Origin of the sequence: Variovorax sp. J2L1-78, from assembly GCF_030317205.1 — a bacterium.
Classification (GTDB): domain Bacteria; phylum Pseudomonadota; class Gammaproteobacteria; order Burkholderiales; family Burkholderiaceae_C; genus Variovorax; species Variovorax arabinosiphilus.
Window position 1 is genome coordinate 788,560 of the sequence record NZ_JASZYB010000003.1, and the last position, 55,588, is coordinate 844,147.

Annotated in this window: 52 protein-coding genes (2 of these 52 running past the window's edge); 19 read left to right on the forward strand and 33 right to left on the reverse strand. The window is 68.5% G+C overall.

All coding sequences use genetic code 11. The features are described 5' to 3' along the window. The 3 genes in view from hisN to QTH86_RS22160 are tightly spaced (at most 22 nt apart) and all read left to right on the forward strand, a layout consistent with a single transcriptional unit that may run on beyond the window. Positions 1 to 344: the 3' portion of a histidinol-phosphatase gene (hisN, locus tag QTH86_RS22150; protein ID WP_286648307.1), read on the forward strand. The gene continues 430 nt to the left of window position 1, outside the view; only the last 344 of its 774 coding nucleotides appear in the window; the start codon falls outside the window, past its left edge; the stop codon is at positions 342 to 344. 9 nt (positions 345 to 353) lie between these two features. Beyond that, entirely contained in the window at positions 354 to 548 is a 195-nt protein-coding gene (locus tag QTH86_RS22155; RefSeq protein ID WP_286648308.1) for a DUF2905 domain-containing protein, read from the forward strand. Between the two features lie 22 nt (positions 549 to 570). Then, positions 571 to 1,500: an ROK family protein gene (locus QTH86_RS22160; protein WP_286648309.1), complete on the forward strand. Its 930-nt coding sequence runs from the start codon at positions 571 to 573 to the stop codon at positions 1,498 to 1,500. A gap of 4 nt (positions 1,501 to 1,504) precedes the next feature. Here QTH86_RS22160 and QTH86_RS22165 read toward each other — a convergent pair whose 3' ends face one another. Further along, complete coding sequence (locus QTH86_RS22165; protein WP_286648310.1) at positions 1,505 to 2,263, reverse strand: SDR family NAD(P)-dependent oxidoreductase; 759 nt, start codon at positions 2,261 to 2,263, stop codon at positions 1,505 to 1,507. A 111-nt stretch (positions 2,264 to 2,374) separates the two neighbouring features. On the opposite strand from QTH86_RS22165, the gene QTH86_RS22170 reads away from it, so the two are divergent. Beyond that, entirely contained in the window at positions 2,375 to 3,328 is a 954-nt protein-coding gene (locus QTH86_RS22170; RefSeq protein ID WP_286648311.1) for a LysR family transcriptional regulator, read from the forward strand. On the opposite strand, the gene otsA is transcribed toward QTH86_RS22170, so the two are convergent. The 3 genes from otsA to QTH86_RS22185 form a co-directional block, all read right to left on the reverse strand. Continuing rightward, positions 3,300 to 4,688, reverse strand: coding sequence for an alpha,alpha-trehalose-phosphate synthase (UDP-forming) (otsA, locus tag QTH86_RS22175; protein WP_286648312.1), 1,389 nt, complete (start codon positions 4,686 to 4,688; stop codon positions 3,300 to 3,302). The two genes, QTH86_RS22170 and otsA, sit on opposite strands and share 29 nt — an antisense overlap. Further along, positions 4,685 to 5,440 (reverse strand): trehalose-phosphatase, encoded by a 756-nt coding sequence (gene otsB, locus QTH86_RS22180; protein WP_286648313.1) that lies wholly within the window; start codon positions 5,438 to 5,440, stop codon positions 4,685 to 4,687. The genes otsA and otsB overlap by 4 nt, the downstream gene beginning before the upstream one ends. A gap of 73 nt (positions 5,441 to 5,513) precedes the next feature. Further along, positions 5,514 to 6,773: a multifunctional CCA addition/repair protein gene (locus tag QTH86_RS22185; RefSeq protein WP_286648314.1), complete on the reverse strand. Its 1,260-nt coding sequence runs from the start codon at positions 6,771 to 6,773 to the stop codon at positions 5,514 to 5,516. Between the two features lie 120 nt (positions 6,774 to 6,893). On the opposite strand from QTH86_RS22185, the gene QTH86_RS22190 reads away from it, so the two are divergent. Then, complete coding sequence (locus QTH86_RS22190) at positions 6,894 to 7,616, forward strand: OmpW/AlkL family protein (RefSeq protein WP_286648315.1); 723 nt, start codon at positions 6,894 to 6,896, stop codon at positions 7,614 to 7,616. A gap of 4 nt (positions 7,617 to 7,620) precedes the next feature. Here QTH86_RS22190 and QTH86_RS22195 read toward each other — a convergent pair whose 3' ends face one another. From QTH86_RS22195 to QTH86_RS22205, 3 genes are all read right to left on the reverse strand, one after another. Beyond that, positions 7,621 to 8,310 carry a glutathione S-transferase family protein gene (locus tag QTH86_RS22195; protein WP_286648316.1) on the reverse strand — a complete coding sequence of 230 codons (690 nt, stop codon included), beginning with the start codon at positions 8,308 to 8,310 and terminating at the stop codon, positions 7,621 to 7,623. 80 nt (positions 8,311 to 8,390) lie between these two features. Then, positions 8,391 to 8,933, reverse strand: coding sequence for an MgtC/SapB family protein (locus tag QTH86_RS22200; protein ID WP_286648317.1), 543 nt, complete (start codon positions 8,931 to 8,933; stop codon positions 8,391 to 8,393). Next, on the reverse strand, positions 8,933 to 10,930 hold the full coding sequence (locus tag QTH86_RS22205) for a lytic transglycosylase domain-containing protein (RefSeq protein ID WP_286648318.1): 1,998 nt from the start codon (positions 10,928 to 10,930) through the stop codon (positions 8,933 to 8,935). Before QTH86_RS22205 ends, QTH86_RS22200 begins: the two co-directional genes overlap by 1 nt. A gap of 9 nt (positions 10,931 to 10,939) precedes the next feature. On the opposite strand from QTH86_RS22205, the gene QTH86_RS22210 reads away from it, so the two are divergent. Continuing rightward, positions 10,940 to 11,569, forward strand: a complete 630-nt coding sequence (locus QTH86_RS22210; protein ID WP_286648319.1) for a 5-formyltetrahydrofolate cyclo-ligase — start codon at positions 10,940 to 10,942, stop codon at positions 11,567 to 11,569. A gap of 104 nt (positions 11,570 to 11,673) precedes the next feature. Here QTH86_RS22210 and QTH86_RS22215 read toward each other — a convergent pair whose 3' ends face one another. Further along, complete coding sequence (locus QTH86_RS22215) at positions 11,674 to 12,657, reverse strand: LysR substrate-binding domain-containing protein (protein ID WP_286648320.1); 984 nt, start codon at positions 12,655 to 12,657, stop codon at positions 11,674 to 11,676. Positions 12,658 to 12,786: 129 nt separating this feature from the next. On the opposite strand from QTH86_RS22215, the gene QTH86_RS22220 reads away from it, so the two are divergent. Then, on the forward strand, positions 12,787 to 13,116 hold the full coding sequence (locus tag QTH86_RS22220; protein WP_286648321.1) for a DUF2917 domain-containing protein: 330 nt from the start codon (positions 12,787 to 12,789) through the stop codon (positions 13,114 to 13,116). A gap of 6 nt (positions 13,117 to 13,122) precedes the next feature. Here QTH86_RS22220 and QTH86_RS22225 read toward each other — a convergent pair whose 3' ends face one another. Next, on the reverse strand, positions 13,123 to 13,524 hold the full coding sequence (locus QTH86_RS22225) for a BLUF domain-containing protein (RefSeq protein WP_286648322.1): 402 nt from the start codon (positions 13,522 to 13,524) through the stop codon (positions 13,123 to 13,125). 160 nt (positions 13,525 to 13,684) lie between these two features. Here QTH86_RS22225 and QTH86_RS22230 point away from each other — a divergent pair, with 160 nt between their 5' ends. Together QTH86_RS22230 and QTH86_RS22235 are read left to right on the forward strand one after the other, a co-directional pair. Continuing rightward, a complete protein-coding gene (locus tag QTH86_RS22230) occupies positions 13,685 to 14,386 on the forward strand; it encodes a Crp/Fnr family transcriptional regulator (RefSeq protein ID WP_286648417.1) in 702 nt (233 codons plus the stop codon). A gap of 123 nt (positions 14,387 to 14,509) precedes the next feature. Further along, a complete protein-coding gene (locus QTH86_RS22235) occupies positions 14,510 to 15,802 on the forward strand; it encodes an MATE family efflux transporter (protein ID WP_286648323.1) in 1,293 nt (430 codons plus the stop codon). A 7-nt stretch (positions 15,803 to 15,809) separates the two neighbouring features. On the opposite strand, the gene QTH86_RS22240 is transcribed toward QTH86_RS22235, so the two are convergent. After that, positions 15,810 to 16,742: a hypothetical protein gene (locus QTH86_RS22240; protein ID WP_286648324.1), complete on the reverse strand. Its 933-nt coding sequence runs from the start codon at positions 16,740 to 16,742 to the stop codon at positions 15,810 to 15,812. A gap of 170 nt (positions 16,743 to 16,912) precedes the next feature. Between QTH86_RS22240 and glmU the strand changes: the two genes are divergently transcribed. Continuing rightward, positions 16,913 to 18,337, forward strand: a complete 1,425-nt coding sequence (gene glmU, locus QTH86_RS22245) for a bifunctional UDP-N-acetylglucosamine diphosphorylase/glucosamine-1-phosphate N-acetyltransferase GlmU (RefSeq protein ID WP_286648325.1) — start codon at positions 16,913 to 16,915, stop codon at positions 18,335 to 18,337. Here the strand turns inward: glmU and QTH86_RS22250 are convergent. Further along, entirely contained in the window at positions 18,334 to 18,840 is a 507-nt protein-coding gene (locus QTH86_RS22250; RefSeq protein WP_286648326.1) for an Lrp/AsnC family transcriptional regulator, read from the reverse strand. The genes glmU and QTH86_RS22250 overlap by 4 nt on opposite strands. A gap of 140 nt (positions 18,841 to 18,980) precedes the next feature. Here QTH86_RS22250 and glmS point away from each other — a divergent pair, with 140 nt between their 5' ends. From glmS to QTH86_RS22265, 3 genes are all read left to right on the forward strand, one after another. Beyond that, positions 18,981 to 20,861: a glutamine--fructose-6-phosphate transaminase (isomerizing) gene (gene glmS, locus QTH86_RS22255; protein WP_286648327.1), complete on the forward strand. Its 1,881-nt coding sequence runs from the start codon at positions 18,981 to 18,983 to the stop codon at positions 20,859 to 20,861. Between the two features lie 60 nt (positions 20,862 to 20,921). Beyond that, entirely contained in the window at positions 20,922 to 21,833 is a 912-nt protein-coding gene (locus tag QTH86_RS22260) for a hypothetical protein (protein WP_286648328.1), read from the forward strand. Positions 21,834 to 21,945: 112 nt separating this feature from the next. Continuing rightward, a complete protein-coding gene (locus QTH86_RS22265) occupies positions 21,946 to 22,146 on the forward strand; it encodes a hypothetical protein (RefSeq protein WP_286648329.1) in 201 nt (66 codons plus the stop codon). Positions 22,147 to 22,173: 27 nt separating this feature from the next. On the opposite strand, the gene QTH86_RS22270 is transcribed toward QTH86_RS22265, so the two are convergent. The 3 genes from QTH86_RS22270 to QTH86_RS22280 form a co-directional block, all read right to left on the reverse strand. Then, on the reverse strand, positions 22,174 to 22,560 hold the full coding sequence (locus QTH86_RS22270; RefSeq protein WP_286648330.1) for a hypothetical protein: 387 nt from the start codon (positions 22,558 to 22,560) through the stop codon (positions 22,174 to 22,176). Between the two features lie 186 nt (positions 22,561 to 22,746). Further along, positions 22,747 to 25,314 carry a cyanophycin synthetase gene (cphA, locus tag QTH86_RS22275; RefSeq protein WP_286648331.1) on the reverse strand — a complete coding sequence of 856 codons (2,568 nt, stop codon included), beginning with the start codon at positions 25,312 to 25,314 and terminating at the stop codon, positions 22,747 to 22,749. Positions 25,315 to 25,354: 40 nt separating this feature from the next. Beyond that, a complete protein-coding gene (locus QTH86_RS22280; protein WP_444814041.1) occupies positions 25,355 to 27,607 on the reverse strand; it encodes a cyanophycin synthetase in 2,253 nt (750 codons plus the stop codon). 127 nt (positions 27,608 to 27,734) lie between these two features. Here QTH86_RS22280 and QTH86_RS22285 point away from each other — a divergent pair, with 127 nt between their 5' ends. From QTH86_RS22285 to queC, 3 genes are all read left to right on the forward strand, one after another. Continuing rightward, positions 27,735 to 30,005: a cyanophycin metabolism-associated ABC transporter gene (locus QTH86_RS22285; RefSeq protein WP_286648333.1), complete on the forward strand. Its 2,271-nt coding sequence runs from the start codon at positions 27,735 to 27,737 to the stop codon at positions 30,003 to 30,005. Next, positions 30,005 to 30,472 carry a cyanophycin metabolism-associated DUF1854 family protein gene (locus QTH86_RS22290; RefSeq protein ID WP_286648334.1) on the forward strand — a complete coding sequence of 156 codons (468 nt, stop codon included), beginning with the start codon at positions 30,005 to 30,007 and terminating at the stop codon, positions 30,470 to 30,472. The genes QTH86_RS22285 and QTH86_RS22290 overlap by 1 nt, the downstream gene beginning before the upstream one ends. A gap of 86 nt (positions 30,473 to 30,558) precedes the next feature. After that, complete coding sequence (gene queC, locus QTH86_RS22295) at positions 30,559 to 31,260, forward strand: 7-cyano-7-deazaguanine synthase QueC (protein ID WP_286648335.1); 702 nt, start codon at positions 30,559 to 30,561, stop codon at positions 31,258 to 31,260. Here queC and QTH86_RS22300 read toward each other — a convergent pair. The 16 genes from QTH86_RS22300 to gspG all read right to left on the reverse strand — a co-directional run bounded on the left by QTH86_RS22300 (position 31,239) and on the right by gspG (position 49,394). After that, the gene (locus tag QTH86_RS22300) at positions 31,239 to 33,005 is read right to left on the reverse strand and encodes an ABC transporter ATP-binding protein/permease (protein WP_286648336.1); all 1,767 of its coding nucleotides are present in this window, start codon (positions 33,003 to 33,005) and stop codon (positions 31,239 to 31,241) included. The two genes, queC and QTH86_RS22300, sit on opposite strands and share 22 nt — an antisense overlap. A 93-nt stretch (positions 33,006 to 33,098) precedes the next feature. Then, on the reverse strand, positions 33,099 to 35,345 hold the full coding sequence (locus tag QTH86_RS22305; protein ID WP_286648337.1) for a phosphocholine-specific phospholipase C: 2,247 nt from the start codon (positions 35,343 to 35,345) through the stop codon (positions 33,099 to 33,101). 20 nt (positions 35,346 to 35,365) lie between these two features. Beyond that, positions 35,366 to 35,548 carry a hypothetical protein gene (locus QTH86_RS22310; protein ID WP_286648338.1) on the reverse strand — a complete coding sequence of 61 codons (183 nt, stop codon included), beginning with the start codon at positions 35,546 to 35,548 and terminating at the stop codon, positions 35,366 to 35,368. Positions 35,549 to 35,577: 29 nt separating this feature from the next. Next, positions 35,578 to 37,665 (reverse strand): LamG-like jellyroll fold domain-containing protein, encoded by a 2,088-nt coding sequence (locus tag QTH86_RS22315; protein ID WP_286648339.1) that lies wholly within the window; start codon positions 37,663 to 37,665, stop codon positions 35,578 to 35,580. Between the two features lie 159 nt (positions 37,666 to 37,824). Continuing rightward, positions 37,825 to 38,721 carry a 5'-nucleotidase gene (locus QTH86_RS22320; protein ID WP_286648340.1) on the reverse strand — a complete coding sequence of 299 codons (897 nt, stop codon included), beginning with the start codon at positions 38,719 to 38,721 and terminating at the stop codon, positions 37,825 to 37,827. Between the two features lie 10 nt (positions 38,722 to 38,731). Further along, the gene (gene gspF, locus QTH86_RS22325) at positions 38,732 to 39,964 is read right to left on the reverse strand and encodes a type II secretion system inner membrane protein GspF (protein ID WP_286648341.1); all 1,233 of its coding nucleotides are present in this window, start codon (positions 39,962 to 39,964) and stop codon (positions 38,732 to 38,734) included. Between the two features lies 1 nt (position 39,965). Then, positions 39,966 to 41,384 carry a type II secretion system ATPase GspE gene (gspE, locus tag QTH86_RS22330; RefSeq protein ID WP_286648342.1) on the reverse strand — a complete coding sequence of 473 codons (1,419 nt, stop codon included), beginning with the start codon at positions 41,382 to 41,384 and terminating at the stop codon, positions 39,966 to 39,968. Positions 41,385 to 41,406: 22 nt separating this feature from the next. Then, a complete protein-coding gene (gene gspD / locus QTH86_RS22335; protein ID WP_286648343.1) occupies positions 41,407 to 43,686 on the reverse strand; it encodes a type II secretion system secretin GspD in 2,280 nt (759 codons plus the stop codon). 2 nt (positions 43,687 to 43,688) lie between these two features. Then, complete coding sequence (gspN, locus tag QTH86_RS22340) at positions 43,689 to 44,486, reverse strand: type II secretion system protein N (RefSeq protein WP_286648344.1); 798 nt, start codon at positions 44,484 to 44,486, stop codon at positions 43,689 to 43,691. Positions 44,487 to 44,492: 6 nt separating this feature from the next. Further along, positions 44,493 to 45,101, reverse strand: coding sequence for a type II secretion system protein M (locus tag QTH86_RS22345; protein ID WP_286648345.1), 609 nt, complete (start codon positions 45,099 to 45,101; stop codon positions 44,493 to 44,495). Next, positions 45,098 to 46,303 (reverse strand): type II secretion system protein GspL, encoded by a 1,206-nt coding sequence (gspL, locus tag QTH86_RS22350; protein ID WP_286648346.1) that lies wholly within the window; start codon positions 46,301 to 46,303, stop codon positions 45,098 to 45,100. Before gspL ends, QTH86_RS22345 begins: the two co-directional genes overlap by 4 nt. Positions 46,304 to 46,439: 136 nt before the next feature. Next, positions 46,440 to 47,462, reverse strand: coding sequence for a type II secretion system minor pseudopilin GspK (gene gspK / locus QTH86_RS22355; RefSeq protein ID WP_286648347.1), 1,023 nt, complete (start codon positions 47,460 to 47,462; stop codon positions 46,440 to 46,442). Further along, positions 47,459 to 48,106: a PulJ/GspJ family protein gene (locus tag QTH86_RS22360; protein ID WP_286648348.1), complete on the reverse strand. Its 648-nt coding sequence runs from the start codon at positions 48,104 to 48,106 to the stop codon at positions 47,459 to 47,461. Before QTH86_RS22360 ends, gspK begins: the two co-directional genes overlap by 4 nt. Before the next feature lies 1 nt (position 48,107). Then, the gene (gene gspI, locus QTH86_RS22365) at positions 48,108 to 48,470 is read right to left on the reverse strand and encodes a type II secretion system minor pseudopilin GspI (RefSeq protein WP_286648349.1); all 363 of its coding nucleotides are present in this window, start codon (positions 48,468 to 48,470) and stop codon (positions 48,108 to 48,110) included. Further along, entirely contained in the window at positions 48,467 to 48,979 is a 513-nt protein-coding gene (locus tag QTH86_RS22370; protein ID WP_286648350.1) for a prepilin-type N-terminal cleavage/methylation domain-containing protein, read from the reverse strand. The genes gspI and QTH86_RS22370 overlap by 4 nt, the downstream gene beginning before the upstream one ends. After that, positions 48,954 to 49,394: a type II secretion system major pseudopilin GspG gene (gspG, locus tag QTH86_RS22375; RefSeq protein ID WP_286648418.1), complete on the reverse strand. Its 441-nt coding sequence runs from the start codon at positions 49,392 to 49,394 to the stop codon at positions 48,954 to 48,956. The genes QTH86_RS22370 and gspG overlap by 26 nt, the downstream gene beginning before the upstream one ends. Positions 49,395 to 49,470: 76 nt before the next feature. On the opposite strand from gspG, the gene QTH86_RS22380 reads away from it, so the two are divergent. Beyond that, on the forward strand, positions 49,471 to 49,962 hold the full coding sequence (locus QTH86_RS22380) for a type II secretion system protein N (RefSeq protein ID WP_286648351.1): 492 nt from the start codon (positions 49,471 to 49,473) through the stop codon (positions 49,960 to 49,962). 14 nt (positions 49,963 to 49,976) lie between these two features. Here the strand turns inward: QTH86_RS22380 and ilvA are convergent, their stop codons facing one another. Beyond that, on the reverse strand, positions 49,977 to 51,557 hold the full coding sequence (gene ilvA / locus QTH86_RS22385; protein WP_286648352.1) for a threonine ammonia-lyase, biosynthetic: 1,581 nt from the start codon (positions 51,555 to 51,557) through the stop codon (positions 49,977 to 49,979). Positions 51,558 to 52,000: 443 nt separating this feature from the next. On the opposite strand from ilvA, the gene QTH86_RS22390 reads away from it, so the two are divergent. Further along, a complete protein-coding gene (locus tag QTH86_RS22390) occupies positions 52,001 to 53,155 on the forward strand; it encodes a site-specific integrase (RefSeq protein ID WP_353505997.1) in 1,155 nt (384 codons plus the stop codon). A gap of 89 nt (positions 53,156 to 53,244) precedes the next feature. Here the strand turns inward: QTH86_RS22390 and QTH86_RS22395 are convergent, their stop codons facing one another. Beyond that, positions 53,245 to 54,489: a porin gene (locus QTH86_RS22395; protein ID WP_286648353.1), complete on the reverse strand. Its 1,245-nt coding sequence runs from the start codon at positions 54,487 to 54,489 to the stop codon at positions 53,245 to 53,247. Positions 54,490 to 54,695: 206 nt separating this feature from the next. On the opposite strand from QTH86_RS22395, the gene QTH86_RS22400 reads away from it, so the two are divergent. Continuing rightward, positions 54,696 to 55,145: an OsmC family protein gene (locus QTH86_RS22400; RefSeq protein ID WP_286648354.1), complete on the forward strand. Its 450-nt coding sequence runs from the start codon at positions 54,696 to 54,698 to the stop codon at positions 55,143 to 55,145. 9 nt (positions 55,146 to 55,154) lie between these two features. Here QTH86_RS22400 and coq7 read toward each other — a convergent pair whose 3' ends face one another. Beyond that, positions 55,155 to 55,588, reverse strand: partial view of a 2-polyprenyl-3-methyl-6-methoxy-1,4-benzoquinone monooxygenase gene (gene coq7, locus QTH86_RS22405; protein WP_286648420.1) — the 3' portion only. The gene runs 196 nt beyond the window's last position; 434 of the gene's 630 nt are visible here — the last part of the coding sequence; the start codon falls outside the window, past its right edge; its stop codon occupies positions 55,155 to 55,157.

Sequence of the window (55,588 nt, forward strand, 5' to 3'; positions counted from 1 at the left end):
CCTGCCGCGAGATCGCACAGGCCCGCATCGTCACCACCTCGCCCGACATCTTCAATGCCGCCGACTGGCAGGCCTTCGACGCGCTGAGCCGGCGCTGCGCGATGCGCCGCTTCGGCGGCGACTGCTACGGCTACGCGCAACTGGCCGGCGGCACCGTCGACCTGGTGGTCGAAACCGGCCTGCAGCCCTACGACTACCTCGGTCCGGCCGGCCTGATCGAGGCCGCCGGCGGCGTGATCACCGACTGGGAAGGCCGCGCGCTGGGCCTCAAGTCCGACGGCCGCGTCGTGGCGGCGGCCACCCCCGAGCTTCACCGACAGGCGCTCGCCGCCCTGGCTGCCTAGACTGTTGGCATGATTCGCTGGCTGGTCGTCGTCGTGCTCGCGCTGCTGCTCATGAGCGGGCTGACGGCATGGCTGCGGCGCTTCGGTTTCGGGCGCCTGCCCGGCGACTTCGAGTTCCGCGCCTTCGGGCGTGAATGGCAATTGCCGATCGGCAGCACGGTGGCGCTCAGCACCATCGCCGCGCTGGTGGCCAAGCTGATCTGATCCCAAGAGAGACACCCACGCCATGAGAGCCTGCGTCGACATCGGCGGCACCAAGGTCGCGGTCAGCCTGGCGCTGCCGGGCAACGACACGCTGCTGGCGCGCCAGTCCGAGCCCACCGCCAAGACCGGCCACAACGACGCGGTCGCGCAGCAAGTGCTGCGGCTGATCGATGCCGCCTGTGTCGCCATCGGCGTGTCATCGTCGGCGATCGAATCGGTCGGCGTCTCGTCGGCCGGTCCGTTCGTGCTCAACAACGGCTGCATCGAACTGGCCACGCCCAACATCTGCGGCGGCCTGGCCGGCCCGGCGCGCGGCCTGCCGAACGACTGGATGACGGCCCCGATCGAGGCCCCGCTGCGCGAGCGCTTTGCCCGCGTGCGGGTCGAGAACGATGCGGTGGCCGCGCTCGAGGCCGAGCGCCGCTGGGGTGCGCTACAGGGCCTGGACCACTGCGCCTACGTCACCTGGAGCACCGGCGTGGGCGTCGGCCTGTGCGTCGACGGGCGTCCCTTGCGCGGCAAGAACGGCAACGCGGGCCATGCCGGCCACACCTTCGTGTCGGACGACGACAACCGCGACGCGCTGTGCGGCTGCGGCAACGTGGGCGATGTGGAAGGACTCATCGCCGGCAACGCGATCGCGCGGCGCTTCGGCCAGCCGGCCGAGGGCCTGTTCAAGGCGGCGGTCGCGGGCGAGCCCGAGGCCGTGCGCACCACCGACGCGCTGTGCCGCGTCATGGGCCGCACGCTCTACAACCTGGTCGCCACGCTCGACCTGCAGGCCATCAGCCTGGGCGGCAGCGTGTTCTGGCACAACCGCGACTTCCTGCTGCCGCGGCTGCAGGCGCACATCGACGGCCACCTGGCACCGCTGACCCGCGGTGTGCGGTTGCACGCGGCGGGCCTGGGCGACAAGGTCGGCGACTACGCCGCGTTGGCTTTGGTGGATTGAGACCTTAAAGGAACATCCCACCCGAAGCCTCGATGCGCTGGCCGGTGATCCAGCGGTTGCCCGGCTGCAGCAGCATCGAGAGCGCGCCCCCGATGTCGTCGGGCAGGCCGACGCGGCCGAGCGCGGTCTGGGAGGCGATCATGGCGTTCAACTGCGCGTTGTCGCGCACCGCCCCACCGCCGAAGTCGGTCTCGATGGCGCCGGGCGCCAGCACGTTCACCGAGATGCCCCGCGGGCCCAACTCCTTCGCCAGGTAGCGCGTCAGCACCTCGATGCCGCCCTTCATCGATGCGTAGGCGGCGTAGCCGGGAAGGCTGAAACGCGCCAATCCGCTCGACACGTTGACGATGCGTCCGCCGTCGGCGATCAGGGGCAGCAGCGCTTGCGTGAGGAAGAAGGGTCCCTTCAGGTGAACGTCGACGAGGGCGTCGAAATCCCCTTCGGTGGTCTCCGCAAAGCTGGCATGAACGCCCATCCCTGCGTTGTTCACCAGATGGTCGAAGGTCTCTCGCTGCCACACGCGACCGAGCGCGGCCTTCACGTCGGCGGCAAAGGCCGCGAAGCTGCTGCTCTTGGACACGTCCAGCGGCAGGGCCACCGCACGGCGCCCGAGCGCTTCGATCTCGCGGACCAGCGCCTGGGCTTCGTCGGCGCCGCTGCGGTAGGTCAGGATCAGGTCGGAGCCCTGGCGGGCGAGGTGCTGCGCGGTGTTCTTGCCGAGGCCGCGGCTGGCACCGGTGATGAGGGCGATGGGGGCTTTCATGGGTGTCCTTCCAAAGGGTGATTGCGATGGAATGGACTTTAAATAAAGACAATGAGGCGATAAATAGGCGATATCAAGTCAAACTGTTCAAATTTAGAGAACAATAGCTGCATGGCTTTCGAACTTGATGCGTTGCGCACCTTCGTCACCGTTGCCGAGTTGGCGAGCTTTACCCGCGCCGCCGAGCAACTCGGCCGGCCGAAGGCAAGGGTGTCGACCACCGTCCAGCAACTGGAAAGCGAGCTGGGTACACGCCTGTTGCACCGGACCACCCGCACGGTGCGCCTCACGCCCGATGGCGAGCAGTTGCGCGAACGGGCCTTGCTGCTGCTGGCCGATGCGGACGAACTGCAGTCCTTGTTCCATCAGGCACCCAGCACCTTGCGTGGGCGTCTGCGGGTCGACATGCCGATCGCCCTGGCCCGTGAGGTAGTGATCCCACGCTTGCCGGAGTTCCTCGCGGCCCATCCGCAACTCGACCTCGAGCTGAGTACCACCGACCGCCGCGTCGACCTGGTCCACGAAGGCTTCGATTGCGTGCTGCGGGTCGGCACGCTGCAGGACTCCGGGCTGGTGGCGCGGCGACTGGGCGAGCAGTGGCAGACCAACGTCGCCAGCCCTGCCTACATTGCCGTGCACGGCACGCCCCATACGCTGGCCGACCTCGCATCGCACCGCCTGGTGCGCTACGCCCCTGCGCTGGGCGGTGGACCGGCGCTGTGGGAATACACGACGGCGCAAGGACTGAGCACCCTGCCGATGGCCAGCGTCGTCACCGTGACCGGCACCGATGCGTACCGGGATGCTTGCCTGGCCGGCCTGGGCATCATCCAGGCGCCCGCCTACTGGCTGCGTCCGCTGATCGCCGAGGGCGCGCTGGTGGAATTGATGCCGGCCTTCTGCGCGCCGCCGATGCCGGTGTCGCTGGTCTACCCGCACCGCCGCCACGTCTCCAAGCGCGTGCAGGCTTTCATGGACTGGATGGACGCGGTGCTTCGGCCCTACCTGCAAGCGCCTTTGCCGGACAACGAGTTGCTCAGTCGCGCACGTTCGGCATCTGCCTGAGCGCGTCCAGGAAGGTGTTGCGCCACCAGTGCACATCGTGGTCGCGGATGCGCTGCAGCAGTTTCTGGTGCCGCGCGCGCCGTTCGTCGAGCGGCATCTGCAGCGCCTGCTGGACCGTCTCGGCCGTGCCGTGCACGTCGTAGGGGTTGACCAGCAAGGCTTCCTTCATCTGCTCGGCCGCGCCGGCGAAGCGCGACAGCACCAGCACGCCGGGGTCGGCCGGGTCCTGGGCCGCGACATACTCCTTCGCCACCAGGTTCATGCCGTCGCGCAGCGGCGTCACCAACCCGACGGCGGCCGCGCGGCACAGGCCCGGCACGCGCTTGCGGGCCACCATGCGGTGGATGTAGCGCACCGGCATCCAGTCGAGCTCACCGTAGTCACCGTTGATCGCACCGCACAGCGATTCCAGTTCTCGCCGGATGTCGCCATAGGCGTCGACGCTCTCGCGCGTGGGCGAGGCGATCTGGATCAGCGTCGCGCTGCGCCGGTTCTCCGGGTAGTTCGCCAGCAGCTCGCGGAAGGCGCGCACGCGGTGCGGAATCCCCTTGGAGTAGTCGAGCCGGTCGATGCCCAGCAGCAGACGACGCTGCGAATACTCGCGCTTCATCGTCTCGTACATGTCCTTGGCTTCCTTGGCATGCGTGAGCGCCAGGAACTGGTCCACGTCGATGCCGATGGGGAAGGCACTGCAGCGCACCGTCTGGCCATAGGCGCGGTACATGTCGTCGCCCAGCGCCTGGCCATGCGCCTCGTTGATCACATAGCGCTCGAAGTGCTGCACGTCCTGGTTGGCCTGGAAGCCGATCAGGTCGTAGGCGAAGAGCGAGCGCGCCAGCCATTCGTGTTGCGGGATCGCCGCCATGATGATCTGCGGCGGCAGCGGGATGTGCAGGAAGAAGCCGATGCGCTGGCGGCAGCCCATGGCGCGCAGCTCGGCGGCCAGCGGGATCAGGTGGTAGTCGTGCACCCAGATGATGTCGTCTTCCTGCAGCAGCGGCATCAGCTTGCGCGCGAACAGCTGGTTCACGCGCCGGTAGCCGCCGATGAAGCCGGCATCGAAATTGGCCAGGTCGAGGCGGTTGTGGAACACCGGCCACAGCACGTCGTTGCTGTAGCCCGCGTAGTAGCTGTCGTGGTCTTCGCGGCAGAGGTCGATGGTGGCCAGCGTGACCTTGCCGGCCTGCTGCTTGTGCATCTCGCCTTCGCCGGTCGGGCCGTCCTCGACGATGGTGCCGCTCCAGCCGAACCAGAGGCCGCCGCTCTGCTGCAGCGATTCGCCCAGCGCCACGGCCAGGCCACCGGCGGCGGGCTTGCGCGGATCGGCCACGCGGTTGGAGACGACGACGAGGCGGCTCATGCCTGGGCCTCCGGACTCGGACCATTCGCCAGCAGGTCGCGCGCCTCCAGCAGCCATTCGTAGACGGCGAGCGTCGAGTCGAGCCGGTGCAGCGCCTGCGTCGGCCCGGAGCCGACCTTGATCGCGATGCCGCCGCGCGGCTGGACGACCGCGAAGCCGGTCTCGTCGGTCGTGTCGTCGCCGGCGAACACCGGCACGCGGCCGGCGAAGGGCATCTCGCGCATGAACGCGTCGATCGCGACGCCCTTGTTCACGCCCGCGGGCTTCACTTCGAAGACGAACTTGCCGTGCAGCAGCTCGAGCTGCGGCTGCCCGTCGAGCAGCCGGACCAGCGCGTCGCGGCAGACATCGACGAGGTCGGGCGCCATGCGGTAGTGCAGCGCGATGGCCGAGTGCTTGCGCTCGACCAGCAGGCCCTGGTGCGCGCCTGCGAGGTCGTTGCAGGCGTCGAGCACGAAGGCGAGGTCGGGCGGGCGCTGCTCCTGCATGTGGCCGTCGGCAGCGCGGCGCTGCACGCCGTGTTCGCCGGCCGAGGGCAGGCGCAAGGGCGCGAGGAAGCGGTCGAGCACGTCGATCTGGCGACCCGAGACCACGGCGAGCGCGCCGCCCAGCAAGCCGTGCAGATCGGTGAGCAGGGCCACGAGGGCCGGTGGCACCTCGATGGCTTCAGGGGTCTCGGCCAGGGCGACCAGCGTGCCATCGAAGTCTAGGAAGAGGGCGGCGTCGGGGGTGAGGCGGGGAGGCTTCTGCATCGCAACAGACCTTAACAGCCGGGCTTGCCGTGCCGCGTCGGCCAACGCCGCGAGTGCCTGGGGGCCGTATGGCTCAGCCCGCCTCGCCCAGCAGTGCCGCTACGGCCTCGGTGCGCGCGCGGCTCACGGCCTCGCCGATCTTGGGTCCGGTGGCGCCGCGCAGCGCCGCCGCTTCGGCGATGGGCCGGGTCGGCACGGCCAGCGCGGCATCGAGCACGCGCTGCAGGCGTTCGCGCTGCGGATACGACCGGTCCTCGAAGCCGAGCCGGCCGCGGGCGTCGCATTCGCAGGCCAGCAGCACCTGGGCGAAGCGCTGCGGCTTCCGCAGGGCGTCGCAACGCTCCAGCAGGCGCATCAGCGCGGCGGCGCCCAGGCCCGCGCTGCGGTGGATGTTGCCGTGCTCGCGCGCCACCACCTCGGCCAGTTCGCGCAGTTCGACCGGGATGCGCCAGCGTTCGCACACGGCCTGCAGCAGCTTCGCACTGCGCTGCTCGTGGCCGATGTGGCGCGGCAGTTCGTCGGCACGGGTCGTGCCCTTGCCCAGGTCGTGCGCCAGGCAGGCGAAGCGCACCGGCAGCGGCGCCTCCAGGCGCGCCGCCATGTCGAGCACCATCATCAGGTGAACGCCGGTGTCGACCTCGGGGTGGTGTGCTTCGGGCTGGGGCACGCCCCAGAGGCGGTCGACCTCGGGCAGCAGGACCTTGAGTGCGCCGCAGTCGCGCAGCACCTCGACCATGCGCGACGGGCGTGCCTCCATGAGGCCGCGCGCCAGCTCCTGCCAGACGCGCTCGGGCACCAGCGCGTCGACCTCGCCGTCGGCCACCATCTCGCGCATGAGCGCCTGCGTCTCGGGCGCGATCGAGAAGTCGGCGAAGCGCGCGGCGAAGCGCGCGACCCGCAGGATGCGCACCGGGTCTTCGCGAAAAGCGTCGGTGACATGGCGCAGCACCTTCTGCCGCAGGTCGCGTTGCCCGTGGTACGGGTCGACCAGCGCCGATGCGTCGATCGGCACATCGTCCGCGCGCTCGGCGGGCAGGGCGATGGCGTTGATCGTCAGGTCGCGGCGGGCCAGGTCCTGCTCGAGCGTGACGTCGGGCGCGGCGTGCACGACGAAGCCGCGGTAGCCCGGGGCGCTCTTGCGCTCGGTGCGGGCCAAGGCGTATTCCTCGCGCGTCTGCGGGTGCAGGAAGACAGGGAAATCGCGGCCCACGGGCAGGTAGCCGCTCGCCTCCATCTGGGCCGGCGTCGCGCCGACGACGACCCAGTCGCGGTCGCTGCCCGGCCGCCCGAGCAGGGCATCGCGGATCGCACCGCCGACCAGAAATGTGTTCATGGGGTCGAGTGTAGGGATAGCCCGGGGACTGAAAAAGCACGATCGTTCGATAAACTTCAGGGTGTGCGCATCCGCATTTGCAGCCGCACGCAATTCAACTTTTTTGGGGACATGGACAACATGAAGAAGTCGATCTATTTGCTGGCCGCCTTGGCGGCGCTGGGCTGCGCAAGCGCATCCGCGCAGCAGGCGGGTTCTTGGCAGCTCGGTGGGGGATGGCTTCACTTCGCTCCGCAAGACTCCAGCGAACCTCTGAGCTTCACTTCTCCGGTGCGCCGGACAGTGCCAGGCTCCGGCGCTGGCGTCGGCAATGCCGACACGCTGGGGCTGAATGCCACGTACTTCGTCGATGGTCACTGGGCCACCCAACTGGAACTCGGCATCCCGCCCAAGTTCAAGCTGGATGGCGAGGGCTCGCTGGGCCGGTTGGGCGAGATCGGCACGGCGCGCCAGTGGAGTCCGACCTTGCTCGCCAAGTACTACTTCAACGACAGCAACGCGACCTGGCGTCCTTATGCGGGCATCGGCGGGACCTACGTGTTCTACCGCAGCGTCGAACTGTCGCAGAGCCTGCAGGGAGCACTCGCCAGCCAGATCGGCGCACCGGCCGCGTTGACCCGTACGACCGCCGACCTCAAGAGTTCCTTCGCACCGGTGTTCAATCTCGGGATGGCCTACAAGCTCGACAAGAACTGGGGCCTGGCCTTCTCGGTGTCGTACATCCCGCTGAAGACCAAGGCGACGCTGACCACGTCGGTGGCCGGGCGCAATGTGGCGACCAGCGAGACACGCCTGAAGCTCAACCCGATCGTTTCCTACGTGGGTCTGACCTACACCTTCTGACGGTTCAGGGCGCGAGCCGATAGGGCTCGTCCTCGACGACGAAAGCGTGCTCGACGCGCGCTGCATCGGTCCAGGCCTTCACGGCCGGCACCGCATGCACGCGCTCGACATAGGCAGCGATGGTCGGCGGCACTGGCAGCGCATAGGTCTTCAGGCGCGAGCACACGGGTGCGAAGTACGCATCGGCGATGCTGAAGTCTCCGAACAGCATCGGGCCGCCGTGCTGCGCCAGCAGGCCGTCCCACAACGCGACCAGCCGCGCCAGATCGGCGCGCACGTCGCTGCGGTCGCGCATCAGCAATCGGCCCTGGGGTGCGAGGTCGGCTTCGATGTTCATGCCACAGTGGTTGCGGATCGCGCGGAAGCCGGCGTGCATCTCGGCGCAGGCACTGCGCGCCTGGGCGCGCCGGGCCTTGTCGGTGGGCCACAGCGCCTTCCCGGGGAAGGACTCCGCCAGGTATTCGGCGATGGCCAGTGTGTCGGATACGACGATGTCGCCATCGACCAGGAACGGCACCGTGCCCGCGGGGTTGATCGGCCGCACGGTCTTCTTGAACGCGGAGTCGGGGCTGGAAAAGTCGGTGCCGAAACGCACCATGACTTCCTCGAACGGAATGCCGGCCTGCGTCATGAGCACCCACGGGCGCATAGACCAGGACGAGTAGTTCTTGTTGCCGATGTAGAGCTTGAGCATGGCGGTTCCCCGATCAAAACGCCGATGCTAGCGGCGATCGGGCTGGCCATTGATGCCGAAGCGTGCCCGATTTGATGCGCTCAGCGCGGCGGCGCCCGGTCGTCGGCGGCGTTCTCGGGCGGCGCCTGCCGCGGGCCGACGACGCGTTCGAGCAGCGCCACCGCGCGTGGCACCAGCATCAGCACGGCCAGCGCCAGCAGCGTGCTGAGGATGGCCGTCGTTTCCCGGCCGAGCCCGCAGGCCATGCCGATGGCGGCGGTCATCCACAGGCCCGCAGCGGTGGTCAGGCCCTGCACCTGCTGCTCATCGCGGCCATGCTTGAGGATGGTGCCTGCGCAAAGGAAGCCGACGCCCGCCACCAGCCCCTGGATCACGCGGCTCATGTCGGCCGGCACGATGCCGGTCTGCTGCGGGATCAGCACGAACAGCGCCGAGCCTACTGCCACCAGCATGTGGGTGCGCACGCCGGCCGCCTTGCCCTGCTGCTCGCGCTCGAAGCCGAGCGCAAATCCGAGCACGCTCGCGAACGTGAGTCGAATCACGATGCGGGTGAACTGGGCGACATCGCCGGCGTCCGAGAATTCGGCCGCGACGGTGTCGAGCACCTCGTCCACCCAGGCCATCAGGGCAGGTCCCTGTTGGGTTCGGGCTCGGCGGCGTCACGCGGGCCGATGCGGCCGAGCCGGCTTTTGAGCGACTGCGGCTGTCCGCTGATGATGGCGGCGTAGTTGGTGGTGTTGGCCAGCACCTTCTTCACGTAGTCGCGGGTTTCGTTGAAGGGCACGTTCTCCGCCCAGATGGCCGCGTCGAGCACCGGCCCGTTGCGCCAGTTGCGCGGCCGGCCCGGGCCGGCGTTGTAGGCGGCGGCGGCGAGGGCCATGGAGCCATCGAAGTCGTCGAGCGCGAGCTTGAGGTAGTTGGTGCCGATCGTGATGTTGGTTTCGCGGTCGTTGATCTGGTTGGGCGTGAAGCCCGCGAGGCCGATCTTGTTGGCGGTCCACTTCGCCGTGGCCGGCATCACCTGCATCAGGCCGGAGGCGCCGACACCCGAGCGCGCGTCCATGATGAAGCGGCTTTCCTGGCGGATCAGCCCGTAGACGTAGGCCGGATCGAGGCCGATGTCCTGGCTCTTGCGCAACACCGTGTCGTGGAAGGGCATCGGGAAGCGCTGCTCGATGTCGATCGCGCCCTTGGTGCGTTCGCTGGTGTTGATGCAGCGGTCCCACACCTCGCGCTGGCAGGCGAAGTCGGCGGCGGCGAGCAGTTCGCGGTCGCCCATCCCGCCCTTGTCGTGCAGGTTGGTGGCGTAGTTCCACTCGCGCACGCCCTCGGGCCGCAGGCCGATCGCGATGGCGTACAGGCCGCGTGCGAGCGACGGGTTGTTGCGCGCCGCCTGCTTTTCCTCGGCCGTGAGCGGATCGGGCTTGGTCGGCACCATGGCGCGCTGGCCCAGGTCTTCCAAGGCCAGCAGCTCGTAGAAGCCGCGGGTACCGGCGATGGTCTCGAGCAGGGTGCGCGCTTGCGCCTTGCGTTCGTCGCCGCCCATGGCGGTGAGTGCGCGGGCGCGCCAGTAGACCCAGGTCGGGTCGTCCTGCGCAACCTCGCTCATGGCCAAGATGGAGGCGTTCACGTCCTTCCACTGGGCGGCGCGCAGGGCGGCGCGCACCTTCCAGCCGAGCATGTCGTCGGACAGGTCGCTGTTCTTCGTGACGTTCGCGAAATAGACGTTGGCTTGCGGCGAGAGCTTGGTCGCGGCCTGGCGGCCGATGGTGCCCCACAGCCAGTTGCGCTCCTCGGCGGTGAGCATCGGCGCCCACTTGCCCTCGAGCTGGCCGGCGGCCTGGTCGGGGTCGGCCATGGCGACCTTGATGAGGGCGAGCACCACCATTTCCTTGCGGGCACGCGACGCGGCGATGATCGCGTTGCCCAGGAACTTCGCGGCGCTGGCGTTGACCTGATCGAACGTGGGCAGCGCATCCGGTGCGGCCAGCGTGATGGCGGCGCGCGCGGCCTGTGGCCGGTTGGCCTCGATCGCCAGGCGGGCCTTCTTCCACGCCGTCTCGGGCGTCAACAGGCGGGAGGCGATCAGCCGGTCGGCCGCGGTCAGGCAGCCGTCGTCGGCGTCGCGCTGGCGCAGCCAGGTGTCACGCACCGATTCGACCTGCGCCTTGGTGGCCGCGCCGGTCTTGAGGACGTCGACCAGCGTCGCGTAGCACTGCACCTGCGCGTCGTCGCGCATGCGAAAGCCGGCGTACATGTCGGCGAAGCCGTCCCAGTCGCGGCGCTGGCCGAGCAGCAGCAGCCAGTCGTTGCGCAGGCGGTCTTCCTGGTAGGTGCCGGCGTAGCGCGCGAGGAAGTCCTGCACCTCGCGCGAACTGGCCTCGTTGAGCCGCGCCTTGAGTTCCCAGTAGGCGGCCCAGGGTTCGAGCGCATGGCCGCGGGCCTGGGGCAGCAGGGCCGCCAGGCGCGCCTTGTCGCCGCGCTGGAAGGCCTGTTTCATCTGGACGATCACGTCGTCGTTCGTGTTCTGCGCGCAGGCGGGCTGGAGCAGCGCAGCGAGCGTGAGGGCGATTGCGCCGAGGAGGTGGCGCCGGGGTGCCAAAATGCCAGGAACTTGCATCGGGGGATTATGGACAAGGCACACGATGGAAACGCGGCAGAAGGCCGCAAGGAAACGGCTGCTTTTCTGAAGGCTCAGCTGCGGGCAGCGCTCATCGAGCAACGCCTGGCGATGCCCGACCGCCTACAGCGCGCCGATCTTTTGCAGCGCGTCATGCGCATCTGGCTGGTCGGGCGGCCCGACACCGTCATCGGCGCCTACTGGCCGATCAAGGGGGAGTTCGACCCCCTGCCGGCCTTGCACCGCTGGAAGGAGGACGGCGAGCTGCTCGACGAGCCGCATCGCCGCCGCATCGGCCTGCCGGTGGTCAACCGCGACCACAAGACCCTGACCTTCCACTCGTGGTACCCGGGCTGCCCGATGGAGAACGACGCCTACGACATCCCGAAGCCCAAGGACACCGAACTGATCGTGCCGACGCTGCTGTTCGTGCCTTGTCTGGGCTACAGCGCTGGCGGCTACCGGCTGGGCTACGGCGGCGGCTTCTACGACCGTACGCTTGCATCGCTCGAGCCGCGGCCCTTCACGGTGGGCCTGGGTTTCACGAACGGCTTCCTCGACGACCTGGAGACCGAGGCCCACGACATGCCGCTGGACGCCATCCTGAACGACAACGGCGTCGTCTGGCCTGTGGGCTGATACGGCTCCGTGCCGGGGATACCGCGGAACCGGCTTCGCCGGGCCGCTGGTATCGCCCCCTTGAGGGGGAGGCGGCGACACGAAGTGCGCCGCTTCGGGGGGGGTCAGTCCAGGTGGTCGACCGTGTCCGGGTCGGGCACCTCGCCGATGGTCTCGCGCGTGACGGCGGCCTGTTCGCGCAGCCAGTCGCAGAAGGCCTTGATCTCCGGGCGCGGCGCGCTGCGCGGGCCGATCAGCAGCCAGTAGGCCATCGGTGAATCGAGGCGGTGCTGCGGCAGCACCTCGACCAGGTCGCCATTGGCCAGGCTCTCGGCGATGAGCGAGCTGCGCGCCAGCACCACGCCCTGGCCGGTGAGGGCGGCCTGCACCATCTGGTAGGCATAGTTGAAGTAGAGCCAGCGCTTGGGCTGGGCACGGCTCTGGCCGTTGTCCTCGAACCAGCGGCGCCAGGTCAGCCATTCGAGGTGGGTGCGGTGGGCATCGCCGGCCTCGATCAGCGTGAAGCGGGCGATGTCGGCCGGGGACTTGATCGGCGGATTGCTCTTGATGAGCCAGGGGCTGGCCACCGGCGTGAGGGTCTCGCCGAACAGGCGGATGGCGTCCGGCGGCATGTTCTCGGGTGGGGCGTAGCGCAGGGCGAGGTCGACATCGGCCACGTCGAGGTCCACGGCCGTGTCGCTGGCGTCGATGCGGATGTCGATGTCCGGGTTGTCGCGCTGGAAGGCTTCGAGCCGCGGGATCATCCACATCGACGCGAAGGACGCGAAGGTGGTGAGCGACACGCTCTTGCGACCGGCGCTCTGGCGGATCTGCCGCACCGCGCCGTCGATGCGCGGCAGCGACTGCTGCACCGCCAGCAGCAGCAGCGCCCCGGCGCTGGTCAGTTCGACCGCGCGCGTATGGCGCAGGAACAGCGCCACGCCCACCTCTTCCTCCAGCGACTGGATCTGCCGGCTCACCGCCGACTGCGTGAGCGCCATCTCCTCGGACGCCGCCCGGAAATTGAGGTGCCGTGCCACCGCCTCGAAGGCGCGCAGGTGGCCGGCCGAGATCGGCCGGGTGCGCAGGTGGGTCTGGGAGTGCTGCATGGATTGATGCGGGAATGGAATCAGTAGCGTACTTCCATTTCATTGGACCGCCAATGGCAAGGCGCCGATCATTCATTCCCGAAGCGTGCCATTGCGCTTTGGAGAACCAGCCCGTCAAAGGAGTCCGCCATGTCCGCCACCCTCAGCCCCTCGTCCTCGCTTTCCTCTCTGCCGTTGCCGAGCAAGGCCACCATTCCGCCGGCGGTGCGCCGCGGCGCTTGGCAGATCGCCGCCGGGCAGGCGATGACGCTGAAGGCGCGCAGCGAGAGCGTGTTGCGGGTGCGTCAGGGCCAGTTGTGGGTCACCCGCGACGCCACCGCCAGTTGGGGCAGCGAAGACCTGGTGCTGGCACCGGGCGAGTCGCTGGTCGTGGCGGCCGGGCAGAAGCTGGTGATGGAGCCCTGGGACAGCTTCGGGGCGACCTACAGCTGGGATGCCAGCGCCGACGCGGTCGCCTGAACGCGTTCAGCCGTTGACGTCGAAGCTCGGACGCAGCGCCAGAAAGCGCTCCAGCGCGGCCGGGCCCTCGAGCGCATGGATGCCTGCCATGTCGTGCGGCTCGTCGCTCTGCGCAAAACCCAGGTCGAAACGGTGGTAGCGGCGCTCGTCGCGCGGGCCTTCGTACAGCACCTGCACGCCCTCGTGCCGCGCGTCCTGCCGAATCCGGTCCATCAGCGGGGTCACCGCTTCGGGCAGACCCTCGATGTGTTGACAGAAGTGGATGCCGTCGAACACCAGCAGTCCGGTGATGCCCCGCTCGGCATTGCGCGTGCGCGCCTGGGCGACGATCTGGCCGACCACGGTGGGCCGCTGGTGAGGGGCGAGGACGCTGACGTAGAGAAGTTCGAGAAAAGCGGGTGCAGGCATGGACGCGAAAGAGTGCAAGCCAAGTGTAGGGAGCAGGGCCAATTCATGAAATGTCAAAAGACACTCCCGCCGCGCCTATAGTCCCGGCGTGAAATTCGATGAACACACCCTGCCCACACCCCTGCCGCCACATTGCGACCGCGCGTGCGAAGCGTGCGGGCTGCGCGGCAACGCGGCCTTCCTGCCGATCTCGACCGAGGAATTGAAGGCGATCGAGGCCTTCAGGATCGGCACCCGTCGTGTCGAGGCGGGCGGCACGGTCATCGAGGAGCATTCGCGCAGTCCCCATCTCTACACCCTCTACACCGGATGGGCCTTCCGCTACAAGTCGCTGAGCGATGGCCGGCGCCAGATCCTCAGTTTCCTGCTGCCGGGCGACTTCATCGGGTTGCAGGACGAATTCGCGGAGGGGCAGACACACGGGGTCGAGGCCGCATCGGACGCGACCTTCTGCGTGTTCGAGCGCGACCGGCTCTGGGACCTGTTCCACGCGCAGCCCAAGCTGGGCTACGACATCACCTGGCTGGCCGCGCGTGAAGAGAAGATGATCGACGACAACCTCGTCACCACCGGCCGGCGCAACGCCGGCGAACGGGTGGCGATGCTGCTGATGCACCTCTACCGACGGGCGGAGCGCGTGGGCATGGTGCGCGACGGCTGGGTCCCGTTCCCGTTCAACCAGCAGCACATCGCCGATGCCCTGGGGCTGTCGCTGGTGCACACCAACAAGACGCTGCGGCGGTTGCAGCGCATGGGGCTGCACAAGATCGACGGTGGCTGGCTGCGTATCCTCGAGCCGCATGCGCTCGAGGCGCTGGGTGACTATTTCGAGCGGCCTTTGCGACTTGTGCCACTGATCTGAGGCGCCCGTCCGGCCGGAATGGCCGCGCCTTCGCGTATCGTCGGGGGCTCCTTGCCGCGAGGCGGCCGCTGCCGGCTTCGTCCCTCCCTCTTTCATGCCGCCACCCTGCGTCCCGTCCATTCCGTGAAGCTTTTTTCCCGCGAACGCCTGCGCCAGGTCGTCATGGTCGGCGGCATCGAGTCCTTCGGTGTGATCCTGAGCGGCATCGCCGGCCTGCTCATCGTCAACGTGCTGCCCAAAGACCAGTACGCCGCCTACACCTTCCTCGTCGCCTGCACGACGCTGATGATGGGCATCACCGACCTCGGCGTGGCGCATTGCTGCATGCCGGTGGTGGGCCAGCGTACCCGCGATGTGCCCTGGGTCGTCGCCGTCTGCCACCATGTCTTCCACAAGCGCTGGCTGCTGCTGTCCCTCGGGCTGGTGATCATCGTGCCGTACTGGTACTTCACCTCGCGCGAGCACCGCTGGACCGGGCCGGGCTACTGGCTCGCCTCGGTGGTGGCGATGGGCGGGGTGCTGGTGACGCTGCGCGAGCACAACGCCAACACCGTGCTGCTCATCCTCGGGAAGATCTCGACGCTCAACCGGGTGGCCTTCAGCACCCATGCCGTGCGCATCGCCTTCGTCGGTTTGGTCCTGTTGCTGCCGATGAGCAGCTATTCGACCGCCGGGTTGATCGCTGCGACCGTGGCGGCCAGCATCGTGTCGCTGATGCTGTACATGCGAGCGTTCCGCGACCAGCACATCGGCGACCATCGGCTCGATGCCGACACGGGGCGGCGCGTCGATGGCGAAATCATCCGGATTGCCAAGCCGCTGATCCTGCCGGCCATTTTTTACCAGGTGCAGGGCGTGGTGACCGTCTTCATCGTCTCGCTCTTCGGCACCGCCAACATGGTGGCCGAGGTCGGCGCCTTCGGCCGCTTGGCCATGGCGCTGGTCGTGGTCGACCGGGTGGCGAACATTCTCCTGTTCCCGGCCATCGCCCGGGCCCAGACGGGGCCGCGCTTCGTGCGGGTGCTGGCACAGGTCCATGGCCTTTACCTGCTGGCGATGGCCTGCACCTTCATGACCTCGCTGTTGTTCCCGCAGTACTGGATCCTGCTGCTGGGCGAGCAGTACCGCAGCATGACGCCGCTGGTCTGGATGATGTTTCTGTCGTCGCTGCTGTCCAACGCGGCGGGTTTCGCGTTCCGGACGCTGACGGTGCGCGGCGCGACGGCGCGCCAGAGCTTCAGCATCGTCGCGACGCTGATCACGCAGGTGCTCTACCTGTGGCTGGTCGGCATCAGCGACCTGAAGTCGGTGCTCGGCTTCGGCCTGGCCAGCAGTGTCGCCAGCTGCGTGTTCCAGTACGCGATGCTGCTGGCGCGCTGGCGTGAATGGCGCACCGCGGCGCCGACGGCTGCCTGACGGCGCTTCAGCGCCGTTGGTAGACCCGTCCGATGGCCGACGCCACGCGCAGCGCGAGGCGGTGGCGCTTGAGTTCGGCGTCCGAGAAGATCCGGATCGGCCCTTCGACATGCTCGAAATACGCCTTGGTCGCCACCGACGGTGACTGGCCGCCGAGCGCCTTGCGAACATGCGGCGTGTTCCAGGGCTTGGGCGAGCCGATCGCGTGCGACAGGTAGTAGCCGCCCGCGATGAAGTCCATGGCGTCGGGCCCGGCCGTGTTGAGCGTCGCCTCGTGCGCAGTGAGCGCGAAGTTCAGCGCGTCCTGATCGGTCGAATGGAAGAGCGTCGCCGAGCCGCCCGCCTTCAGGTGCTTGACGCCCTGGTTGTAGCCGAGCACGAGGTGGCACAACCGTTCCCAGAGCACGAGGAAGTCGAGGTGCTGCCGCGGCACGCCGATGAAGCCGGCGTTGTAGTAGCGCTCGCTCGGCCGGATCGACGAGATGCCGTGCTCGGTGAAGAAGGCGTTCCAGAGCAGGCGCTTCGGGTGGCGCGACGGGAAGGCCCAGTTGACGTCTTCCGCCAGCGAGAGCGCGTCGTCGGTGAACCAGCCGCAGAACGACGGCCAGTCGCACTTCACCACGATGTCGGGGTCGATGTAGGCGACCAGATCGGTGTCGGGCGCGTGCTTCTCGAAAACCTCGCGCAGGAAGGTCGGCTTGTAATAGGTGAAGTGCATCGGCGTGTCGAGCAGCACCATGCGCAGTTGAAAGCCCGGACTCACCTGGTAGATGGCGGTCGCCGCGTCGTAGGCGGGCGATTCGGTGAGCCATGCCGGCAGGGCGCCTCGGTAGCCGGCCCACAGCACGCCGGAGAATCCGGCGGTGACGAGCGAGTTGGACAGTGCGGCAACCCCGAAGTGGTAGTTCCCTTCGAACAGCGTACAGAGAGAAATTTTCATGGAGGCTTGGGTTGGCGGCGCCAGAAGTGTATTCAAAAGTTTTAGTTTCCTGGTTCTTTTGGAGGAGCGCCGCGCAATTGTTGCAGTTTGTGGACGCCAAACTGTGACGAAATGGGCAGTGCACGCCGGCCGATAATCCGGCCCCACCGAACGCGAGAGAAGCAAGAAGCATGAACCAGGCGCAAACCGAGAAACCCGCAACGGCGATCGACGTCGTGGTAATGGCCGCAGGCAAGGGCACGCGCATGAGGAGCGTGCGCCCGAAGGTGCTGCATCGCCTGGGCGGCCGGGCGCTGGTGGCGCGGGTGCTCGACACCGCGGCGCGCCTGGGCGCACGGCACGTGGTGGTGGTCACCGGGCACGGTGCCGACGCGGTCGAGGCGGCCATCGACGCCGAGTTCGCCGGCATGGCGCCCCGGTTCGCGCGCCAGATGCCGCAGCTCGGCACCGGCCATGCGGTGCAGCAGGCCGTGCCCGCGCTGCCCGACGACGGCACCGTGCTGGTGCTGTCGGGCGACGTGCCGCTGATCGGCGAGCCGGCTCTGCGGGCGCTGGTCGCGGCCAGTGGCGGCGAACGGCTGGCGCTCCTCACCATCGAGTTCGAGGACCCGACCGGCTACGGCCGCGTCCTGCGCGATGCGCCCACGGGCCAGGTGCTGGCCATCGTCGAGCAGAAGGACGCCACCGAGGCGCAGCGCGCCGTGCGCGAGGTCTACAGCGGCGTGATGGCCGTGCCGGCCCGGCAGCTCAAGACCTGGCTGGCCCGCCTGGACAACCGCAATGCGCAGGCCGAGTATTACCTCACCGACATCGTCGGCTTCGCGACCACCGACGGCGTGCCGGTGGTCGCCCACCGCATCGACGACCCGGTGCAGGTGGCGGGCGTCAACAGCCCGGCGCAGCTGGCCGCGCTGGAACGCGCGCTGCAGCAGCGCCAGGCCGAGGCGCTGATGGCCGACGGCGTGCGGCTGGCCGACCCGGCGCGCTTCGACCTGCGCGGCACGCTGGCCTGCGGCATGGATGTCGAGATCGACGTCAACTGCGTCTTCGAGGGCGCGGTGGTGCTGGGCGACGGCGTGCGCATCGGCGCGAACTGCGTCATTGCCAACGCGCGCATCGAGGCGGGCGCGGTGATCCATCCCTTCACGCACATCGATGGCGAGAAGGCCGGCGCGACGGTCGGCCCCGATGCGCGGGTCGGCCCCTTCGCCCGGCTGCGGCCCGGTGCCCGACTGGGCGCGGAGGTGCACATCGGCAACTTCGTCGAGGTGAAGAATTCCACCCTGGCCGACGGCGCCAAGGCCAACCACCTGGCCTATCTGGGCGACGCCACGGTGGGCGCGCGGGTCAATTACGGCGCGGGCAGCATCACGGCCAACTACGACGGCGCGAACAAGCACCGCACCGTGATCGAGGACGACGTGCACGTCGGCAGCAACTGCGTGCTGGTGGCGCCGGTGACGATCGGCGCGGGCGGCACCGTCGGCGGTGGCTCGGTCGTGAGCAAGAGCACCGCGCCCGGGGCGCTCACGGTGGCGCGCGCGCGGCAGACCAGCTTCCCGAACTGGCCGCGGCCTCAGAAGAAGCAGGGCTAAGGCGCCGCTGTCGGCGAGATTGGCAGGATCGGCAGCCGGGTGTCGAACTTCGCCCGCTTGACGGCGAAGAAGGCCTTGACGTTGCGCACGTTCGCATCGGCCGTGAAGAGGCGCTGCGCCAGCGCCTGGTAGCCCGGCATGTCGCGCGCGATCACCACCAGCACGAAGTCGGGGCCTGGCGAGACGCGCCAGCACTGCTGCACCGCGTCGTCGGCGATCGCGCGGGCCTCGAAGGCGTCCAGCGCGACGGCATCCTGCCGGTCGAGCGAGACCTCCACCAGCGCCTGCAGCCCGTGACCGAGCACCGGCGCCAGCCGGTCGGGCGACAGGATCGCGACCTGGCGTTCGATCAACCCGGCGGCGCGCAGGCGCTGCACCCGCCGCAGGCAGGTCGGTGGCGAGATGTGGTGGTCGGCCGCGAGTTGCTGGTTCGTCTGCGAGGCGTCGCGCTGTAAGGCGTCGAGCAGGCGCAAGTCGATGGTGTCGAGTGATGAAGATTCCACCATAGATCAATAAATGAAATAAAAATTCATCATCGTGAGTTGATGGAATTTTATTGCTTTTGTCACAAGATAAGGAAACCATCATTCATTCGGTGCGGCCTACGATGGCCGCACTCGGACACAACCTAAAAGGCCCTCCCATGTGCGGCATCGTCGGCGCAGCTTCCCATCGCAACATCGTTCCCATCCTCGTGCAGGGCCTGCAGCGGCTGGAATACCGCGGCTACGACTCCTGCGGCGTGGCGGTCCACGCCAACGGCCTTACCCGCACGCGCACGACCTCGCGCGTTGCCGATCTACTCACGCAGGTCCGCGACGACCAGGTCGAAGGCCTGACCGGCATCGCCCACACGCGCTGGGCCACGCACGGTGCGCCGGCGGTGCACAACGCCCATCCGCACTTCAGCTACGGCCCCGGCGAAGGGCCGGACAGCACCCGGCCGCCGCGCGTGGCGCTGGTGCACAACGGCATCATCGAGAACCACGAGGCGCTGCGTGGGTCGCTGCAGGGACGTGGCTACGTGTTCTCGAGCCAGACCGACACCGAGGTCATCGCCCACCTGATCGACAGCCACTACGACGGCGACCTGTTCGAGGCGGTGAAGGCGGCGGTGCAGCAGCTGCATGGCGCCTATGCCATCGCCGTGATCTGCCGCGACGAGCCGCACCGCGTGGTCGGCGCGCGCGCCGGCTCGCCGCTGATCGTCGGCCTGGGCGCCGACGGCACCGAGCGCTTCCTGGCCAGCGACGCGATGGCGCTGGCTGGTGTGACCGACCAGATCGTCTACCTGGAAGAGGGCGACGTGGTCGACCTGCAGCCGGGCAAGCACTGGATCGTCGACCGCGCCCACAAGCCGGTGAGCCGCGCCGTGCGCACGGTGCAGGCGCACAGCGGCGCCGCCGAGCTCGGCCCGTACCGCCACTACATGCAGAAGGAGATCTTCGAGCAGCCGCGCGCCATCGCCGACACCCTCGAAGGCGTGGAAGGCATCGTGCCCGAGCTGTTCGACGGCGTCGGCCAGGACGGCGCCACCGGCGCCAGCGCGCACCGCGTGTTCCAGGCCATCGACAAGGTGCTGATCCTCGCCTGCGGCACCAGCTACTACAGCGGTTGCGCGGCCAAGTACTGGCTCGAAGGCATCGCGAAGATCCCGACGCAGGTCGAGATCGCCAGCGAATACCGCTACCGCGATTCAGTGCCCGATCCGAAGACGCTGGTGGTCACGATCACGCAGTCGGGCGAGACGGCCGACACGCTGGCCGCCTTGAAGCACGCCCGCTCGCTCGGCATGGAACAGACGCTCACCATCTGCAACGTCGCCACCAGCGCGATGGTGCGCGAATGCAAGCTGGCCTACATCACGCGCGGCGGCGTGGAGATCGGTGTGGCGTCGACCAAGGCCTTCACGACACAGTTGGCCGGCCTGTTCCTGCTGACGCTGGCGCTCGCGCAGGCCAAGGGGCGCCTGGATGACGAGGCCGAAGCCGGTTACCTGAAGGCGATGCGCCATCTGCCGGTCGCGCTGCAGTCGGTGCTGGCGCTGGAGCCGCAGATCATCGGCTGGGCCGAGGACTTCGCGCGCAAGGAGAACGCGCTGTTCCTGGGCCGCGGGCTGCACTACCCGATCGCCCTCGAAGGCGCGCTGAAGCTCAAGGAAGTGACCTACATCCACGCCGAGGCCTACGCCGCCGGCGAGCTCAAGCACGGGCCGCTGGCGCTGGTGACCGCCGAGATGCCGGTCGTGGCCGTAGCGCCGAACGACGCACTGCTTGAGAAGCTCAAGAGCAACCTGCAGGAAGTGCGCGCCCGTGGCGGCGTGCTCTACGTGCTGGCCGATGGTGATACCCACATCGAGAACAGCGAAGGCATCCACGTCATCCGCATGCCCGAACACTACGGCGCGCTGTCGCCGCTGCTGCACGTCGTGCCGCTGCAATTGCTGGCCTACCACACGGCCTGCGCACGCGGGACCGACGTCGACAAGCCGCGCAATCTGGCCAAGAGCGTCACCGTCGAGTGAGAAGGCGCCGGGCTGCGGCATACTGCCGGGCCCTCAACGCACCAGCAGGCAGCCCACGGAATGGAAAAGGAAGTCGACCCCCAGGTCCTCAAGATCATCGATGAGAAGCGTCTGTCGGGGCCTCGGCTGTCGCCGGTCGACATCGTCGCGAAGATGGGCGTGTTCGACGCGCGCGATAAACCGTTCGAATATGCCTGGCTGGCCACGGGCGACATCGTCATCGCGACGATCTGGGCCGAGTACATCAGCATGGGCGCCGGCGGACGCTGGTTCATGCTCGAGTCGCTGGACACGCAGCACCGCGCCGGCGGCGGTGCGCGCAATGCCAACCAGACGCAGCGCGCGAAGGACCGGCTCGAACTGCTCAAGAAGACCTTCGATGCGGGGCGGGGCTTTCGCGCCTTGCTGCAGACCAACCGCATCGCGATCGCCGAGGTCGAAAGCAGCAAGAATTCCAAGGTGTCGACCCGCGTTCGGGACGACGACGAATGGCATGTGGCCGCGTGGGAACCCGACCGTCAGTTCGCGGTGCTGGTCCGCGGCCCGCGCGGCTGGATGCCGACCGATGCCGAGCTGCTGGCCGCCCGGGCACGGGGCAGCATGCCGAACGACGGCGATGCGGCAACCTCGATGTCGGGAACGGCATCGCCGGACGAGGTCCACGCGGCGGCGCTGCTCTACGTGACGAGGCACTTCAACGGCTACGGCTACAAGACCGAACAGGTGACCGGCCAGGGCCTGGGCTACGACCTCGACGTGCTCGACAAGAAGGGTGCGACGCTGCTCAAGGTGGCGGTCAAGGGCACGTCGAGTGCCGTGACGAAGATCAGTCTGTCTGAGGATGAGCGCGCAGGTTCCACGCGCGAGGCCCTGTGGCGCATGCTGGTGGTGTCGGATGCCCTCACGGCATCGCCCACCCACAAGATTTACAAACCCACAGAAGTGACGAACGCACCGGGCTTCGAGGCTTGACGCCGCGGCGTTACAGCTTCAAATCACAATCCGTGACAAACTGCAAGGCGCAGAGCCCCTAGGCCGATTGGCGGATGTTTTTTCCCGTCCATTGCGCCCTACGATGCCGCTCATGTCTTCTCCCGATCCCGACACTTCTGAATTCGCCGCGCTGCTGGATTTCGTGGCCACCGGAGGCCGCGCTCGAGAACAGTTGAAATCCACGCAGAACGCCGAGCACCTCGCAGCACAGATGCTCGCGCCGCGCGCGCGCGCCATGACGACCGCGCTGCTCACCATCGCCAAGGCGGTGCTCGGCGGGCGCCCTCACTGACTTGCGGAAGTGTCCGCGCAGCGCGCTTCAGCGCGCCGGCGCCGGAATCGGTGTGACGGTCTCGCGGATCACACCCCCGCCAAGCACGCTGCCTTCCGTCGATGACATCCCCGTCCCCTTGACTCGAGCCTCGCAGGCGGCGCGGTCGGCCATCGGCTGCAGCTCGCAGCGTGCCAGCGCATTCTGGTCGTAGGCGCTGGGCGACGCGCTGGTCAGGCCGTTGCGCTGCGCCTCCTGCTTGGCAGCACCTGCCTCGCGCTGGCAGGCCGCCCGATCCTGCAGGACGCCGTCGCAGGGCATAAGGGTTGGCGTCTGCGCGCCGCCTGATGTGCCCTGCGCGAAGGCGGCCGGCGTGCTGATCAGTGCACCTGCGGCACACGCGATGAGACCGAGGGTTCGAATCGAACGGATCATGGAAAGGCTCCTGTAACTCGTGATGGCCGTGCCGACCAGCGGCACGAAAAATCACAGTGTTGAAGGAGCGGCCGCGACCGGCTGCGGGACACCAGGGCGAGCTCGGCGCGCGCAGAGCGTCAATCGGTGTGGGACAGGTCTTGCATGCGTCCGAACAGGTCGGGCAGTCCGGCACGGTTCCGACGTTCAGCCGGCCGCGATGCGTTGCGCCAAGTGCGCGAGCGCTTCCTCGACCTGGTCGACCAGGATGAGCGACAGGTCGCCCGGCTGCAGGCGTTCCAGCGCGCGGTCGATGGCAATGAACTCACCCCGGATCTCTTCGATGTGCCGCGTGCGTCGGGCACCCTGCAGGCCCTGGCGCAGCAGCGCCATCACCTCGCCGTCGGCGCGGCCGCGCTGGGCGGCGTCCTGGTAGAGGATCACGTCGTCGAAGGCTTCGCCGAGGATGGCGGTCTGGTCGCGGATGTCGCAGTCGCGCCGGTCGCCCGCGCCGCTGATCACCACCGAGCGCTTCTGCGCCGGCAGCGTGTCGACGGCCGCCACCAACGCCTTCATGGCGTCGGTGTTGTGGCCGTAGTCGGCGATCACGGTCGCGCCGCGGTACTCCATCATGTTGAAGCGGCCCGGCACACCGGCCGCATCGTTCTTGAAGCTGGAGAGCCCGCTGCGGATGGTGTCCCAGTCCAGCCCCACGGCCCAGGCTGCGGCGGTGGCCGCCATCACGTTCTCGACCTGGAAGGGCAGCGTGCCGTTGCGGGTGATCGGCACGTCGCGCAGCGGCACGCGCTCGCGCCACGAGCCCTCTGCGGCGATCAGCGCGTCGCGGTCGATATAGACGGTGCGCTTGCCCTGTGCGCGGTGCGTGGCCATCACGGGGTGCTGGCGGTCGGCGGTGAAAAAGATCACGTGGCCCGGGCAGCTGGCGGCCATCGCCGCGACGTTCGGGTCGGCGGCGTTGAGCACCGCGTAGCCGTGGTCGGCCACGTTGCGCACGATCACGCGCTTGAGCACCGCCAGGTCTTCGACCGTGGTGATGTAGTTCAGCCCGAGGTGGTCGCCGCTGCCGATGTTGGTGACCACCGCCACCTGGCAGCGGTCGAAGCCCAGGCCCTCGCGCAGCACGCCGCCGCGCGCCACCTCGAACACCGCCGCATCCACTTCGGGATGCAGCAGCACGTTGCGCGCGCTCTTGGGGCCGCTGCAGTCGCCGCTGTCCGTCTGGCGGCCGTCGACCCACACGCCATCGGTGTTGGTCATGCCGGTGCGCAGGCCGCTGGAAGCGAGGATGTGATTGATCAGGCGCGCCGTGGTGGTCTTGCCGTTCGTGCCCGTGACCGCCACGACCGGGATGCGGCCGTCGTCGCCGTGCGCATACAGCGTGTCCATCACTGCCTCGCCGACCGCACGGCCGCGGCCGAAGGAGGGCGAGATGTGCATGCGCAGGCCGGGAGCGGCGTTGACCTCGACCACGCCGCCGTGCTGCTCTTCGAGCGGGCGCAGCACGTTCTCGCAGACCATGTCGACGCCGCAGATGTGCAGGCCGACCATCTGCGCCGCGTCGACGGCGCGTGCCGCGACCTCGGGGTGCACCGTGTCGGTCACGTCGGTGGCCGTGCCGCCGGTCGACAGGTTGGCGTTGTTGCGCAGCACCACGCGCTGGCCGCGCGCGGGCACGCTGTCGGGCGTGAGGCCCTGAGCCTCGAGTCGACCGACCGCGATGTCGTCCAGGCGGATCTTGGTGAGCGAGGTGGCATGCCCTTCGCCGCGGCGTGGGTCGAGGTTGACCGTGTCGACCAGTTGGCGCACGGTGTGCGTGCCGTCGCCGATCACCTGCGGCGGGTCGCGGCGGGCCGCGGCCACCAGCCGGTCGCCCACCACCAGCAGGCGGTAGTCGAAGCCCGGCAGGAATTTCTCGACCATGACTTCGCCGTACGCGGCCGCCGAATCGAAGGCGGCGTCGAGCTGCTCGCGCGTCACGATGTTGACCGTCACGCCCTTGCCCTGATTGCCGTCCTGCGGCTTCACCACGACGGGCAGGCCGATCTCCATCGCGGCCGCCCAGGCGTCGTCGACGTCGCGCACCGGCCGGCCCAGCGGCACCGGCACGCCGGCGGCGTTGAGCAACTGCTTGGTGAGTTCCTTGTCCTGCGCGATGGCTTCGGCCACACCGCTGGTGCTGTCGACCTCGGCCGCCTGGATGCGGCGCTGGCGGGAGCCCCAGCCGAACTGCACCAGGCTGCCGCGCGTGAGGCGGCGGTAAGGAATGCCGCGCGCCACGGCCGCATCGACGATCGAGCCGGTGCTCGGGCCGAGGCGCTCGGACTCATCCAGGTCGCGCAGTTCCGTGAGGGCCGCCTGTGCGTCGAAGGCGCCATCGTTCAACGCGGCGCCGATCAGTTCGGTGGCCAGGGCGACCGCGCGGCGGCCCACCGCCTCTTCGCAGTACTGCACCACGACCTGGTAGACGCCATCTTCCAGCGTGCGCGTGGTGCGCCCGAAGATCACGCTGCAGCCGCTCTGCGACTGCAGCGCCAGCGCGGCGTTCTCCAGCACGTGTGCCAGCGACAGCGGCTGGCCGAGCACCATCGGGTGCAGTTCGCCGATGGTCGGGAACAGCGCCCGCAGGCGCGCCTCGAAGCCGGGCAGCTGCTCGATGGCGTTCTCGTGGCCCTGGCATGCGACGACCACCTCGATGGCGGTGTGGCGGCTCCAGAGATTGGGCCCGCGCAGGGCGCGGATGCGGGTGACTTCCATGGCGGTGAAACCTCTGCGGCCATCGTGGGCCGTCGAATCATCAGGCGAATTGGGGGGCGGGCGAGGGCACGCTCTGCGACAGCTGCAGCGACGCGAGCGCCGCCTGCAAGTCCGACTCGAACGCTTCCGCACCGGCGCCGATCAGGTTCAGCGGAATGCCCAGTGCCCAGCCGGCGGCCACGGCAGCCAGCAGCACGTCGAGGCTCACGCCGATGTGCGTGGCGCGCCACACGGTGAGCCGGCCGAGGCCCGGCAGGAAGGATTCGCTGCTGCCGTTGGCCAGCACCACGCGGTCCTGGCGCACCAGCACGGCCTTGCCGCCAGCGGCCTGGTGGGCGATGAGCGCGGGGGCGCCGACGTCCGAGGCATAGAGGATGACCGCACCGTCGCACAGCGGCGCCAGGCCGGCCACGCGCGGGTCGGTGGCGTTCAGCACCGCGGTGCCCTCGGACAGCACCACATCGACCTGCGTGCGCAGCACCTTCACCATCTGGTCGCTCTCGGTGATGTCGAACTCGGCGAGCGTTTCGAAGCCGTCGAGATCGGTCACGATGCCGACCTGGCAGCGGTCGTAGGCCAGCCCGTCGCGCAGGATCGACGCGGCGCCGTTCTCGATGACCACCGCCTCGACCGCGCGGTTGACCAGCAGCCGGTGGCCGGCTTCCCAGGTGGCACTGGGGCGCGCGTCGACGCGGCGGCGTTCGAGGAACAGGCCGTCACCGCAGGCCAGGCCGGTGTGGCGCCCGCCCAGGCCGGTCAGCCACGCGACCAGGCGTGCCAGCACGGCGGTATCGCGCGAACCGGCCACCCCCACGACCGGGATGCGGCCGGCCGGGCCGTCGTCGTCGGCCAGCGGGAACAGGTGGTCGCAGATGGCGCGCCCCACCGGGCGCGGCGAACCCACCGCCGGCTTCAGGTGCATCAGCAGGCCCGGGCCGGCATTGACTTCGACGATGGCGCCGCGTTGGGCCGCTAGCGGCCGCGAGATGTCCTGCGCCACCAGGTCGATGCCGGCGATGTCGAGGCCGACGATGCGGGCCGCGAGCACGGCCGCGTGCGCCACTTCGGGGTGGACCTGGTCAGTGCAATCGACGCTCAGGTTGCCGTTGCGCTGGATGGTCACCACCTGGCCCTTGGCCGGCACCGATGCGCCGGTGAGGCCCTGGCGCTTGAGCTCCAGCTGCAGCTTGGCGTCGGTTGCGAGGTCGATCACGTCGAGCGGGAATTCTTCTTCGGCGCCACGCCGCGGATCGCTGTTGAGCTGGCTGTCGATCAGCGCCGCCACGTCCGCGCTGCCGTCGCCGGTCACGGTGATCACGTCCCCGCGCGCGGCCGCGACCACCTGGCCGCCGACCACCAGCAGGCGGTGTTCATGCCCGCGCACGAAGCGCTCGACCATCACGTCGCTGCCCTCGGGCTCGGCCACCGCGAAGGCGGCCATCACCTCGTCGCGCGTCGTCAGCTCGAGCGACACGCCGCGGCCGTGGTTGGCGTCCGACGGCTTCACGACCACCGGCAGGCCGATGTCCTCGGCAGCGTCCCAGGCTTCTTCGGCGCTCTCGACCACCTGGCCTTCGGGCACCGGCACGCCGCAGCTCTGCAGCAGCGACTTGGTCAGCTCCTTGTCGCTGGCGATCGATTCGCCGATGGCGCTGGTGTGGTCGGTCTCGGCCGTCCAAATGCGCTGCTGCGCGGCACCGTAGCCCAGTTGCACCAGGTTGCCGCTGTTCAGGCGCATGTGCGGAATGCCGCGGTCGGCGGCGGCGCCGACGATGCAGGCGGTGCTCGGGCCGAGGTAGCAGTCCTCGACCTTGGCCTTGACGGCATCGACCGCGCGCTGCACGTCGGCGGCGTCGAAGGGCGTGTCGTTGATGGCGGCCATCAGCAGGCGGTGGCCCTCGGCCAGCGCGGCGCGCGCCACCTGTTCGTCGCGGGCGCGGAACACCATGCGATAGACCGCGTGCTTGGAGGTGCTGCGGGTTTGCCCGAAGCCGGTCGGCATGCCCGCCAGGTTGAGCAGTTCGATCACGACGTGCTCCAGCACGTGGCCGGCCCAGGTGCCTTCGTTCAGCCGCTGGATGAAGCCGCCGCGCTCGCCGACACCGCAGTGGTGCTCGATCAGCGCCGGCAGCAGCGCGGTCAGGCGGTCGGTGAAGCCGGGGATGAGGTTCGACGGGAAATCCTCCAGCGCGCCGAGGTCGAGCCAGACTTCGAGCACCGGCCGGTAGGTCCAGAGGTTGGGGCCGCGCAGATAGCGCGTGCGCAGCAGGCGGATGTCGTCGAAACGGGTCATGGAAACGTTCGTGGTGCTGGGGTCGAGCACGCGGGCGCCTTCAGGCGCGCCCATGGCGATGGATCAGAATCGGCGCCCGGCGGGCGCCTTGACGGGGCCCGCGACGGGTCAGAGACACAGAAACACAATGCAACATCACGATCCAGTCGGCACCCCGGAGGGCGAAGCGGGGACGGCTCCAGACGCGCTGAAAAGCCGGCTTACAGCCGCCGAGAACGTTCTGGCGACGCTGGCGGTTGACCTCGACGGTGAACTTCGGTTTGCGGACGGCCTGCTGGCCTTGACCGACCGCCGCCTGCTCGGCCGCGGCCCGGATGGGGAATGGCGTGAGTGGGCGCTCGCCCCAGCGTTGCAGTTGCAGCTCGCCGACCATGCCGGCGTGGGCACGCTCGACCTGCTCGGCACAGCCGGCGCGCTGGCGCGCTGGCGTTACACCCTGGCACAGCAACCCGCTGCGCTACGCCTGCTCAAGCGCTTCGAACAGCAGGCGGTCGGCGCTGTCGAGACCGGCGTCTCCGCCGATCCCGACGACCTGGCGACCGAACCCGAACTGCAGACGCCGCCCTCGACCTGGGTGCTGCTGCGGCTTGGCCGCTTCGCCCGGCCCTACCGCAAGCAACTCCTCGCAGGCTTCCTGCTCACGCTCGCCTCGACCGCCGCCACGCTGGTGCCGCCGTACCTGACGATCCCGCTGATGGACGACATCCTGATCCCGTTCCAGAACGGCCAGCAGATTCCGGTCGGCAAGGTCGTGCTGTTCCTCTCTGCCTTGCTGGCCGCGGCGCTCGCCGGCTGGGGCCTGGGCTGGGCGCGCACCTACCTGCTGGCGCTGGTGTCCGAGCGCATCGGTGCCGACCTGCGCACCACCACCTACGAGCACCTGCTGACGCTGCCGCTCGACTACTTCGGCGGCAAGCGCACCGGCGATCTGATGTCGCGCATCGGCTCCGAGACCGACCGCATCAACGTCTTCCTGTCGCTGCATGCGCTCGACTTCCTCACCGACGTGCTGATGATCGTGATGACCGCCGTCATCCTGGTGTCGATCAACCCGCTGCTGGCGGTCGTCACGCTGGTGCCGTTGCCCTTCATCGCCTGGATGATCCACGTGGTGCGCGACCGGTTGCGCACCGGCTTCGAGAAGATCGACCGTGTGTGGAGCGAGGTCACCAACGTGCTGGCCGACACCATCCCCGGCATCCGCGTGGTCAAGGCCTTCGCGCAGGAGAAGCGCGAGGCCGACCGCTTCCACGCCGCCAACGCCTACAACCTGCAGGTCAACGACAAGCTCAACAAGACCTGGTCGCTCTTCACGCCCAGCGTGTCGCTGCTCACCGAAATTGGTCTGCTGGTGGTCTGGGGCTTCGGCATCTGGCAGGTGGCGCGCGGCAGCATCACGGTCGGCGTGCTCACCGCCTTCATCGCCTACATCGGGCGCTTCTACACGCGGCTCGATTCGATGAGCCGCATCGTCTCGGTCACGCAGAAGGCCGCGGCGGGCGCCAAGCGCATCTTCGACATCCTCGACCATGTGAGCAACGTACCCGAACCTGCGAACCCGGTGAAGGTCGAGCGCGTGACGGGCCGCATCGAGATGAAGGACGTGGGCTTCCGCTACGGCTCGCGCGCCGTCATCCGCGACCTCGATCTCGCGATCGAGCCGGGCGAGATGATCGGCCTGGTCGGTCACAGCGGCTCCGGCAAGAGCACGCTGGTCAACCTCATCTGCCGCTTCTACGACGTGACCGACGGGGCGATCCTGGTCGACGGCACCGACATCCGCCGCTTCGCGGTGGCCGACTACCGGCGCCACGTCGGGCTGGTGCTGCAGGAGCCTTTTCTTTTCTTCGGCACCATCGCGCAGAACATCGCCTACGGCAAGCCGGACGCCACGCGCGAGGAGATCGTCGCGGCCGCGCGCGCGGCGCATGCGCACGACTTCATCCTGCGGCTCGCGCATGGCTACGACTCGCTGGTCGGCGAGCGCGGCCAGGGGCTGTCGGGCGGCGAGCGCCAGCGCATCAGCATCGCGCGTGCGCTGCTGATCGATCCGCGCATTCTGATCCTCGACGAGGCCACGTCCGCGGTCGACACCGAGACCGAGAAGGAGATCCAGAAGGCGCTCGACAACCTCGTGAAGGGCCGTACCACCATTGCGATCGCGCACCGCCTGTCGACGCTGCGCAAGGCCGATCGGCTGGTGGTGATGGACCGCGGCGAGATCGTCGAGGTCGGCCCGCACGACGCGCTGATGGCGAAGGAAGGTGCGTACTGGCGGCTCTACCAGGCGCAGCTGCGACAGGCCGATGAAGAAGCCAGCGATGGCGCGGTGGCCGAGCGCACCGGCGTCGCGGTCGCCCTGAGCAACCATGCGGCGCATCCCGCAGGAGACGCGTGATGCCGATCGACTTCCAACTTGAACGCGACGCCTTCGGGCGCCTGGTGCTGATCGATGCGCAGGGCCAGCGACACGAAGGCATCCTGCCGGTGCGCGCCTTTCCGCTGAGCGCGCCGGGCGAAGGGCTGTCGCTGGTCGGCGCCGACGGGCGCGAGTGCGTGTGGGTCGACCGCATCGATGCGCTCCCCGCGGCGACGCGCGCGTTGCTCGATGCCGAGCTCGCCGCACGCGATTTCGCGCCGGTGCTCTTGAAGCTGCACAAGGTGTCGAGCTTCGGCGTGCCCAGCACCTGGCAGGTGAGCACCGACCGCGGCGAGACGAGCTTCGTGCTCAAGGCGGAAGAGGACATCCGGCGGCTGGAGGGGGGCGCGCTGCTCATCGCGAGCGCGCACGGGGTTCAGTTCCGCATCCCCGACGTGAAGGCGCTCGACCGCCCATCCCGCAAGCTGCTGGAACGCTTCCTCTAGGGCCTGGGCATGCCTTCGCAACTCCGGAAATAGCGTTAGCAGGCCCTGGCTGCGAAACTCGGGCGTCTGCTTCAAGGAACACGCCCATGCACACCACCGCCCTCGTCCTCTTCTCCGGCGGGCAGGACTCGACCACCTGCCTGGCTGACGCGCTCAGCCGCTACGAGCGCGTCGAGACGCTGGGCTTCGAGTACGGCCAGCGCCACCGCATCGAGATGGACGTGCGGCACACCGTGCGCGCGCAGCTGCGCGAGCGCTTTCCCGCATGGGCGCCGCGGCTGGGCGACGACCACCTGTTGAGCGTCGATTCGCTCTCGCAGATCGGCGGCTCGTCCCTCACCGACGAGGTCGCCTTCGCCATGCAGGCCGACGGCCTGCCCAACACCTTCGTGCCGGGGCGCAACCTGCTCTTCCTCACGCTGGCCGGCGCGCTCGCGTACCGGCGCGGGCTGCAGGTGATCGTCACCGGCGTCTGCGAAACCGACTACTCCGGCTACCCCGATTGCCGCGACGACACGATGAAGGCGATGCAGCTGGCGCTCTCGCTCGGCCTCGACCGCCGCCTGGTCATCGAGACGCCGCTGATGTGGATCGACAAGGCACAGACCTGGGCGATGGCGCACCGGCTGGGTGGTGACGCACTCGTCGAGCTCATCGTCGAAGAGACCCATACCTGCTACCAGGGCGACCGCACGCAGCGGCACGCCTGGGGCTACGGCTGCGGCGCGTGCCCGGCGTGCGAGCTGCGCGCCGCGGGCTGGGCGCGCTACGTCGACGTGACGGTGTAGCGCGCCGCGGCGCCCTCGGTCGACGGCACCAGCGTCCAGCGCTTGTCGTGAAAGGCGCCCACCGAGGCGCGGTGCGCGATCGACACCATGGCGCCGCCCGCGGCCTTCACGTCGGCCGAGAGCCGACGGTAGAGCGTTTCCTCGGCGGCGGTGTCGAGCGCGCTGGTCGCTTCGTCGGCGAACAGCCAGCGCGGCTTGCGCAGCAGCACGCGCGCGATCGCCAGTCGCTGTTGCTCGCCGCCCGAGAGTTTCTGGCTCCAGGTGTCGGTGTCGTCGAGCCGATCGGCCAGTGCCGGCAACAGCGCGTCGTCGAGGGCGGCCTTCAACTGCGCATCGTCGTACTCTGCGGCCGGTCGCGGATACGCCAGCGCATCGCGCAGGCGCCCGTCCGGCACATAGGGGCGCTGGGGAATGAACATCGCCTCCTCGGGGAGCGCGACCTTTCCGCGCGCAAAGGGCCAGATACCGGCGAAGGTGCGGAACAGCGTCGACTTGCCGCTGCCCGACGGGCCCTGCAGCAACACGGTGTCGCCGGGGTCGAGCGCGAGTGCCGTGTGCTGCATCAGCAGCGTGCCGTCGGGCAGGGCGACGTCGAGCTCGGTCGCGCGCAGGCCGTCCGTCGCACCGATCTCGCGCGACAGCGCCGGCGACGCATCGGCATGGGCGCGCATCGCCGCGTCGAAGGTGGTCAGTCGGTCGGATGTGGCGCGCCAGACGGCCACGCGGTCGTAGTTGTCGACGAACCAGCTGAGCGAATCCTGCACGCGGCCGAAGGCCGAGTTCACTTGCATCAGCTGGCCCAGCTGGATGGCGCCGCTGAAGAAACGCGGCGCCTGCACGATGAAGGCGAAGATCACCGACGCCTGGCCGAACGACGCGGTGAAGGCCACCAGGTTCTTCTGTGCCTTGATCAGCTGCAGGTAGTTCTTCAGCACCGCCCCGAAGCGCAGGTCGAGCTGCCCGTGCTCGACCTTCTCGCCGCGGTCCAGCGCGATCGCCTCGCTGTATTCGCGCACCCGCACCAGGTGGTGCCGGAAGTCGGCCTCGTAGCGCTGTTGCTGGAAGTTGAGCCCGATCAGCGGCCGGCCGATCAGGTGCGTGATGGTGGTGCCGACTGCGCAGTAGATCAGGGCGACCCACACCATCGAACCCGGCACTGTGAACGCGTGGCCACCCAGAGTGAAGCTGGCCGTGCCGCTTTCGACCCAGAGGATGCCAACGAAGCTCACCAACGTGACCACCGCGTTGAGCAGCCCCATCGACAGCGTCATCGTGTAATCGGTGAACATCTGCATGTCCTCCTGGATGCGCTGGTCGGGGTTGTCCGGCGTCGGCGCATCGCCACCGGTCGCATAGCGCGCGAGTTCCAGCCGGTAGAAGGTGTGGTCGGCCATCCAGCGGCCGAGGTAGTTGCGCGTCATCCACGCACGCCAGCGCATCTGCAGCAACTGCGTGAGATAGAACTTGAGGATCGCGATGACGATGAAGCCGGCGGCGATCCAGCAGAACACACCGATCTCGCGCCAGAAGACTGCCTGGTCCTTGTTCTGCAGCGCGTCGTAGAAGCGGCCGAACCACTGGTTGTTGAGCACCAGCATGTAGACCGCGAGGAGGTTCAACACGACGATGACCGCGAGCATGACGCGCGCCTTCCACTTCTCCTCGGAGCGGAAGTAGGGTGCGGCGAGCTTTCCGATGCGGCGCAGGGTGTCGAAGAAGGAAGCGGAGCGCGCGGGGTCGGACATCGGTGTGCAGTCATCGTGGGCGCCTTGGGGCGCGATGCGCACATCCTAGCGTCGCGCCCCGCGGCTGCGCTTAGGGAAGGCTTAAGCCGTCGCTCAGAGATCGCCCAATCCGAGCGCCGGGTCGCTGACCGTGTGTTTGCCGGTCTCGACACGGCCGGCGAAGCGGCGCTGGTAGCTCGTGTCGCTGTCACAGCTCACGACGAAGTCGTACCACTGGCCGCTGTCGGCCAGGTCCCAATGCTGGTCGATCGACGCACCCGCGGGCACCGTGACGGTCCATGGGCCGTCGTTGCGGTAGGCCTTGGCCCGCACCAAGAAGGTCGCCGGCTTCTGGCCCGCGTTCATCATCGTGAGGTAGACGTTGCCGTTGGCGATGTCGTAGCAGACGCGCACCTCGGGCGATGCCGCACCGGCGGCACGCAGCGTGTTCAGGTCGCCCTTGAAGCTGCGGTGGAAACCATTCGGGCCGAGCACCCACAGGTCGTAGCGGCCGGCGTCGTCGGCCATCGCGGCCCAGCTGTCGTCGAGGGTCTTGCCCGGTTCCACCATGAAGCGGCGCGGCAGGCGGTCCAGGTGCAGCTGGTCGTAGACGTGGAACACGGCGGCCGCCTTGCCGGTGTTGGCGAACAGCAGGCGCATCGTGCCGGCCACGGTGTCGCTGCGGGCGCTCACGTGCAGCTCATAGGGCAGGGCGCGCGACGGCCGCGTGCCCGTGGCCTGGCGCGGCAGCAGTTGCGTCGCAGGCGGTGCGAGCTGCGCGAGCGCCGCTTGCTGCGTGCGCAGCGCGTCGGCCTCGGCCTTGCTCTTGCGGCCGGTCAGCACCGGCAACTGCTCGCTGTTGGGCGTCGCGAAGTTGAAGGCGCTGGTGAGGTCGCCGCAGACCGCGCGGCGGTAAGGGCTGATGTTCGGCTCCCGCACGCCGAACCGGGTCTCGAGGAAGCGCAGTACCGACGTGTGGTCGAACACCTGCGAGTTGACCCAGCCGCCGCGGCTCCAGGGCGAGATGACGAACATCGGCACGCGCGGACCGGGGCCGTACACCCGGCCGTCGGGAATTGGCTGCCCGGTGCTGCCGATCGGCGCCGGATGGTTGAAGTACTCGGCCGACAGGTCCGTGGCCGGCATCGTGGTCTTGCCTGCGTAGCCGCCGGTGCCGTCCGGGGAGGGTGCGGAAGGCGAGGGCACGTGGTCGAAGTAGCCGTCGTTCTCGTCGAAGTTCACGAGCAGCACGGTCTTGCTCCAGACCTCCGGCACGGCGGTCAAGGCATCGAGCACTTCCTGCAGGAACCAGGCGCCCTGCACCGGCGTCGAAGGGCCGGGATGCTCGCAGTAGATCGAAGGGGCGTTGAGCCATGACACGGCCGGCAGCCTGCCCTCGCGGATGTCGCGCTTGAAGGCGTCCAGGTACTGGTCGGGCTGCGTCCCCGGCAAGGTGTTGGCGATGCCCTTGTACAGCGGGTTCGCCGCGTTGTCCGTCGCCGGGTCGTAAGCCTTGTAGGGCAAGGCCTGGCCGGTGTTCGCATAGGCGCTGTTGGGGGAACCGCCGCTCGACACCGGGAAGCCCGAGGCAATGTTGGCCTGGCGGAACGTCCGGAAGGCGCCGAGCATGTTGTCGCCCCATTCGTCGGGCATGTTCTGATAGCTGATCCAGCTCACGCCGGCTTCTTCCAGGCGCTCGGCATAGGTCTTCCACGTGTAGCCCCGGTTGGCGGTCGCCGACTGGCCATCGATCCAGTCCCATTCGTTGCTGACGAAGGCCGTGCCGGTCGGCATCGCGCCGTTGGTGCCGGTGATGTGAAAGGATCGGTTGGCGTCGGTGCCGGTGTGCATCGCGCAGTGGTAGGCGTCGCACAGCGTGAAGGCATTGGCCAGCGCGAACTGGAAGGGAATCTCGGCGTCCTTGAAGTAGCCCATCGAGATCGGGTTCTTGTAGCGCGGCCACTGGTACATGCGCCCGCCGTCCCAGGCGTTCTGGCTGTCGGGCCAGTCGTGCGGCGTGCCGTTGGCGCGCTGCGCGTTGCCCTTCGTCCCGTCGAGGTGGAAGGGCAGGATCGGCTTGCCGCTGGCGTCGCTCTGCTGCCAGACGTTCAAGCCCTTGGGCAGGGGAATCGTGAAGCGATCGCCGAAGCCGCGCACGCCGTCCAGCGTGCCGAAATAGTGGTCGAAGGCCCGGTTCTCCTGCATCAGGATCACGACGTGCTTGACGTCGTTGATCGTGCCGGTCTCGTTGTTCGCCGGAATGGCGAGCGCGCGGCGGATGGCTGGTGGGAAGGCGGCGAGCGTGGCGGCGGCGATACCGGCCGAGGCGCTGCCGCGCAGGAAATTGCGTCGTGAGGTCATGGTTGTTGTGGAAGGCAGGGTCAGGGCGCGCAGCGCATCTCGGGCTTGACGCCGGTGTCGGGCGTCGCCGGCTGGGTCGGGGTCGTCGGTGCGGGGGAGGTCGTGCCGCCGTCGCCACCGCCGCAGGCGGCGAGCGTGCTGGTCAGCAGTGCGAGCACGAGGCAGCGCGATACGCGGACGGGAAGAGGAGAGACGTGGGGCATGGCAGGGTCGAGGATTGGCAAGCGCCGGTTCAGGGAAAGAGGGAAGACAGCGGCTTGGCGGTCTTGAAGATGCTGGCGAGTTCGTCGGCGGTGAGCGCACGGTTCCAGATCGCGAGGTCGTTGAAGTCCATCGCGCCGCGTGGCGACGCGCTCCAGCGCTGGTAGTACAGGCCAGTGCCGTCCTCGTTGAGGCTGATGCCGCTGCCCAGACCGCCGAGCCGGGCGGTGATGGCCGTGGTCAGCGTGGCGCTGCCGGTCTGGGTGCCCTTGACCGGGTCGAACAGGTAGCCGGTCATCTTCAGGCCGGCCTTGTCGACCACCATCGCGGCGTAGGCCCACTGACCGGCACTCAGGCTGTAGCCGTTGCTGTCGGCCCGCGAGGTGCCCGAGCCGGCGTTGAATCGCATCTCGCAGCTGGCCCACAGGCTGACGATGATTCCGGCGTTGTTGCCCGAGTCGTAGTTCTTGTTGCCGAGCACCGTCGCGCCGTTGCTCACGCCCTGGCTGCAGCTGGCATCGGTGCGTACCCAGAAGCCGATGGTGAAGGCCGGAACCGCCGGGTCGGCGGCGATGTCGTTGGTCTGCTGCAGGCGGTAGCCGGCGGTACCACTGGCATTCTTCACGCGGCTGTCGACCCGCAGCGCCTTCGCGGCAAAGGGTGCCTTGAAGCCGTCATCGGTCACCAGCGTGCCACCGTCGGCGTCCGCAGCGCGCGGGGCGAGTGTCGACGCGGCTTGTGCATCGAGTGCCGGCAGCGCATCGAGCGGGTAATAGTTCGCGAGCCCGTTGAGCAGCGTGGGTGCCAGCGCCGCCGGCTTCACGTAGGCGATCTGCGTGCTCAGCGAGGCCCGCGCGTCGCCGGCGACGATCGTGTAGCGGTAGCTGTAGAGGCCGTCGCTCGCGGCCACGATCGCGTCGGTGTAGCCCGTCGTGCCGGCCGGCAGCGTGGCGATCAGCCGGCCGTCGCGCAGCACCTGCACCGGTGCCGACGCGTCGCCGCCGAGCGTCCAGCTCAGCACGATGCTGCCCTTGTCGGCACCCGTGACGGCGGTCAGTTGGCGCAGCGCCGCGGGCCCCTGCAGCGCGATGCCGTCGTAGTCCTGACCGGCCGCGACGCCGAGCTGGCGCAGCACCGTCGGGGCGATGTCGGTGGTGGCCGCGAGGCTCGTGAGGCTGTCGTCGACCGGCGCGGCGGTGCCGACAGCCGGCAGTGCCGCGAGCGGCTTGTTGCTCGCGATGAAGACCGTCTTGTTGGCCGCGAGCTGCAGTCCGGTGGCGCTGCCGAAGTCGTCGAGGCCGTAGCCGGTCGTGACGATGACCAGCCAATCGTCGCGGGGGTCGTTGGCGCGACGCCGTGCGATGGTGGCGAGCAGCGTGTCGACCGCCGCTGCGGTGGCGGTAACGGCCTTGACGTAGTCCCCGGTACGCAGTCCCGCGCGAGCCGCTGCGGCGGCGGGAGCGCTGTACTGCGCGAGCACCAATGCGTCCCCGGCAAGCATGGCGCGTGTGGCTCGCTGCGTCACGCAGGCATCGTCGCCGGCGCAGTCGACGGCGTTGGCGAGCGCGCCGCTCTGCACATCGGCCGCGAGCAGCGCCGGGTAGAGCGAAGCGCTGGTCACGGCCGAGGCCTTGGCCGACGGATTGCGGGCGTGGGCCAGGGCGAAGAGGGTCGGCGCGGATGCGTCGATGCGTTGATCGGCCGTGTCCCAGCGCACCCCGTGGCGATTGGCCCAGGTGCCGGTGAGCAGGCTGGCCCAGCCTGGTCCGGCCGTGGTGCGCTGCTCGCTCAGCGTGCCGTTGCGGCCGCCGGTCCATGCCGGCGCGATCGTCAGGCCGGCCAAGCCGGGGGCGCGTCCGGCGGCGATGGCCTCGCGCAGCGCTGCATGCGTGAGGCCGTCGATCTGGATCACCAGCGCCTTGGTGCCGCTGCTGCCTTCGATCGGAGCGGTGTCCGGTGCGGGGGTGGTACCGGAAGGCGGGGGTGTGGCGACGGTGTCGCTGCCGCCGCCACCGCAGGCGGTCAACGCCAGTGCGGTCAGTGTGCTGGCGAGGAGGGTGCGGTACCGACGTGAAGTGGGGAAGGACGAGGGGGAAAGTGGGGCGAACTTGGCGCGCATCTCAAGCCTGTTGTTGTCGTCTCGCGGCACCGCATGAGGATGCGCGCGTGGGGACTGCGAAGGCTAGGGGTCACGCGTGACGCGGTGGTGTAGCGCGGATGACGGCCGCGTTGCACGGCCGTGACACAAGGGCGCGCCGTCGGTGCCGGCAGCGATGCGTCAGGGGTTGCTGATGCCGCTCGACACGTGGCCCGCAGGCACGTGGCGCGCGGCCGCATCGACGTGGCCGGTCTGGTCGTCGAAGAAGAAGTCGGGCTCGAACTCGCGCAGGAATTCACCCTTGGGCAGGCCGCCGAGGAACATCGCCTCGTCGACCCGCACGTTCCAGTTCATCAGCGTACGGATGGCGCGTTCGTGCGCCGGTGCGCTGCGTGCGGTGACCAGCGCGGTGCGGATGCGCATCGATGCGTTGCCCGCCATCTGCAACCGATGCAACGCCGCAAGCAGTGGCTTGAAGGGCCCTTCGGGCAGCGGCAGTTCAGCCTTGCGCGACTCGTGCAATTGGAAGGCGTCGAGCCCTTCGGCCTGGAACACGCGCTCGGCCTCGTCGCTGAAGAGCACGGCGTCGCCGTCGAAAGCGATGCGGACCTCGTTCGGAAAGGCATCGCTGGCCTTGACCGATTCGACCAGCACGCGCGCGGCAGGGAAGCCGGCGTGCAGCGCTTCCCGTACGTCCTCGGCGTTGGCCGAAAGAAAGAGATGCGCACGCAGCGGCCGGAGGTACCCGAAGGGCGCGCGGCCTTGCGTGAACACGCCGCGCTGCAGCTTGATGCCGGCGGCGGTGCTCGAACGAAAGATGCGCATGCCCGACACCGGATCGTTGCGCGAGAGGATGACGACCTCGACGCGCTGCACGCCGTCATCGTTGAAGCGCAGCAGCTTCTGCACCAGCGAATACGCGATGCCGGGTTGCGCCGGAACGTCGAGCCGCTCGTACTGCAGCCGCATGTAGCCGTCGGGGTCGCCGGACTCGAAGAGGCGGTTCTCTTCCTCGAGGTTGAACAACGCCCGCGAGGAGATCGCCACCACCAGCTTGTCGTCGAGGGTGACCGCCATGGTTCGCTGCTTACTTGACGAACTGGTTGAGCTGGATGATCGGCATCAGTACCGCCAGCACGATCAGCATCACCACGCCGCCCATGCCGACGATCAGCAGCGGCTCGAGGATGGTGGCCAGATGCATCGCGCGGCGCTGCACTTCGGCGCCCAGTTGTGTGGCGGCGCGCTGCAGCATCAGCGGCAGCGTGCCGGTCTGTTCGCCCAGGCGCGCGAACATCGAGACAATGCCGGGGAAGCGCTTCTTCTGCGCCAGGGCCGAGGCCAGCGGCGCGCCTTCGCGCACCAGCACCAGCGCATCGAGGGCGTCGGCACGCATGGCGCGGTTGCCGAGTGTTTCGGCGGCGGCCTGCAACGCACGCAGGATGGGTACGCCGGCGGTCGCCAGCATCGCCAGGGTGCTGGCAAAGCGTGCCGCGTTGTAGCCGCGCGCCAGTTTGCCGACCAGCGGCAGGTTGAGCCAGGCGGCGTCGAATTTCTCGCGGAACGCGGGCCGCGCGAGCGCGGTGCGCATCGCGACCACGCCAACGGCGATGACGACGAGCATCGCCCAGCCGTAGTTGCGCACGAAGTCGCTGATGGCCAGCATCGCGACGGTGAGGAAGGGCAGGGCGCGCTTGGTGCCGGCGAATACGTTGGCCACCTGCGGCACCACGTAGCTCACCAGGAAGATCACGATGACGATCGCCACCAGCGTGACGATGGCCGGGTACAGCGCCGCGCCGACCAGCTTCTGCTGCAACGCCTGGCGCTGTTCGAGGTCGTCGGCCAGGCGCTCGAGCACCAGGCCGAGGTTGCCGCTGTGTTCGCCGGCGCCGATCACGGCGGTGTAGATCGGTGAGAACTCGCGCGGGTGCTGCGACAGCGCGCGCGCGAAGGGCGAGCCGGCGTTGACCTCGGCGCGCAGCGACGCGACCAGGTTGCGCTGGTTCTCGCGCTCGGCCTCGTCGGTGAGTGCCGTGAGTGCACGCTCCAGCGGCAGGCCCGACGACACGAGCCCGGCGATCTGCCGCGTCCACACCGCCAGTTCGGTGGTGCTGAAGACGCGTCCGCCGCCGAAGAGGCGGCGCCAGCCGCCGCTTTCCTTGCGCTGCGCGGCGGCGTTGCCGACCACCGTGACCGCGAGTGGAATGAGCTTCTGCGCGCGCAGCATGCCGCGCGCGTTGCGTGCGGTGTCGGCCTCGAGCACGCCCTTGCGCGGGTTGCCCTGCGCGTCGATGGCTTCGAAGGAATAGGCGGGCACGTCAGTCTCGGGTCACGCGCAGCAGCTCGGCACGCGAGGTGACGCCCGCCTGGACCAGCCGCTCGCCGTCCTCGCGCATCGAGCGCAGGCCGCCGCGTTCTGCGGCCACGAAGATCTGGCTTTCGGGGGCACGGCTGTGGATGAGCGACTGCACCGCATCGTCGGCCACCAGCAGCTCGAAGATGCCGGTGCGGCCCTGGTAGCCGGTGTGGCCGCAGGCCTCGCAGCCCACCGGTGCGAACTCGCCGCCGTCGGTACGCGCAGCGCAGACCGGGCAGAGCCGTCGTACCAGCCGTTGTGCGAGCACGCCCAGCAGCGACGAACTCAACAGGAAGGGCTCGACCCCCATGTCGGTCAGCCGTGTGACCGCGCTGACCGAGTCGTTGGTGTGCAGCGTGGCCAACACGAGGTGGCCCGTGAGCGAGGCCTGGATGGCGATCTGCGCGGTCTCGAAGTCGCGGATTTCGCCGATCATGATCACGTCCGGGTCCTGCCGCAGGATGGCGCGCAGGGCCTTGGCGAAGGTCAGATCGATCTTGGCGTTGACCTGGGTCTGGCCGACGCCCGCGAGTTCGTACTCGATCGGGTCCTCGACGGTCATGATGTTGCTGCGGCTGGCATCGAGCCGGGCCAGCGCCGAGTACAGCGTGGTGGTCTTGCCCGAACCGGTCGGGCCGGTCACCAGGATGATGCCGTGCGGTTGCGAGATCAGCGTCTCGAAGCGTTCGAGCGTGTCGCCCAGCATGCCCACCGACTCGAGGGTGAGCTTGCTTTCATTCTTGTCCAAGAGGCGCAGCACCGCGCGTTCGCCGTGCGCGCTGGGCAGCGTCGACACGCGCACGTCGACCGCGCGGGTGCCGATGCGCAGCGAGATGCGGCCATCCTGCGGCAGGCGCTTCTCGGCGATGTCGAGGTCGGCCATGATCTTCAGCCGCGAGATCAGCGCGGCATGCAGCGCGCGGTTGGGTTGCACCACCTCGCGCAGCGTGCCGTCGATGCGAAAGCGCACCGACGACGTGCGCTCGTAGGGCTCGATGTGGATGTCGCTGGCGCCGTCGCGCGCGGCCTGCGTCAGCAGCGCGTTGAGCATGCGGATGATGGGGGCGTCGCCGGCGCTCTCCAACAAGTCTTCGACCGCCGGCAGCTCCTGCATCATGCGCGACAGGTCGGCCTCGCCCTGCACCTCGCTCACCACCGTCGCCGCGTTCGACTCCCCCTTGGCATAGGCCGCGCTGATGCGTTGGGCCAACTGGTCGGCCGGCAGCGGCTCGAAGGCCTTGATGGTGAAGCGCCGTGCCACCTCGCTGAGCGCGCTGCGCGGCGGGGTCTTGGGCATCCACAGCGTGCAGCTGCCGTCGTCGGCTTCTTCCAGAAGCAGTTGCTGGGCACGCGCAAAGGCGTAGGGCAGGGGGTAGCGCATCGCTCTTAGATGTCCGGCGTTGTCAGGGCAGTTCGCGGCGGCTCGTGGGGTCGGCCGTGGGCGGCAGCGCGCCCCGGAGCGGACTGCTGCCCAACTGCGAACTGGCCGGTGCCAGGGGCGGCGGAATCAGGCGCGTGCCTTCGATGCGGCGGTCGCCACCGTCGTCGGTGACCATCGGCAGCGGCGGCAGGATGGCCGATTCGGGCACCGCCCGCATGACCACGTTGTTCTCGGGCTGCAAGGTCTGCTGCATCGTGCGGATCGCGTCGTAGCGGTCGAGCGCGAAGGCGCTGGCGCTCTGGCCGTCGCGCATCACCACAGGCCGCAGGAACACCATCAGGTTCGTCTTCTTGCGGCTGCGGATTTCGCTTTTGAACAGGTTGCCGAGCAGCGGGATGTCGCCCAGCAAGGGCACCTTCTCGGTGCCGCCCGAATAGTCGTCCTGCAACAGGCCGCCGAGCATCACGATGCTGCCACTCTCCACCAGCACGTTCTGCTCGAAGCTGCGCTTGTTGGTGGTCGGGCCGTTGGCGTCGGTGCGCGTGGCGGCGTCGACGCTCGAGACCTCCTGGAAGATCTGCATCTTGATCGTGCCGTTCTCGTTGATCTGCGGCTTCACGCGCAGCGTCAGGCCGACGTCCTTGCGCTCGACGGTGGTGAACGGGTTGACGGTCGAGCTGTTGCCGTTGGTGCTGGCGTATTGGCCGGTGACGAAGGGCACGTTCTGGCCGATGACGATCTTCGCTTCCTCGTTGTCCAGCGTGAGCAGGTTGGGCGTCGACAGCACGTTGCCTTCGCCGTTGCTCTGCAGCGCTCTCGCCACCAGGCCCAGCACGTTGCCGCCTGCGATCGTGGTGCCCAGGCCGATGTTGAAGCCGCTGGACGGCTGCTGCGCCGCGCCGGTGCCCGAGGTGGCCGAACTCAGGTTGAAGATGTTGGTGCCGGCCAGGCTCGAGTTGTTGCCGACCGCGCCGGTGGCACCGATGGCGGTCTGCCACTGGACGCCGAACTCGGCGGCCTTGTTGGCATTGACCTCGATGATCAGGCTTTCGACCATCACCTGCGCCCGCCGGCCGTCGAGCCGGTCGATCACCGCGCGCAGTTGGCGGTACTGCGGTTCCGAGGCGGTGATGATCAACGAATTGGTCGTCGGGTCGGCCTGGATCTGGCCGCCGGTGGACGGCTGGTTAGCGTTGTTCAGCGGCGCGGAGGCGGCGCTGCTGAGCCCGCCGCTCAGACCCTGTTGATTCTGGCTGAGGTTGGTGGGTTGCTGCTGTTGCTGGCCGGCCCCGGTGCTGGCGAAGGCGTTGGCTCCGCCTGTGCTCGCCCCTGCACCGCCGCGCGCATCGCTCGACATGGCTGCACGCAAGGTGACCGCCAGCTTCACCGCATCGGCGTTCTTCAGGTAGACGACGTAGATGTTGCCTGCCTCGCCGTTGCCGCCCTGTTCCGGCGCCCGGTCGAGCTTGGCGACCAGCGTGCGCACCAGCTGCGCGCGCGCCGGATTGGCCGCACGCAGGATCAGCGAATTGCTGCGCGGGTCGGCCAGCAGCGTGGTGCGGAAGGTGGCATCGGCCGTGCCGGGCGCAGCGGCCCCGGCCCCGGTGCCGCTGCCGCCTTCGACCAGGCGCGTGACGAGCGGCACCATGTCGGTGGCGATCGAGTACTTCAGCGGAATGACTTCGATGTCGGACGCGTTCGGCACGTCGAGCGCGGCGATGATGCGCGCCAGCCGGCGCATGTTCTCGGCGTAATCGGTGATCACCAGCGAGTTGTTGCCGGGGTTCACGTTGATGGTGTTGTTCGGCGCGATCAGCGGGCGCAGCACCGGCAGCAGGTTGTTGGCGGCTTCGTAGTTGAGCTTGAAGACCTGCGTGACGATCTGGTTGCCGCTCAGGTTGGCCGCGGCACCGATCGAGGTGGTCACGGCGCTGCTCTGCAGCTTGGCATCGGCTTCGGGCACCACCTTGTAGAGGCCGTCGGCCTGCACCACCGCGAAGCCCTGCAGGCGCAGTGCGGCGGCGAACTGGTTGAAGGCCGCGGCCGGCGCGATGGCCCGGTCGGTCTGCAGGTTGATCGTGCCCTTGACGCGTGGGTCGACCACCACGTCGCGGCCGGTGATCACCGCCATCGTGCGCGCCACCGATTCGATCTCGGCATTGCTGAAGTTGAGGGTGATCGGTTCGCCGCGGCGCGGTGCGCCGTCCTGCGCGAAGGCGGGCGGGATGCCGGTCGTCAGCAGCAGCTGCGCCGCTAATGCGACGAGGCCGAGGCGCGTGCCGAAGGAGGGGAATGGCTTCATGGTCAACCCAGTGTGATGAGCGAGCGCGCACCCTGGCGCCGCCCGATGATGTTCAACAAGTTCGACAGTGCGTCTTCGCGGCCCGGGGCCGCGCTGGCCTCGCCGTCGAAGCGCATGGCGCGGCCGTTCCAGCGGCCGCTGCCGTTGAGCTGCAGGCTGCCTTCGCGCGTGGTGAGCAGAAGTGTCGGCGTCGGGCCGCCGTCGACGGTGATGCGGTAGCTGCCCATCGGCCGCAACGTGGAGAGACTCGACGAGATATCGGTCGCGTCGAGCGTGGCGCGGCCGGCCACGCCGAGCTGGTCGCCCTTGAATTCCATGACCAGGCCCTGCGTGGCCAGGTCGAGCGTGCCTTCGGGCTTGAGCGTGTTCCATGGTGCGCCGAAGCCGCTGAGCAGTGCAGCCGGCCAGCGGGAGGTGCCGTCGCGCCAGTCGAGCTGGGCGCCACCGGCGCCGGGACGGGCCAGCAGGCGAAGCGGTTGCGGCGCGCAGCAGGGCAGGCGCAGCGTCGCGTCGAGCGCGCCCCAGCGGGGGCGCAGGGTCCAGTCCAGCGTGCTGGGCAGCGAGATCGCCTCGGCCCCGCTCGCCCCGCTGGAGAACACCACGCCGGCCGTGCCGTTCCAGACCGTGCCGCGTGCGTTGACAAGTTGCAGCCGGTCGCCCGTCGCGCTGGCCAGCAGCGCGGCCAGCCAGCGGGCGGGGGCATAGACCGTCAGCGCGATCGCGGCGCCGATCAGCCCGCCCAGCAAGGCCCAGCGCCAGCCGTGTGAGCCGGGGGATGGGGGCGCGGAAGCGGTGGCCATCGGGTGTCAGCGCGCCGGCAGGTTCATGACGAGCGTGCCGTCCCAGCGCACGCGCGTGTCGGCAGCGGCGGCAGCCGCCGCTGCCGCTGCGTTGGCGGCGCCCGGGCCGCTCGGGAAGGCGCCCTGTGCGCGCACGGGCGCTTGTATGCCGCCCTGCGTTCGCGTCAGGTGCACTTCGCGCGGCACCGCCCGGGCATTGCCGCGCGCCTGCGCCAGCCATTGCGCGAGACCGTCGGCCGGCGTGGCACGCAGCGTGACCAGCACGCCGTCGCCGGCGCCGGCACCGGCCACCTGGATCTGGGCGTTCGGCCCCAGACCCTGGCGCACCGAGGTTTCGAGCGCGCGTAATGCGTCTTCGCGGTTGGCACGTGGCTGCGACTGCAGCGCCTTGGCCTGGATCTGCAGCGCGGACATCTGCTGAAGTTGCGCGTCGAGTTCCGCATGGGCGGCCGGCGCGGTGGCCAGCGTGCGCAGGGCGGGCGCCAGCGCAACCCACCAGACCAGTGCCAGCAGCACCAGCGTCCCGGCGATGACGACCATGCGCTGTTCTCGTGGAGCGAGCTCGGGCCACCAGGCCTGCCAACGGGCTTGCAGGGCTTCGATCCAGGCGTTCATCGGGTGGCCTCGGCCTGGACCAGCAGCAGGTCGCCCTCGCTGCGCGCGTTGTAGCCGCGCGAGGCGAGCGTCGTCGACAGCGCATTGGTGTCGGCCATGCCGAGCCCCAGGCCGCGCAGCCGCAACTGGCCGGCGCTGTAGTCGATGGCGGTCGGCAGCTTGCCGGCCGGCAGGCTGACGGCCAGGGCCGCGAGCATCGGCTCGAGGTCGGCCGGCGAGACGCCCCCGGTGGCTTGCTGGAGGGTGGCGACTTCGCGTGTCATCTGCACCTGCGGTTCGTAGATCTGCACCGAGGGAAAGGTCTGGGCCAGGATGCTGCGGATGCTGCCGCGCTTGGCTTCGAGCGCGTTGCGCTCTTTCCAGGCCCAGGCGTTGACGCCGATGAGTTGCGCGAGCACCAGCGTCAATGCACCCCAGCGTGCGGCGCGCCATTGCGGCGCGCGCCACAGGGCCTGCGCGATCGCGCTGAGCTTCTTGCCGGCACGGGCGCGGCCGGTGGAGGCGAGGTCGAACTGCGCCAGGTCCCAGCCGGTACGCGTGGTTTCGAGCCAGCGCACAGCGGGCTTCACGATCGGCACGGGCCGCCCCAGCAGGCTCTCGGCCTGCTCGGCCACGGCCGGTTCGGCCAGTGCATTCACCCCTTCGGGCAAGGCGCCCAGGGTCGCCAGCGCCGCGCTGTCGAGCGGCAGCGTGAGCACACCCTGCGCATCGCAGAGGGTGATGAACGCGTCGTCGGCATCGCCCGTGGCGAACACCATCGGCGGCGCGCCAGCCGGTTGCGGCGTGAATTCGGGAACGATGCGCGTGACGCGGCGGCCGGCCGCTTCGAGCGCCTGGACCGCGCCGCGCACCCAGGCGCGGTTGCAAGCCACCACCCAGACCGGCTTGCCGACGGCGGCATCGGGTTCGAGCGCAAAGTGCAGGCTGTCGGGGTCGTCGAGCAGGCGGTCTTCGAGCAGGCCGTTGAGCACCGCGCGCAGCCGCGTCGCGCCGCTCAGACTGCCCTGCGGCAGCGTGACCTGGTGCCACGACAGCGCCGCGGCGGGCAGCGTCAGCATGACCTCGTCGCTGGTGGGCAGCAGCGAGGGCAGGGCGCTGCCGCGCGAACGGTACTTGCGCCCGTCGTTGGACCACATCACCCAGCCGAACTCACCGCCGGCCGGGACCGGAGGGGGCGGGAGGGTGACGATGAGAAGCGGCATGGGATCGGTAAGAAGAAAGGGTCACCATTGTAGAAGTCGACGGCACCGAAACGCTATGGACTTGATAGCGATCAAGGCAATCCGGACGGACCTCGGCAGGGTTTTTTAACTTAAAACTGTGTCAGAACGTTCGAGTTCACAATTTGCCGGGAGTCACCGTGGCGCCGGCGCCACGTTCGCGCCACAGGATGGTCAGGTCGGTGCCGTTGCGCTGCACCAGCGAATGCTCGTCGACCCAGTGGTTTTCCAGCCGCAGGCGCCCGTGGACTTCGAAGAACCCGGTCGCGACCCCGAGCGCCTTGGTGTCGAGGTGCTTGGTGCCGGTAACCGGGAATGCGTCAGCAGGCGACTTGAAATAGCCGCCGGCGCGTTGCAGCACCACGCGCCGCGCGCCTGCCAGATCGAGTTCGGGCACGGCCGCGAAGAGGGCCTCCGCGCTGGCGGTGTTGACATTGAGTGTGGTCTTGATGGGAAGAACTGTGGCGTAGGGCTCCAGCGCCGCCGCCGTGCTCGGCGAGACGCCCAACCAGACGATCTGCGCGAGCTGCTGCGGAATCAGCGGCGCCGTACTGTCGTCCGTCGGCGTGGTGGCCCCAACGCCGCCGGTGGCGGGGTCGGCCGGCGCCGGCCTGGCGCGTCGCAAGGCGCTGGCCATGACCGCGACCTCCTGCGTCGGCAGCCCCAGTAGTTCAAACAGCTTGGTAAACGATGCGGCCGCCTCAGGTATCAGCTTGCCGTTCTCCACCAGGTTCATCACGTTGAGCTTGGACTGCGCATCGACGATGCGGCCCGACAGGAAAGCGTCGGGCAGGCCGTCGAGCTCGTCGGCCGAGACGTTCTTGTCGCCGGCCAGAAAGCTCGTCAGCCGAGCTTCCTCGAGCGGAACCGCCCACGGCTCGCTCAGGTTGTCGGTGCCGCTGGTCGCCCGCCCGTCTTCCCGCAGGATGAGCCGCGACCAGTCGAGCGCGCCGATCAGCACCCAGGCGGCCTGCACGCGGGCGCGCTCGGCCGCCTCGACCTCGGTCGCGCGCCACTGCTGCCACAACGCGCCGGCCGCGAAGGTGGCGACCAGCGTGACCGTGAGCATGGCGGCCAGCAGGGCGGCGCCGGCCTGACGGGCAGAGTGCGAACGGGACGTGCAGTGCGTGCGCATGGTCATGTCTTGGGCGCCACGGCGGTTGGCTTGACCCAGTCTCGCGTCAGCACGCCGGTGAGGCCGGTGCCCGGCGGCAGGTTCAGCACCAGGCGAATGCCGTCAGGGATGGCGTTCGCCAGGCCTTCGGCATTGACCGCCGCGGTCCAGACGCCGTTGCGGAAGTACGAAAGCTGCCAGCTTTCCAGCGGCATCAGCGTGAGTTCGGCGCCGCCGGCGACGGTGCCGCCGTCCTGCGCCCAGGTGGCGGCGCGTTCCCAGGCCTGCTGCCAGTCGGCGCGCGTCGTCACCTCGGGCGACTGCCAGCGTCGCCACTGCGCGCCGGTGGCGGCGTCGGTGCGCAGCGTCCACGCCACCACGACCACCGCGGGCCGGGTGGGGTCGCCGCTGCGGCGGGTGATGCGCAGCACGCTGCCGTTCCAGTCGATCGGCTGCAGCTGCGCGAGCGCGATGGTCGCGTCCAGGTCGGTCGCCCACTGCGACAACGTGGTCTGCAGCGTGAGCACCGCGTCGCCGCGCGCCTGCGTGACGCTCTGCGCGCGCGTCATGCCGTCCAGCCCGCGCCAGCTCATCAGGGCGAGCAGCGCCATGGCCGCGATGGCGACCATGAGTTCGATGAGCGTGAAGCCGCGGTGGTGACGACGGCGCATGTCAGTAGCGTCCCACCACGGTCGAGACCTGGAGGATCTGCGCGTCCGCCGCATCGCGCACGCGCACGTCCACGCGACGGAAGTTGGGGTTGAGCGTCTGCGTGGTCGACACGGCCACCGTGAAGGCCACGTTGGCCTGCGTGCACACCACGGTGCCGGTTCCAACAGGCGGCATCTGGCGCGCGAGCCGCGCCTTGGTCAGCTCGTTCTCGGCGCAGAGCTGCGCCAGCATCACATCGGTCTGCCGCTGCGCATTGCGGGTGAGTGCCGACGTGGCCTGCGTGCCTGCGGCCAGCGCAATGGCGACGATCGCGAGCGCGACGAGCACCTCGATCAGCGTGAAACCGGCGGCGCGGCGCGTCATGGGGCGACCACGGCGAAGGGGCGCAGGCCGTCGGTGGCGATGCGCAGCGTGCGCACCGGCAGGGTGTCGCTGGTCAGCAGCACCTGCTGCGGCGCGATGATCGGCTCCGGCCCCAGTTGCAGCGCCGGCAGCAACCGGCCGTCGGCGGTCGCCGGCTGGGCGCTGATGCCCTCGGCCAGCCAGTCGCTCGGCAGCGTGCCCGGCGGCAGGCCGTCGAAGACGAAGGCGCTGGGGCCCTGCGGCGTCGGCCGCCACAGCACGATGGTGCCGCTGGTGCGCGACTGCGCGCGGGCCGATTCGAGCAGGGCCGACAGCCGGTCCGCCTCGCGGTCGAGCGTCACCTGGCCGGAATCGCGCAAGGCCAGGCCGACGCCGGCCGTCGCCATGGCAATGATGGCGATCACCACCAGCAGTTCGAGCAGCGTGAACCCGGCGCGACGGCGGCGTGGCGCGGCGCCGGCGGGCCCCGACTGGCGAGTACGGCTATTGCCAGCTGCCGATGTCGGCATTGTTGCCTTCGCCGCCGGGCTGGCCGTCGGCACCGAGCGAGAGCACGTCGATCTCGCCCTTGATACCGGGGTTCAGGTACTGGTACGGGCGGCCCCACGGGTCGTTCGGCAGCTTCTCGACGTAGGGTTTCCAGTTGGGGGCGGCCGGGCCGGTGGTCGGCCGCGCAAGCAGCGCCTGCAGGCCCTGCTCCGCCGTGGGGTAGCGTTGGTTGTCGAGCCGGTAGAGCTTCAGCGCCTGCATCAGGTTGTTGACGTCGGTCTTGGCAGCGGTGGCGCGCGCGTCGTCGGCGCGGCCGATCACGTTGGGCACGATCAGCGCGGCCAGCACGCCGATGATGACGAGCACCACCATCAGTTCGATGAGCGTGAAGCCGCGCTGCAAAGCGCGTGCGAGGGGGCGGCGGAAGGATGGCATGGGCAAGTGGTGGCTGTCGTCTGCTGACATGGTGTTGTCGCCTTCGGGGGCGTTCGCTGCATGATAATCCGGCCTCATGACGCTTCCCTACGCCTCTTCGCGCTGGCCCGTGGCCACCACCACGCTGGGCCTCTGGGCCCTGGCCGCGGCGAGTGTCGTGTTCTGGGGCCTGCGGCTGGCGGCGCCGACCGATGCGATGGTGCCGCCGCCCGTGGCGCGCGCCCCGACCGCGTCCATCGACCCGGCTGCCGTCGCGCGCATGTTCGGTGTGGTCACGGCCAAGACCGAGGTCGCTGCCGCGCCCGAGGCCGCGAGCCGTTTCTCCTTGCTGGGCGTGGTGGCCGACACCGCGCAGCAAGGCGCGGCGCTGATCGCCGTCGACGGCAAGCCCGCCCGGCCTTTCCGGGTCGGCAGCATGCTGGCCGACGGCTTCGTGCTGCAGTCGGTCGGTCCGCGCAGCGCGGCGCTGGGGGGCAGCTTCGACGGCCCGACGGCGCTCATCTTGCAACTGCCAGTGCGCCCGATGGCCATTCCGGCCGCGCCGACGCCGGTCACCGCGGGCAGCTGAACCGGCTCGCGGGTTCAGGCCTGCAGGAACAGGCGGTAGGCCGGGTTGCCGGTTTCTTCCACGTATGGATAGCCCAGCGTCTTCAGGAAGTCCTCGAACGCGCCGTGGTCGCCCGCAGGCACCTGCAACCCGACCAGGATGCGGCCGTAGTCGGCGCCCTGGTTGCGGTAGTGGAACAGGCTGATGTTCCAGTTCGGGCGCATGAGGCTCAGGAACTTCAACAAGGCACCCGGCCGCTCCGGGAAGATGAAGCGCAGCAGGCGCTCGTCGTGCGCGAGGCCGGTGCGGCCGCCGACCATGTGGCGGATGTGTTCCTTGGCGAGCTCGTCGTGCGTCAGATCGATGGCGCCGAAGCCGTGCGCCACGAAGGTCTGCGCGATGGTGGTCGATTCGCCGCGCATGGTCGTCGTGAGGCCGACGAAGACGTGCGCTTCCCTGGCATCGCTGATGCGGTAGTTGAATTCGGTGACGTTGCGCGACGCGCCGGGCAATTGGCCCACCAGTTCGCAGAAGCGACGGAAGCTGCCGCGTGCCTCCGGAATGGTCACGGCGAACAGCGCCTCGCGTTCCTCGCCGACTTCCGCGCGCTCGGCCACGAAGCGCAGGCGGTCGAAGTTCATGTTGGCGCCGCAGAGGATCGCCGCGTAGGTCTCGCCCTGCGTGCCGTGCGTCTCGACGTACTGCTTGATCGCGGCGACCGCCAGGGCGCCGGCCGGCTCGACGATGCTGCGCGTGTCGATGAACACGTCCTTGATGCCGGCGCAGACCGCGTCGGTGTCGACGGTGACGAATTCGTCCACCAGGTCGCGCGCGATGCGGAAGGTTTCCTCGCCGACGAGCTTCACCGCGGTGCCGTCGGAGAACAGGCCGACGTCGGAAAGCGTCACGCGTTCGTGCGCCGCCACCGACTGCATCATCGCGTCGGAGTCGTTCATCTGCACGCCGATCACCTTGATCTCGGGGCGCACCGCCTTGATGTAGTTCGCCACGCCTGAGATCAATCCGCCGCCGCCGATCGCGACGAACACGGCGTCGAGCCGGCCCTGGTGCTGCCGCAGGATCTCCATCGCGATGGTGCCCTGGCCGGCGATCACGTCGGGGTCGTCGAAGGGGTGGACGAAGGTCAGGCCCTGGGCCTGTTGCAGTTCCAGTGCGTGGCCGTAGGCGTCGGAGTAGCTGTCGCCGAACAGCGCGACCTCGCCGCCGAGCGCGCGTACCGCGTCGACCTTCAGTTGCGGCGTGGTCACCGGCATCACGACCACGGCACGGGTGCCGAGGGTGCGCGCGCTGAGCGCCACGCCCTGCGCATGGTTGCCCGCGGAGGCGCAGATGACGCCGTTCGCCAGCTGGGCGGGCGTGAGCTTCGCCATCTTGTTGTACGCGCCGCGCAGCTTGAAGCTGAAGACCGGTTGCTGGTCTTCGCGCTTGAGCAGCACCGTGTTGCCCAGTCGGGCGCTCAGCGCGCGCGCCGGCTCCAGGGCTGACTCGACGGCCACGTCGTAGACGCGCGCGGTCAGGATGCGCTTGAGGTAGTCGGCGGGGGTGAGTGCGGTGCTTTGCGGCCTGCCTGCAGCGTGTGTCGGAGGAGTATTCATGGTGGGAGCCATGGATAGTACCCGTGCAGACCAAATCCCCGGGACCGGCTCGTCGTCCATTGATTCATTGTTTCGCTTTCGCGAACAGCATGATTCCTTTGCTGAGCACTCGCGACGGTCATTCGCCGTTGTAATGCTCCCCGAGTTTTCGCTTTTGTGATTGAGTCGACGACGGCCCTGAAGCGGGGCTGCTATTTGTTCGCGTGGGACGTTTGGATTTGGCAGAGCCCGCAGGGACTATTTTGGAGAACACGAACCACCCGTAGAAATTTTCGCGCTGCTGCCGTCTGCTCCCCTGTTGATGGAGAAACGGCGTTTCGAACAGGCATGCCTCCGGATACTTCACCGATCTGCCGCCGGGACTCGAGCATCAGCGGCTAGAGCGGCGACAGCATTCTCGACCATGTCAGTCTTGTCGCTGCAATCTCGCGACGAAGGCGGCATTGGCATTGCTTACAGCCAATGGCATGCAGATAAATGTCATAAATGTCTTTACCAATAAGCCTGCGGCCAACGATTTCAGTTTTTTGAGGCGATCGCATTCCGCGAGCCCCATGCGCGCTGACTCGCCGACCAATTGGCAAAATCTGTTATCAATTTCTGTCGGTAAGCTCTCGGAGGACCTCCTGCTTGCCGAAGCCACGCGCGTGCAGCGTGGGGAAATTGGACGTGCGACGTGGCAGGTGATGGGCAACCGATTGCGCGCCCACATCGTTCCCTTGCTGGGTGTGATAGCCGCGACGGCGTTCACATCGTCCGATGTGCAACGTTTGATCGATCACCTTGGCGAGCAAGGCTTCACGAGTACGACTATCTCGCAATACCTCATCTTGCTGCGCAAGGTGTTGATGCATGGCGTTCAGACCGGTGTGCTGTACGAGGTGCCACCGTTTCCGAAGGTGAAGGTGCGGAGTCAGCCTCGAGGTAGCTTCAATGCGTCGGAATACCGGCAGCTCGTGTCGACTGCGACGGCTTTGCGCGGCCTGCCGCACCCGAAGCTCGAGGAACTGGGGGCCGGGGAGCGTTTCTGGATCGCACGCGATCTGCTGACGATGCCCGAAGAACTGCCGTGGCTGATCCGATGGATGGTCAATACCTTCGTGCGGCCGAGCGACATCAAGTTCATCAAGCACAAGCACATCGAGATCGTGCGCGGCAAGCATCTCTATTTGCGTATGCGCTTGCCTGAGACCAAGCGGCACAGCCAGCCAATGGTGAGTCTGCGTCCGGCGGTGCAGGTCTATGAGCATCTGCTTGCGCGCCGCCGCGCTCAAGGCTTGGCCGATCCCGAGGACTACCTTTTCATGCCGCAACTGAAGAACCGTGAGCACGCATTGGCGGTGCTGGGTTTCTTCTTTCAATGGACGCTTGCCGAAAGCGGATTGGGAAAAGGGCCACAGGGGCAGACGCGGACGCTCTACTGTTTGCGCCACACCGCCATCACGTTCCGGCTGTTGTATGGGCAGGGCATCGATATGCTCACGCTGGCGCGCAATGCACGGACGAGCGTCAACATGGTTGAACGCTTCTATGCATCCGTGCTGAACGGCGAAATGAATGTGGGCCTGCTGCAAAGCAGGCGTGGCCGAGCCACCTAGGCTCAGCATAAAAGCCGCCCGGCTTGCGCTGGGCGGCTTTGAAGCCTTGCGGCTGAGGTTGGCGAATGCCAACATCAACATAGGTTGGCTTAGAACGAGTGACGAATACCGAATTCGTAGCCGTTGGAGCTCTTGGCTTCGCCGCCGCCAATGAAATTAACGCTGGACGCACCCGAGGGCGAAGCTTGGGCATTGCCTTGGTTGAGGTTGGTCGCAGTCGTGACAGCCGAGCCATCCTTGTTCGACGTGTGGGCAACCGTTGCGTACAGCGCCGTGCGCTTCGACAGGTTGTGCACATAACCCAGAGCGAACTTGGTAGCACGCGGGTCATCGCCAACGCCGTCCAGGCTAGCACGAGCTTGGCCAACGCTCGCACGAATCAGGCCCGAACCGACAGGCGCCGTAGCACCGAGCAGCCAGCCGTTTACCTTGGCATTGATGGTGCCTGCTGCGAGTTCGTTCTCGTTCTTGACTTGCGACAGTTCACCGAAGAGCTTCACGACGCCGAGGTCGTAGGAAGCACCCAGGTTAAACGTCTTGACCGTGCCCGTGAGAGCCGTGACCGCTGCGACGCCCAGAGCGGTAGGCGTAGGCGCCACTGCTGCTGCTGCTGCGCGATCCACCGCCTTGGTTTGACCATAAGCGATTGCCACGTCGAGCGGGCCATTGGCATAGCCGAAGCGGCCACCAGCGTAACGACCTTGCTGCGAGTTGAACTGGTTCTCGGCGTGGATGTTCTCGTCGAAGCCGTACATCACTTGGCCGTAGAAACCACCGAGGTTCGGCGGCAGGAAGTAGCCGATGCTATTGCTCGAACGGGTGTAAGAGCCGTCGGCGAGACCACCACGCGCAGCGCCGACGAGGAAGGTCGTGTTGCGATCGTGCGCTTGATTGATGATGCTCGAACCCACACCGTTGGTGCCGAACGGATCGAATACCGTGTCGTTCCAGTAGCTCGGGGTGAAGTCACGACCCAGGCGGATTTCACCGAAGCCACCCGACAGGCTCACGGTCGAACGACGGTTCCAGAAGTTGGCATTGTTGACGGTGCCGTTGTCGTTGCCCAGGGGAGCTTCGAGCCAGAAACCAGCAGCCAGACCGCCACCGAGGTCTTCCGTGCCACGGAAGCCCAGACGGCTCGAGTTGTAACCCGAGTTCGACAGACCGTATTGCTTCTGCTTGACGCTGCCAGTGGCCGTGTTCGTCTTTGCATCAACGTAGCTCACGCCAGCGTCAACGATACCGAACAGGGTCACCGACGACTGAGCCGAGGCAGCACCGGCGAGAGCCAGGGCAGCCAGAGCAGCTGCCCTTGCGCCTCCTCGGACACGCAAGAAAAAAGCCCCGAGTCTTGCGACTCGGGGCTAAATCCACCAATTGAGAGGGTGGAGGAGACAACCGGTGCGCACTCCGGAAAGTGCGCGATGAAATAAAGTATATCGACTGTTTGCTGCAATGCAACAAGCGGTGATGCTTTTCCCACACAGATTGCTGCGCCATCGGCGCGCCGCACGGTTTTCTTCTTGGAGTTTGCACAGATATGGAATGCACAGTCAGCTGGACCGGCAACGCCGGAACGGATTCATCCATGGGCTTCGTGGCCGAAACCGGCAGTGGCCACGTTCTGGTCATGGACGGCGCGCCGGACGCCGGCAAGCCGCAAAACGGCGGTCGCAACCTAGCGCCACGACCGATGGAAACCGTGCTGGCGGGCACCGGCGGCTGCACGGCCTACGACGTGGTGCTCATCCTCAAGCGCGGCCGCCACCAGGTCGAGCGCTGCAGCGTCAAGCTGACGAGCGAACGGGCCGAAACGGATCCGAAAGTGTTCACCAAGATCCACATGCACTTCACAGTGGCGGGCAAGGGCATCCCGCCGGCGGCCGTCGAGCGGGCGATCGCCCTGAGCCACGAGACCTACTGCTCGGCCAGCATCATGCTCGGCAAGATGGCCGACATCACCACCAGTTTCGACCTGGTGGAGGTCTGACGCCATCGCTTAGATGCGGTGCGCGACCGTCGTCATGACTCGCGCCGCCATGCGCATCAGCCCTTTGACGGGTGTCGGCAGTTCGAGCCCACCCGCGTTTCGGGCCTCCGCGGCATGGCGGGCCTCGTCGAGCTTCATCTGTGCCACCACCGCGCGCGATGCGGTGTCGCCGGCCGGCAGCCTGGCCATGTGCCCGTCGAGATGGGCTTCCACCTGGCGTTCGGTCTCCGCGACGAAGCCGAGGCTCACCCGGTCACCCAACCGTCCGGCCACCAGGCCCAGGCCGAAGGCGCCGGCATACCAGAGTGGGTTGAGGCGGGAAGGATGGGCGCCCAGTTCGTCCAGCCGCTGTCGGGTCCAGGCCAGATGGTCCGTTTCTTCGGCGGAGGCCGCCATGAGGTGCGCCCGCAGGGCCGGGTCCCGTGTCGCTGCGGCTTGGGCGG

Bases quoted from the DNA above. Each gene is read 5' to 3' on its own strand.
- ilvA (WP_286648352.1), bottom strand. From the start codon at position 51,557: ATGAATACTCCTCCGACACACGCTGCAGGCAGGCCGCAAAGCACCGCA.
- QTH86_RS22205 (WP_286648318.1), bottom strand. From the start codon at position 10,930: ATGCAAGTTCCTGGCATTTTGGCACCCCGGCGCCACCTCCTCGGCGCA.
- QTH86_RS22260 (WP_286648328.1), top strand. From the start codon at position 20,922: ATGGAAAAGGAAGTCGACCCCCAGGTCCTCAAGATCATCGATGAGAAG.
- QTH86_RS22310 (WP_286648338.1), bottom strand. From the start codon at position 35,548: ATGCCCCACGTCTCTCCTCTTCCCGTCCGCGTATCGCGCTGCCTCGTG.
- QTH86_RS22360 (WP_286648348.1), bottom strand. From the start codon at position 48,106: ATGCGCCGTCGTCACCACCGCGGCTTCACGCTCATCGAACTCATGGTC.
- QTH86_RS22270 (WP_286648330.1), bottom strand. From the start codon at position 22,560: ATGATCCGTTCGATTCGAACCCTCGGTCTCATCGCGTGTGCCGCAGGT.
- gspG (WP_286648418.1), bottom strand. From the start codon at position 49,394: ATGCCATCCTTCCGCCGCCCCCTCGCACGCGCTTTGCAGCGCGGCTTC.
- QTH86_RS22400 (WP_286648354.1), top strand. From the start codon at position 54,696: ATGGAATGCACAGTCAGCTGGACCGGCAACGCCGGAACGGATTCATCC.
- gspI (WP_286648349.1), bottom strand. From the start codon at position 48,470: ATGACGCGCCGCGCCGCCGGTTTCACGCTGATCGAGGTGCTCGTCGCG.
- glmS (WP_286648327.1), top strand. From the start codon at position 18,981: ATGTGCGGCATCGTCGGCGCAGCTTCCCATCGCAACATCGTTCCCATC.
- QTH86_RS22380 (WP_286648351.1), top strand. From the start codon at position 49,471: ATGACGCTTCCCTACGCCTCTTCGCGCTGGCCCGTGGCCACCACCACG.
- gspN (WP_286648344.1), bottom strand. From the start codon at position 44,486: ATGGCCACCGCTTCCGCGCCCCCATCCCCCGGCTCACACGGCTGGCGC.
- QTH86_RS22320 (WP_286648340.1), bottom strand. From the start codon at position 38,721: ATGGCGGTCACCCTCGACGACAAGCTGGTGGTGGCGATCTCCTCGCGG.
- gspK (WP_286648347.1), bottom strand. From the start codon at position 47,462: ATGACCATGCGCACGCACTGCACGTCCCGTTCGCACTCTGCCCGTCAG.
- QTH86_RS22300 (WP_286648336.1), bottom strand. From the start codon at position 33,005: ATGTCCGACCCCGCGCGCTCCGCTTCCTTCTTCGACACCCTGCGCCGC.
- otsA (WP_286648312.1), bottom strand. From the start codon at position 4,688: ATGAGCCGCCTCGTCGTCGTCTCCAACCGCGTGGCCGATCCGCGCAAG.
- QTH86_RS22165 (WP_286648310.1), bottom strand. From the start codon at position 2,263: ATGAAAGCCCCCATCGCCCTCATCACCGGTGCCAGCCGCGGCCTCGGC.
- QTH86_RS22285 (WP_286648333.1), top strand. From the start codon at position 27,735: ATGCAACATCACGATCCAGTCGGCACCCCGGAGGGCGAAGCGGGGACG.
- QTH86_RS22210 (WP_286648319.1), top strand. From the start codon at position 10,940: ATGGACAAGGCACACGATGGAAACGCGGCAGAAGGCCGCAAGGAAACG.
- QTH86_RS22220 (WP_286648321.1), top strand. From the start codon at position 12,787: ATGTCCGCCACCCTCAGCCCCTCGTCCTCGCTTTCCTCTCTGCCGTTG.
- gspE (WP_286648342.1), bottom strand. From the start codon at position 41,384: ATGCGCTACCCCCTGCCCTACGCCTTTGCGCGTGCCCAGCAACTGCTT.
- QTH86_RS22185 (WP_286648314.1), bottom strand. From the start codon at position 6,773: ATGAACACATTTCTGGTCGGCGGTGCGATCCGCGATGCCCTGCTCGGG.
- QTH86_RS22305 (WP_286648337.1), bottom strand. From the start codon at position 35,345: ATGACCTCACGACGCAATTTCCTGCGCGGCAGCGCCTCGGCCGGTATC.
- QTH86_RS22315 (WP_286648339.1), bottom strand. From the start codon at position 37,665: ATGCGCGCCAAGTTCGCCCCACTTTCCCCCTCGTCCTTCCCCACTTCA.
- QTH86_RS22280 (WP_444814041.1), bottom strand. From the start codon at position 27,607: ATGACCCGTTTCGACGACATCCGCCTGCTGCGCACGCGCTATCTGCGC.
- QTH86_RS22195 (WP_286648316.1), bottom strand. From the start codon at position 8,310: ATGCTCAAGCTCTACATCGGCAACAAGAACTACTCGTCCTGGTCTATG.
- QTH86_RS22225 (WP_286648322.1), bottom strand. From the start codon at position 13,524: ATGCCTGCACCCGCTTTTCTCGAACTTCTCTACGTCAGCGTCCTCGCC.
- gspL (WP_286648346.1), bottom strand. From the start codon at position 46,303: ATGCCGCTTCTCATCGTCACCCTCCCGCCCCCTCCGGTCCCGGCCGGC.
- cphA (WP_286648331.1), bottom strand. From the start codon at position 25,314: ATGGAAGTCACCCGCATCCGCGCCCTGCGCGGGCCCAATCTCTGGAGC.
- QTH86_RS22190 (WP_286648315.1), top strand. From the start codon at position 6,894: ATGAAGAAGTCGATCTATTTGCTGGCCGCCTTGGCGGCGCTGGGCTGC.
- QTH86_RS22200 (WP_286648317.1), bottom strand. From the start codon at position 8,933: ATGGCCTGGGTGGACGAGGTGCTCGACACCGTCGCGGCCGAATTCTCG.
- QTH86_RS22240 (WP_286648324.1), bottom strand. From the start codon at position 16,742: ATGAAAATTTCTCTCTGTACGCTGTTCGAAGGGAACTACCACTTCGGG.
- QTH86_RS22155 (WP_286648308.1), top strand. From the start codon at position 354: ATGATTCGCTGGCTGGTCGTCGTCGTGCTCGCGCTGCTGCTCATGAGC.
- QTH86_RS22215 (WP_286648320.1), bottom strand. From the start codon at position 12,657: ATGCAGCACTCCCAGACCCACCTGCGCACCCGGCCGATCTCGGCCGGC.
- QTH86_RS22345 (WP_286648345.1), bottom strand. From the start codon at position 45,101: ATGAACGCCTGGATCGAAGCCCTGCAAGCCCGTTGGCAGGCCTGGTGG.
- queC (WP_286648335.1), top strand. From the start codon at position 30,559: ATGCACACCACCGCCCTCGTCCTCTTCTCCGGCGGGCAGGACTCGACC.
- otsB (WP_286648313.1), bottom strand. From the start codon at position 5,440: ATGCAGAAGCCTCCCCGCCTCACCCCCGACGCCGCCCTCTTCCTAGAC.
- QTH86_RS22160 (WP_286648309.1), top strand. From the start codon at position 571: ATGAGAGCCTGCGTCGACATCGGCGGCACCAAGGTCGCGGTCAGCCTG.
- QTH86_RS22370 (WP_286648350.1), bottom strand. From the start codon at position 48,979: ATGCCGACATCGGCAGCTGGCAATAGCCGTACTCGCCAGTCGGGGCCC.
- glmU (WP_286648325.1), top strand. From the start codon at position 16,913: ATGAACCAGGCGCAAACCGAGAAACCCGCAACGGCGATCGACGTCGTG.
- QTH86_RS22170 (WP_286648311.1), top strand. From the start codon at position 2,375: ATGGCTTTCGAACTTGATGCGTTGCGCACCTTCGTCACCGTTGCCGAG.
- QTH86_RS22265 (WP_286648329.1), top strand. From the start codon at position 21,946: ATGTCTTCTCCCGATCCCGACACTTCTGAATTCGCCGCGCTGCTGGAT.
- gspD (WP_286648343.1), bottom strand. From the start codon at position 43,686: ATGAAGCCATTCCCCTCCTTCGGCACGCGCCTCGGCCTCGTCGCATTA.
- QTH86_RS22290 (WP_286648334.1), top strand. From the start codon at position 30,005: ATGCCGATCGACTTCCAACTTGAACGCGACGCCTTCGGGCGCCTGGTG.